This window comes from Vibrio sp. D3 (assembly GCF_043995865.1).
GTDB lineage: Bacteria > Pseudomonadota > Gammaproteobacteria > Enterobacterales > Vibrionaceae > Vibrio > Vibrio diabolicus.
Genome location: NZ_CP171886.1, coordinates 1,669,090 through 1,726,760, shown reverse-complemented (window position 1 = coordinate 1,726,760; position 57,671 = coordinate 1,669,090). Strand labels below are relative to the sequence as shown.

Here is a 57,671-nt window from a genome sequence, read left to right as displayed (position 1 = left end):
CATCAGAAAGGCGAGTATACGCGCCTAACATGATCACCACGAAAGTTAGGAGCAAACTGAATTTAACCAACTGAATTAACTTCATATACGCCCCTTTCTAACCAACTCGTGACAATTTTAAGAGCTTGCGTAAATCCGCCAACATACCTTTGTTGAACGAGACTAAATCTTCATTCGGTTTTGGCGAGTAAGACATCACCAATTGCCCCAGAGGATCAACGATTAACATTTGTCCGGGTTTCACTTTGGCGGTAACCGATTGATTCATTTGCATTGTCGTCATCGATACATCTACGGTACCGGACAACTCTGTCTGCCAAAGCACCGGCACCACACGCTCTTGATATTTTCCTAAAGCGACATGGCTTTGCTGAAGCAGGTAAAGCTGCTGCCTGCATTGTTCTGTGCACTCATTAGGTAAAACATAAGCGAGTTGCCACCTGTGCTCCTTGAGTGGGGACTCTTGACCAAGTAGCTCTAACGTTGTGTATGGTTCAACTAACACACCTCTATTGGTCACACCGCTTTGATACCACCCTTGGGTGAGAATGACCTTAGCGATGACGGCAGGAAGCGCAAACGTACACACCAACGCAATCAACATTAGCCGCCCTTTGGTTACTTTAGATGTCATGCTTCACCTCCATATGACGCAACTTTCTTTGCCAACGAACAAAAACAATTAAGGTCAATAATAAGAAAACGCCCGCCATCGAAAACCACTGAATCGAATAACCGAAATGCTTGGCGCTGTTGAGCGGCAATGGGTTCCAAGGAAAGTCGTAAGGCCAATTTTTTAGATTGTCTGGCTGCAAGACTGCGGGCATAAGTTCAATATTAAGTAGCTGATTCAGTTGCACGATATTCAGGTTCTGCACACGAATGACATCGCCAACTTCTGGCATTAATTCAGAGCTCAACGGGTTAGCAGATTTTCGGTACAGACGTCCCGAGATAAAGGTCGACACTTCGAGTGTTGTGACGGTTGGTAATACTGAACGATCTGCTATTCCCTCCACAAAACCAAGCTCTAATAATGCATAGGTTCCTGATTCATCACTCATAGAGACAATCTGAAATGCTAAATAGCCCACATTGCCCTGATGCGTTTGGTTATCCAGTAAAATCACGGGAAACGCCTGAGGAACAACATTAGCTTCCACTTTTTTCCCGAGGATGCTGCCTTCTCTCCAATCGTTTTCTTCAAGAACTTCGCCTAATGTTTGGTACGCACTATCCGCTCGCGCAAGAATGGCTTGTTCCAAAGCCTGTTTCTCTTGCCCTCTTTCAAGCTGCCAAAAACCCAGTTTGACCAAAAGAGAAAACACAACCACAGTTAAACCAACTGCAACCCAAAACCGTTTCGATAGCCATAATTGTCTTGATAACAACAACGATGAAACCGGAGGTTCTATGTCCACCGTATTTCTATTCAAACTGACGCTTGTCCTTTTGCTGCTTTTCATTATCTTCAACCTCGCAAAAGCGCTTATCGAAATGGTTCGTGAAGACCCAGATAATCCCGAAAAAAGAGACAAACCTATGAGTCATTACTTAGGCCGTCGAGTCATGTTCTCCGCTTTAGTTGTTATCCTTCTACTTATTGCGCTCAGTTCAGGCTGGCTAGCTCCGAATCCCCGTCCTTACTAATCGCCCAATGCACCTACAGCACGTACACAAACACAAACAGACATAACCAAACCACATCCACAAAGTGCCAATACCAACTACCTGCTTGGAAGGCAAAATGGTTCTTAGACGAAAAATGATCTTTAGCGATTCGGAGCAATAATACGATTAAGAAAATCGTCCCAAGACAAACGTGCAAACCGTGAAAACCCGTCAACATAAAAAAGGTGTTTCCGTAGATACCAGATTGCAACGTGAGCCCCATTTCTTGATAAGCATGAGCGTACTCGACCGCTTGGTAATATAGGAAAAAGCCCGCAAGCACGATGGTGATTTCCAACCAAACAATCAGTGCCGTTCTTTTGTCTTTTTCAAGGCTTATGTGCGCCATATGCAGTGTAATCGACGACAATAACAGCAAAATAGTATTAGTAAGGGGAATGCCCTGCCACGGCATAGCTTGCGTTGTTTCTCCACCCGGAGTCAGTGTTAGTGGCCACATTGCTTCGAAGGTTGGCCACAAAACCTCGTTGGTCATGAAGTTGTTATCTGCCCCACCTAACCAAGGCACAGAAATCATCCTGGCGTAGAATAACGCACCAAAAAAGGCACCAAAAAACATCACTTCAGAGAAGATGAACCAGCTCATCCCTTGGCGAAAAGAACGAGTAATTTGCGAGCTGTACTTTCCACTCAGTGACTCAGTAATCACATTACTAAACCAGCCCGCCAACATGTAAAGCAAGAACAGAAAACCTACCGCCAGCACAATGCTACCAATGGTTCCCACAGCTCCTTCACTTTGTGTCCCCTGAACGGTCATTCCTGCACCAACGGCAACTAAAAATAGAGCAAACGCACCGATGATCGGCCAGCTACTTTGAGCGGGAACATAATATGTTCCTGGCTTGTTACTCATAATTTCTCTCCTTACTGACCAGCCTTGGTCTGTATCTCTCTCCTTGAGTGGCTAAGAACCTGTAGGAGGGGGAAGTTTATAGAGTGTGTAAGACAGCGTTAACGTGTGTATCGACTCCGGTAAGTCCGGTTCGATATAAAAAATCAACGGCATTTGAGCTTGTTGTTTGCCATCCAAAGGCTGTTGGTTAAAACAAAAGCACTCAATCTTATTGAAATAAACGGCACCATTCCCGGGAGAAACAGAGGGAACGGCTTGCCCTACCAACTTCTGCCCGCTTTCATTAAATGCAAGGTATTCGGTTTGCACGACTTCGCCGGGATGAACGTCCATCGAAATCACTTTGGGTTTAAACTCCCAAGGCATATCGGGGCTTACATGCGCCATAAACTCCACGCGAATGGTTCGGCTCATATCTGGCTGCATACCAGTTGGTTGAATGGCGGCCACTTCACTTGTTTTTCCATTGATACCCAGTGCGTCGCACATTACGTCATACAATGGGACAAGTGCGTAGCCAAACCCGAACATCAAAAGGGTCGCTAAAAGCAACTTCACTGTGAGCTTTTTGTTTGATGGATTCGGTTTCATCTCACTCACCCTATTCGTTTCTAATCGACTTTAGGCGGCGTAGTAAACGTATGATGGGGCGCCGGGCTTGGCACTGTCCATTCTAAGCCCTCCGCACGTTCCCACGGTTTTGCAGCGGCCTTTTCACCGCCACGAATACACTTAATCACCACCCATAAAAAGATCAATTGTGACAACCCAAACGCAAATCCACCAATGGAGACGATTTGATTGACATCAGCAAACTGAATAGCGTAATCCGGGATACGTCTTGGCATACCCGCTAAACCTAGAAAGTGCATCGGGAAAAACAAAACATTAACTGAAATAATCGAGCACCAGAAATGCCACAAACTCAGCTTGTGGTCGTACATATTGCCTGTCCACTTAGGTAACCAATAGTACGCTGCCGCCATAATCGAGAATACGGCACCAGATACCAACACATAGTGGAAATGCGCAACCACGAAGTAAGTGTCATGATATTGGAAATCCGCCGGCACAATTGCCAGCATCAATCCCGAGAAACCGCCAATCGTAAAGAGCACAATAAAGGCAATGGCAAACAACATTGGCGTTTCAAATGTCAGAGCCCCACGCCACATGGTGGCGACCCAGTTAAAGACTTTCACCCCTGTTGGTACCGCAATCAGCATGGTGCAATACATAAAGAAAAGCTCTGCAAAAACTGGCATCCCCGTTGTAAACATGTGATGCGCCCACACAAGGAAAGACAACAACGCAATGCTGCACGTCGCGTAAACCATCGAATGATAACCAAACAGCTTCTTCCCACTGAAAGCAGGAAGGATGGCAGAAATGATGCCAAACGACGGTAAAATCATGATGTACACTTCTGGGTGACCAAAGAACCAAAAGATGTGTTGGAACATCACCGGGTCACCGCCACCAGCAGCATCAAAGAAGCTAGTCCCGAAATATTTGTCAGTAAGAACCATCGTCACCGCACCTGCTAATACCGGCATAACCGCGATCAACAAGAAAGCGGTGATTAACCAAGTCCAAACAAACATTGGTAACTTGAACCAAGTCATTCCCGGAGCTCGCATATTTACGATCGTCACGATAACGTTGATCGCGCCCATAATGGAGCTGATCCCCATGATGTGAACAGAGAATACAAACAGCGCGGTGCTATCTGGGCCATAAGTCGTGGACAGCGGAGCATAGAACGTCCAGCCAAAATCGGGGCCGCCGCCAGGTAAAAACAACGAGCTCAATAAAATAAGAAATGCAAAAGGTAGAATCCAAAAGCTCAAGTTGTTCATGCGAGGTAGCGCCATATCTGGAGCCCCGATCATCATTGGAATCATCCAGTTAGCAAGGCCCGTAAATGCTGGCATCACAGCACCAAACACCATCACCAAACCGTGTACCGTAGTCATTTGATTAAAAAACTGTGGATCAACCAGCTGAAGTCCAGGCTGGAATAATTCGGCACGAATGACCATCGCCATCGCACCACCAATCAGAAACATCGCAAAACTAAACCAAAGGTACAGGGTGCCAATATCTTTATGGTTTGTGGAATACAGCCAACGAGCAATACCTTGGGGAGCATGATGATCATGGCCATCATCAATCGCAATGGTACTGTTTGCACTGGCTTCCGCTGGAGCAGACTTCACTGCCTTATCTATTGGCTTACTCATATTTCCTCCTTAGCACTGCCTTGTGCCTTAAAGGCATTCACATCGGATGCTTGCACCGTATCGCCAGTGTCGTTGCCCCATGCATTTCGCTGATATGTAATGACAGCGGCAATTTCTTTGTCACTTAACTGGTTCGAAAAAGACTGCATTGCAGTGCCCGGACGGCCATTCACAATCACATCAATGTGCTCTGAAATTGGGCCTGTTGCGATAGGGCTGCCCTTAATTGCGGGAAATGCACCCGGAATCCCCTCACCATTAGCCTGATGGCACACAGCACAACGTGCCGTGTATATAGATTCGCCCTGCGACATCAACTCATCCATGGATAAGTCTTGAGAGAGCGCCTCTTGTGCCGCCGCTTTTTGAAGTGCGATTTCTTCCTTCTTACTCGCTAACCATTCATCAAACTTTTCTTCTTCCATCGCATGCACCACCACCGGCATGAACCCATGTGCACGACCACATAGCTCCGCACATTGACCGCGATATACGCCTGGCTCATCAATTCTTGTCCATGCTTCATTAATAAAACCAGGGATGGTGTCTTTCTTGACAGCAAAATCCGGCACCCACCATGAGTGAATGACATCATCAGAAGTCATCAAAAAACGCACTTTGCGATTCACAGGCAACACCAAAGGGTTGTCTACTTCCAATAGATAATGCGCGCCTTTTGTCTCGATACCATCAATTTGCTTTTGGCTGGTGGCAAGCAAACTGAAGAACTCAACATCTTCACCAAAATAGCTGTAATGCCATTTCCATTGCGAGCCTGTGATCTTGACCGTGATATCTGATTGGCTTGTGTCTTCCATTGCGACTAAAGTTTTCGTTGCGGGAATCGCCATGGCGACAAGAATGATGATAGGTATGACTGTCCAAATAATTTCCACTTTTGTACTTTCGTGGAAATGTGCGGCAACTGCTCCTTTTGACTTGCGATGACGAAAGATGGAATAGAACATGACACCAAACACAATCAAAGCAATTACGCAGCAGATATAGAAAATCAGCATATGTAATTCATACACTTGTCCACTTATCGCTGTGACCCCTTTGGTCATGTTGTAGTCACTTTCCTTTGACCAACTGAAAGAGGAGAATGTGATTAAAATCACATTCAGTGATAAGGCTAGAGTAGTCATTAATCTTTTCAAAAGATCTCTCCTCTGCTCAGCCGCTACGCTTGCGCGAGCTTCCTTGCGTCCCGATGCAAATATCGAACAACTTTACGAAAAATCACAAAAACTACGATTTCGACACGGTTTGTTATATTTATGTTAAAAGGCTAGTTATAGTTCCAAGGTTCTTCAAGAAATTAAATATGATTAAATTTTGTTCGGATAAGAAAAATTAATTCGGTTTATCGATTGCCCTCTTTGAAATGTAATTGAGAACCATTTACATTAATTTAAAAGAAAACATTGAGATACTTACAAAACGAAGTGTCCAAGAAAGTAGGCGCCCCCTACTAAGGAATGATTGATATGACAGCACTAATTACTCAATGGCTAGAACGAGACCCTGATCCTAAGACTCGCGAAGAGCTACAACACCTCGTCGATACAAATAATGAACAAGAGCTTACTGATCGCTTTGGATCGCGCCTTGCCTTTGGTACAGCAGGGTTACGCGGCAAAGTGGGCGCAGGTCCAAACCGAATGAACCGTTTGGTGATCCAAGAGACAGCCACTGGCCTAGGAAACTATTTGCTAGAGCAAGTCAAAGATGCCGCAAGTCGTGGTGTCGTTATTGGCTACGACGGTCGTCCTGATTCGAAACAATTCGCGCATGATACCGCTTCCGTACTGACTGCCCTTGGCATCAAGGTGTACTTGACGTACGACGTCGCAGCGACCCCAATTGTTGCGTTTGGTGTCCGTACATTGAATGCTGCTGCCGCAGTTGTCGTTACCGCCAGCCACAATCCACCGGAGTACAATGGCTTTAAAGTATATTGGGAGAATGGCGCACAAATCATTCCTCCACACGACTCTGGAATCGCAGCGAAAATTGATGCCGCAACAACAAAGCCATTACCTTTAATGTCTCTCGATGATGCAAAACAGCGCGGTTTGTTAGTTTGGTTGGAAGACGACTACTACCAAACTTACCGTAAAACGATGAACGAAAACGCGCTGCTTACTCCTGACAACAACACCGATATTTCTATCGCTTACACTGCGATGCATGGCGTTGGGGCGAATATGGCGGAAACGCTCCTCGCAGACGCTGGCTTCAAAAAAGTGGCAAGTGTTAAGGAACAGCGCGAACCTGATGGTAGCTTCCCAACCGTCAACTTCCCAAACCCTGAAGAAGCGGGAGCAATGGATATGGTGATGGCGTTAGGTAAGTCCGTAGATGCTGATATCGCTTGTGCCAACGATCCAGATGCCGACCGTTTTGCAGTGGCGGTCAAACGCCCAGATGGCGAATACCAAATGTTAACCGGCGACCAAGTGGGTTCACTGTTTGGCGATTACTTGCTAGAACAGCAACCTAACGCTCTGGTTGGCAACACCATCGTATCATCAAGAATGCTGAGTAGCATTGCCAAAGCGCATGGCGCCCAATACTACCAAACGTTAACAGGCTTCAAATGGCTCACTAACGTTGCCATGGAGCAAGAGACAGAAGCCAATCCATTCTTGTTTGCTTATGAAGAAGCGCTCGGTTATACCGTGGGTAACAAAGTGTGGGATAAAGATGGTTTATCTGCAATCGTCGCATTTGCTCAGCTAACAGGTAAACTTAAAGCTCAAGGCAAAACACTATGGGATAAACTGGAAGAACTGTACCGCGAGCACGGTTTCTACTTTAACGCGCAGCGCAGTATCGCTCTCGACCCGAACTCTCCACCAATCGGTGACAAGCTCCGTGCAAACCCACCAACAGAGATTGCTGGTAAAAAAGTAGCAGTAACTGAAGATCTAAAAACATCAGTTCGCATGTTTGATGACGGCTCAGAAGAATCCATTGACTTACCAGCAAGTGACGTATTGATTTATCACCTAGAAGATCAGTCTCGTGTGATTGTTCGCCCTTCGGGTACTGAGCCAAAACTAAAATGTTACTACGAAGTCATCAACCTTTTCCCTGCGGATATGAGCTATGCACAAGCACAGCAAGCGGCAGAGGCGAAGATGAACGAACTTATCGACGCGCATCAGACAAGTTTGTAAGTCAAAGAGAAGCCGAGACATCTGATACGATAAGAGGCGCAAATTCGCGCCTCTTTTTTTGATTTTGACTAGAACAAGTCAAGCTAACCCGTGCTTTTCCCTAGCCTACAATTTCCTTTTGTAGAAAGTACTTGTGGATGCCCTCTGCAGGATAGCCTGAGTACTGCCCTACTTTCTCAAAACCTAATTTGAGATAGAACTCAAGAGCTTGAAAGCTGTAGGTATCCAAATAAACATGGGTAACCCCGTGAGGCTTTACTTTGTCTTCTAGCATTGACATTAACTGGCTACCGAGACCAGATGTCCGACTTTCAGCATCTACCCACAAAAACTCAACAAACACCGTGTTTTTAAACATTTCGCCAGTCAGACCACCCATGGTCTTGCCATTCTCATCTTTAGCAAAACATCCCACAGCATGCACCTCCCCTTCAGGCAAGTGCATTCGGTTATAAGATCGAATACCTTCACGAACAGAATCAAGGTCTGTTTGATCTGGATTTAAACAAAATTCAAGCTTCATACATCCTCTCCTTAGGAAACACCAATATCCTAAAACAAAAAGCCAGCAATTACTGGCTTTCTGATGGAATATGATAACTTTATAAGGCGAAACTGCTCAGCATCCACAACGCGAGAATAACGAACACTAAACCCATTAGTTTATGTTGATACGTGCGGAATTTTTCGTTCTCGAGCAGCCCCTTACCCAATGTGCCTGCCAGCCCAACAAGTAATAAATTGAATGACAAGCCAAGGACGTTCAACAGTAACCCTAGTGCTAGCATCTGCTCACCAGAAGACGCTGTAATATTGCTTGAGACAAACTGCGGCAAAAACATCACAAAAAATACCAACGCTTTAGGGTTAAGCAAATTACTCATCAAAGCACGTTGATAATAAGTTGACGCCATTTTGTTTTGACCATCAAGCTCTGGAGCCGAAGATGCCTCAGCTCGTAAGCAGTCCCAACCCATTTTTAACAAGTAAGCGCCACCTAAGAGATGAAGGACTTTAAGGGCGATTGGGCTCATTGCAATCAGGGTAGATACTCCCATTGCAGCAAGCAAAGTAAGAATAACACCAGACGTCGCATTGCCTAAGCTAGCAAACAGACCGACCTTCTTACCGTAACTCATACTAGAGCTCGCGATAAGCAACATATCGGGCCCTGGTAACAGCAACAAAGCCACTACTGCGGTGAGATAAACAGGAAGTACAGATAAATCAATCATGATGGAACCGCTTTTTCTACAACAAAGCGTCGAATGTTATACCAACAAAATAACAACAGCCAGCCCAAAATCACCAAGATAATTCAGAAAATAAAAATCATAGTCTGCTAGGACGAAAAATAATAATCAATTCGCCTATTTATAAAAATCGAATAGCAATTTTGTACAAAAATAAGCACGATGGATCCGTTACACTTCTAAGATGATTTTCTTGAGCAGACCGGATAAAGATGAAAGAAAAGAATAAGGAAATCGCTACCTTCAAGATAGCTCAAGAGCTCGGCGGTTTAGAACTTCTCGATGCAAAGTATGAGAAGCAGAATTTTTCACGCCATAGCCACGAAGGTTACACTATTGGCGTCATCGAGAAGGGAGCACAGCAGTTCTTTCGAACAGGCGGAAATCATATCGCGCCACAGGACAGCATCATCCTTGTTAATGCCGATGAAGTACACAACGGGCATTCGGCCTCAGAAGGCGGTTGGGAATACAAAGCAATGTACCCCGTACCACAGCAGTTTCAGACCTTGGGGCAAGAGCTTGGTTCACCAAATGTAGCTCTGCCCTATTTTCCTCAACCTGTGGTTTACGATCCTGAGCTGGCTAGTCAGTTGCGATTGGTGTTTGAAACGCTAGAAAAATCAGACAACCGACTACTACGAGAAACTTTGATTTACGGCACGTTGATCAAACTAGCCAGCAAACACAGCACCCACCGGGCACCGCTCAAAGAATCAACCAGAGCTCAGCGACAAATACAGTTGGTCAAAGAGTTTTTGGAAGACTTCCCGCAAACGGACGTCTCGCTAGAAGAGCTAGCAAAACTGGCTGGGTTAAGCCCTTTTCATTTGCTAAGAGAGTTTCAAAAACAGTTTGGCTTCCCTCCCCATGCTTATCAAATTCAGCAACGTTTACGTATGGCGAAGAAGCTACTAAAAATGGGACAAAAAATTTCAGATGTGGCACAAGAATGTGGCTTCCATGATCAAAGCCATCTGCATCGACACTTTAAAAAAGCCATGGGCGTCACTCCCGGCCAATACGTCCGTCACAGCTAAAGCAGCAATATTGTACAAGGCGTTATGCGACTACCGAGCTATCTTGGTAGCCTGATTTAGGAATAACTAAGAAGAAACTATGGACCACACTTTGCCGTTACAAGAAGAATCAAAAGCCACGCTATTTTGGCAAGGCACACTTGCGATGATGCCACTGAGTATCGCGGTGTTACCTTGGGGTTTGCTCGCAGGCTCATTCGCGATTGATACTGGGCTTCACCCTTTGGAAGGACAAGCACTATCCGCCATTCTGTTCGCAGGTTCCGCGCAGCTCGTCGCGATGGGGATGATTAAATCGGGGGCAGGCCTAGTAACCATGTTACTAACAACGTTTTTTATCACCTCTCGACACTTCCTCTACAGTGTATCGATGCGCAGTAAAATTGCACCACTTCCTCTTAAATGGCGGTTATCACTCGGATTCTTACTCACTGATGAGCTGTTTGCGATTGTAGGTCATCATTCCGATAAACAATTTAATCGCTGGTATGCGCTTGGGGCTGGTTTGAGTTTTTACCTGTTTTGGAATATCGCGACATTGACGGGCATTATTGCGGGAAGCCTGACCCCTGAACTGAACGAAATGGGATTGGAATTTGCTGTGGCCGCGACTTTTATCGCAATTGTAGTTCCGACTATTAAAAATATGGCGGTGCTCGCGAGTGTTGTCGTGGCATTAGTGAGCTCGGTCGCCCTAACCTATTACCAAGTGGAAGGAAGTTTGATGATTTCGAGCATTTTAGCCATGCTTACAGGCTACTTTGTGGAACAAGTACAGGAGAAACACTAATGATCATGTTGTCTATTTTACTGATGACGGGACTTGTTTTCACCAGCCGCTACTTGTTTTTAGAACCCAAGCTACCACTGCGATTAGGGACACGTACACAAAAAGTGCTCAACTACGCCAGCCCTGCGGTACTCACTGCGATCTGGGCGCCTATCGTTTTCATTCCCGATGGAGCACTCAGCGTGAATGTGCACAACCCATTTTTATTGGCTGCCTTGCTGGCTGCGTTAATCGCGTACTTTACTAAAAATGTTCTTTTAACGACGGTGATCAGCATGGTGGTATTTCTCGTTCTGCGAATTTGGCTTTAATTCGCCACCCACTCAATCTCCAACAAGGTGACATCACCACACTTTAATCGTCCAAGGAAGATGTCACCTTGATGCACCTCACCAACTCCTTTTGGTGTGCCGGTCATTACCACATCGCCATCTTGAAGTGTTGTGTAACTCGTTAATTCATCCAAAATGGTTAGCGGCGGATAGAGCATCTGGTTAACGTGACCTTTTTGTACACGAACGCAGTTAATCAAGAGCTCTAGGTTAAGAGCATTAATCTCAATGTTATCCAAAGAGACAAATCGACTAAACACTGCGGAGCCATCAAACGCTTTAGCACGCTCCCAGGGCAACCCTTGTTGTTTAAGTGAAGACTGCAAACCGCGCTTGGTCAGATCCAATCCCAAACCGACCGCTGAATAGCGTCCATCTTTGATCAGAAAACAGATTTCAGCCTCGTAATGAAGAGGCTCTTGATGAAATGAACGCAGAGTCGTCGATACAGAAGTCGCGGGTTTATTAAATACCACCATTTGCTCAGGTATTGCATTATCAAGTTCATGAATATGTTCAACGTAATTTCGCCCAACACAAAGCACTTTACCCACTTCTACTTTCTTTTCTTCAACTTGAATAACGCTCATCGCTCTTCCCTGCAAAACAAAAACCTCATCATAATCTAACCTATTGACTTAACGACACTAAATCCCATCCTCTAGTGTGAAAAATAAGACATTCACCCCGTTTTGAGTTTTGTATCATCTAATTGAAACATCACGGTATTTACAAAACAAATAGACAAAAAAGCCAGCACGAGGCTGGCTTTAAATCAATAGGGGTGAATGATTGTTCTCGCTAAATCCTATTATAGGTAGTAACGAGCACCTATCGCCCATTTGTCATCAGTTTCACGACCATGGTCATCATTTAGGTCAAACTGGTAACCCGCGTAACCAACAAATTTAGGCGTGAAGTTGTACTCTGCCTGCAGTGCCATTTCCTCACGAGCGGTTTCTGTTTTAGAATTTTTGAACTCTTTACCTTCAACCATCTCGTAGTTAACGCTCAAGTTTAAGCTGTTCGCTAGAGCGTATGCGATGATCGCTTCGTACGCATCACTTTCCGCCAAACGGTCGCCATTTACACTGAAGTTCATATTTTCATTTGAACCATATACCGCGGCAAGGAACAGACCTTGGCCGTAAGCGCCGTAAGATGCAGACACAACATGTGATTCTGCGGTGTGTTTACCTGTGTAAGCAGGGTGTTGGAAGTCACCACCGTTGTATGAGTAGCCAATTTTCGCGCCCATGATTGCGTAAGAAAGCGCAACTTGCATGCGGTCATCGTATTTAAGACCACCAGTGATAGTACCTGCGTCGTTACGCGTGTATTCATCATTTGCGCCTTGCCATCCAAGACCAACGTTAATCGCACCTGCTTCGCCTAAATCAAAGCCATTTCGATAAGACAGCATTTTATCCGCACGACCTGTGCCTAGGTTTCCGTGATCGTCGTAAATGAAGTCATTCGCAAACGCAATTGGCATATCCGCGATGCCTGCTACATCATAGTAAGGTGACCATTGCGTACCACCTACTGCACGACCGTAAACCTCATGTGTTAAACCTAAGTAACCTAGACGAGTTTTAAACGACTCTTCACCGCCATCTAAGTAGTTTAGAGCCCATTCACCACGTGCGTCTGCGGTGAAGCCATTGCCTAAATCTTGTGTCGCAGAGATATTGATACGAGGAGAGTTAGTACCAACATCCGTGTCACCTTGCTCTGAACCATTTAAGTTAACAGAAACGTGGCCGCCCATCGAAAATGTTGTGCCATCGTTATTATAAAGTTCCACTGCCACTGCTTGAGTGCCGAAAGTTGCTGCTGCGATTGCCGCTGCTAATAATTTTTTATTCATTTCTAAATCCATTACTTATTAGTTGGTTAGTCAGTTTTAGACCCAGCTCTGATTCACTTTCGTAAAACGAAATGATGAACACAGAAAGGAATACAAAGGCCCTCTGGGGCATCTTTTCCGCCAGAATGGATTTACCTTTGTGTAACAACTGCCGACACTTTATTTGATTAGTTCCTGATAACCGAGTGAAAAATTCTCAGCAAAAAACTAAAAAGCAAACGTTTACTTATCCGAAAAAAATCCAGGCGTAAAAACCTTACAAAAAGAAATGTTTTAACGAGATAGTGCTCACAAATACTTGATGAACCCCAACTTTTGAAAATAACTTTCCCGTCAAAATGAAATATTTACTTACATTTTGGAACAAAAATAGGTTCAGGAACTTTTTGAAAAAAGCACGGTCTCCAATAGAAGGCAGAAAAACCTCAAAAAAGATAAAACCTTTCTTTTTATAAGAGATATAAGAAGGGGCACTTATTCTCGCCAGCAATAAAAGTGCAATCAAATCATAACTTAACAGAAATCTATCTTTCATTTTCAGCGTTTACCTTAGCGTCATCAACACATCGGGCAAGAAAGCCCATCGATTACAACTAGGGTAATAAGAAAATGAAAAAGGCAGCACTAACTACTGCAATTCTTACAGCATTGGTATCAGCACCATCATTCGCAGCAACAGTATACAAAAACGACGGTACTGAATTAAAAGTTGGCGGCCGCGTTGAGTTCCGTGGTGACTTCATCGGTTCAGGTGGTGCTGAAGTTGAGGGCTCAATGGAAGATAAAAGCCGCGCTCGTCTTAATCTAAAAGGTAAAACGGACATCGGCAATGGCCTTTCTGCATTCGGTGTTTACGAAGCCGAGCAAAAAACGGGCAAGAGTGAATTCAAAAACCGCTACATGTATGCAGGTGTCGACTCTGATATCGGTGCTTTCTCTGTAGGTCGTCAAGACATGGCTGCAGTCATCATCTCTGACATGACGGATATCACTGAGTTCTCTGGTGTTCAGCAAGTTATCGATTCGTCTTCTGATAAGCAAGACAGCGTTTTCGCATACCGTGGTGCGTTTGATGCGCTACAACTGCAAGCAACCTACCAAGCAAACTCTAGTGATAACGAAGATAAATACGGCATCTCTGGAATGTACTCACTGCCAATGGGCCTAGACCTCGGTCTTGCATATTCTGGTGGCGACGTAGATAAAGACAACTCTGAAGATCAAATTCTAGGTGGTATCGCTTACTCGATGGATAACCTTTACCTAGCAGGTACTTATTCTCAAGGGTCCCTGACTGACTCTGAAGACTTTACGGCTTACGAGCTAGTCGCAAGCTACAAAGTAGCGAGCAAAGTGACACTTGCTGCGCTATACACAGCTCAAGAGAATGATCCAGACAACGGTTCAAAGTACGACACCGTTGAAGGTATCGAGCTTGTTGGTTACTACAAACTAAACAGCAACTTCCGTACTTACCTGTCTTACTACATCAACCAACTTGATGAAGCAAAAGATCCAGCAACAGGTCTAGTAACAGAAGGCGAAGATACACTGCGCCTAGGCGTACGTTACGATTTCTAATTCACTCTTGTCCTAAGAGCGAGTCCACTTGGCCAGCACCTTTGCTGGCCATTTTTTGTGTAACCCAACACAACTCGATAAATTTTCACAATATCCAAGCATCGCTCTGCAATGAAAAACGAGCGTAACGACTCCTGCTTCTGCCCTCTTTTAATGCGATTTGTCACTAAGTTAGTGCATTTCTCCTAATAGCCAACCGAACTAAAACAAAAAAGCCAATTAAAATCAAACAGATAAAAATTGGCACGCGTTCTGCAATACTAATTATGCAAATGCATGGCAGCGTTTGTGCTTCTCGTTCTTTGTACCTGTTATAACAGGCACGTCCTTTGAATTGGTAATGTCGCCTCCCTCTGGGAGGCATTTTTTTATTGGCGCGAAAAACAATAGGACGTATGATCCCGCCACCTCTATCAAACTGGAATTTTTCAATTGAATCATCATCCTGTTCAAGGTGCGTCCTGGATGCTAACAGCTGGCTTGGCATTCGCCATAGTGAACAGCTTCGCCCAAATTGCTAGCATCAACTTTGGTGTCTCTTCCACCACATTCGCGTTATTCCAATACGCTATTGCCTTATTTGTCATTCTGCCCTATCTGCGTACACTTGGAATTAGACGCTCACTAAGAACCCAACACTTTGGTTGGCATGCCTTCCGTATTTTTCTCTCTGTTATCGGGATTCAGCTTTGGCTTTGGGCACTCGCTTATCCAGTTCCGATTTGGCAAGGCATTGCGCTGCTGATGACCTCTCCATTATTTGCAACGGTTGGATCTGGCTTGTTACTCAAAGAGAAAGTAGGTACTGCACGCTGGTTAGCGACATTAACAGGGTTCGTTGGTGCTATGATCATTCTTGAGCCGTGGGCAGATTCATTTACATGGGCGACCCTGCTTCCTGTTGGCGCCGCATTTTTCTGGGCAGCGTATTCTCTGATGGTAAAGAAAATGTCGGTCAACGATCCGCCCTCAACCATGGTTGTCTATTTATTACTGCTGATAACGCCGTTTAATATCTTATTGGCAATACCGACATTTACGATGCCAAATACCTGGACGATATGGGGCGTACTTTTAGCCGCAGGCGCGCTTACAGCACTCGCTCAATGGGCTATCGTTAAAGCATATGCAGTAGCAGACGCTTCATTTGTACAACCATTTGATCACGCAAAACTGCCTTTGAATGTCGTTGCTGGCTGGTTGGTGTTTGGCTGGGTACCACCTGGTCGTTTATGGCTAGGCGCCGCGATTATTATTGCCTCCATTGCGTTTATTACGCACTGGGAAGCGAAAAAGACAAAGCTAGTTGAAAGAAAAGTCTAATTTCAAGGTTCTATATTTTCAGGAAAGGAAATGAGGAACACCATATGAGTCAACCAATCAAAATTACACTGTACCGCTGGGCTGGTAGTTGGGGTCCATTCAAAGTCAATATTCCTTGTGGTGAATGTACGTTAACTAAAGATATTTTGACGGATACTTTTAAAAAAGAACTCGCTGATGTCCCCGTAGAACTGGAAGTAAAAGATTGGTTATCACATTGGTGGGAACCATTAAAAGCAGGGGCCTGGCATGCACCGATTCTTCTTGTCGAAGGAAAAGTGGTCAGCCAAGGAGAAGCGCTAAACCGGGGCGTGCTTGTGCAATCAGTTATCGCTGAATGGGTCAAACGCGATGAGCTAAAAGGCAACATTGTTTATGGTAAAGCCACCTGCCCTTACTGTGTCAAAGCTAAACAACTACTTGACGATGCTGGTGTTCAATACGAGTATCATGACGTGGTTAAAGACAGCGCCGCTTTGTATCGCATGATCCCCGAAGTAAAGGCCATCATTGGAGAGAAAACGCCGGTAACAGTGCCGCAGATCTGGTTGGATGGAAAGTATGTTGGAGGCGCTGACGATTTAGAAAAGTGGTTAGCAGCAAAGGGGCTAGATAAAGTGCCTAACAATGTCGTGGAAATACCAAGCCAATCCGCTTAGCGTTTGATTCAAATGCCATCCGTCTTTGAGTAATGGTTTACCAATGTTGTTCAATATGTAGGCTGCCACTAAAAACAAGACAGATAAAAGCAAAAAGCCCTGATTCTTCAATCAGGGCTTTTTAAATTATTTCGCCAGTTTTTTCATAACACGAGCAAAAACAGAAGCTTTTTTCTTCTTCGCTTTACCGTAAAGCGCTTTGTGCATCGCGTCTTTTGCAATCATCTGGCCAATATAAGCACCACCAAGTTCGTTACCCATGACCTTCTCCTGAATGTATTGACTTAACTATGTTGTAATTTTACACCACAATTGAATAAAAACAAGACTGATGTCACATTTATTTTGTAATTAACTTTCAGGCTGGTTCTGATTACTTTTTCGAAACGGGCGCCTATCGCTTAGGTTGCTGGTATGTTTTACCCGCTGCGACGTACGTATCTTTCTGTTTGATTTCAAAGAATGTTTCAAAGAACCACGCAGCAAATTTGATCAAGTGATCGCCTTCATTCATAACGTGCTCCACGTATTCTTGCTCTTCTCCGGACTCGTCTTCTTGAGTGGTAATATGGTAAATACGTTTCTCGCCATCAACTTCTGCAAGACCAAACTGACCCGTTAGGGATTGTGCCGCTTGTGCAACTTCTTCTTCCTCACACGCCTTCAAGACTTCGAGTGCCTTTGGCATGCTTTCTTGCTGAGTAATTTCTTTTACCAGTGTTTCAAATTCGTTTTGTTGCATTCTTTCACCTAACGATTAGAGATCGGATAGTCATTTGGGCAGAAATGTATCCCCAAGCTGAGAGGAGCATCAGGCATTGCCCTCTTCCTCTCAAACTGAGTCATTCAATATACACAATGATCCTGACTTAATTTAGCAGCGCATTTTAGAAAGCTGCCTCTTTCGTTGCAAGTATATTCAGGTGGAAGTTTCTGCTTGAATCGTCCCTTTGGGTGCTTTACGAAATTGACTCAATGCAAGCACACAGCAAGAAAGTAACGCAATAAACAAATAAAACACCCCAAGCTGGTTTTGATTCGTGACCCAAGAATCTACCAAGTATCCGCCAAACAACCCGGCTAAACACATTTGAATTGCTCCAGATAGCGCAGAAACCGCTCCGGCCTGTTGCTTATGTGGCGACAGCAACAAACTAATTGATACCGGAAACGACATGCCTTGGGCAAAACTTAAACACGTAAATGCCACTAGTAATGAAAATACACTGAAGGGTGTAACCAACAACATGAAGCCAGCAATAGCAACAATCGCGAAACTCATCAGCAAGATTTGCTGAGCTTTGTAACGAGCGTTGATCAAATTAAGCACCAAGCTACCCGTCAGCAAACCAACTGACGGTATGATCATCAAAGAACCGTAATCTGCCGCCGTTAAGCCTAACTCTTGTTGCATTAAAAATGGATACAAGGAAAGCGTTACCAGAGCCGACAAATAACTAAGCCAGTTGTAGCTCGCACTACCAATCACTTGAGTATTCGTTAACAGGCGCAAATAATTTGCACTCACCTGGCCTACTTTAAATTTTCGCTTCGGGTAAGGCAGCGTTTCTGGCAGCACCAATAAACCAAGCGTAAAAATTGCCATTAAGTAAATCAGCACAAACACAAAGACAGCATGCCAGCTCAGGTGAAAAGCAATCCAACCACCAAACAGCGGAGCAATAATTGGCATCACAGATGCCGTGACTGAAATATAAGATAGCGCTTTGGTTAATTGCATACCGTCATAACTGTCACGCAATACGGAGCGACCAAGCACCGAGGCACTGCCCGCTCCCAAACCTTGAAGTAACCGCCCCGCTTCAAGAGCAATAATGTTGTCCGAAAAGGCGATACAAATAACCGTACCAACTAGGTACACACTTTGGCCCAGAATAAATACTGGTCGACGACCAATCGCATCAGACAATGGGCCATAAAAAAGCTGAGAGATACCGAAACCAACGAGAAATAGTGTGACGAGATTCTGAATCGAATGTTGCGGCAAATTCAAGTCATGACCAATCAATGGTAAAGAAGGAAGATAAATACTAACGCCAACTTGGCCTGTGGCAATGATCATCATCGCTAATAACAATGGTGTTTTACGCAAACGTTCCTCCTACTTTGTGACAGATTGATGGCAAACAGTGTATATTTGATACTCAAAGATGATAATCAGCTAAGTTGGAAAGGAATTAATTCCCAAGGAGACACAATGGACTGGATTCAAAGCGTGAAGAGTTATATTCGTGTGGTCGAAGAAGGTAGCTTTAATGCTGCAGCGCGGAAACTCAATACCACCAGCTCAGCTATCAGTAAACGAGTTCAATGGCTAGAAGATAAAATTGGCGTTCAGCTACTTAAACGCACGACCCGTTCTATTAGCCAAACCGAAGCTGGTGCGCTGTTTTATCAACGAGCAAAAAATCAGTTGGATTCATGGCAATCAGTATTAGATGAAACTCGCTCAGTCAATCAATCACCAGCGGGGTTATTGAAAATTGGCGCGACACTGGCGGTTGGTTCTAAGTTTTTGGTGCATTACCTAGATGATTTTCTTGAGAAATATCCAGACATTACGCTTCAATTAACGACAACGCTACCGGGCCAATTGCCAGAGCTAAGCTTAGACCTGTTTATTAGCCGGGAATTAGAGCAACTTAATTCGCTAAGTTTCAAAGCCACCGCACTTTTCGAACATAAAGCCCAGTTTTACGCCGCGCCTAGTTACCTAAAAAAATATGGCACCCCACAATGCGTTGAGGATCTGACAGAGCATAATGTCCTGATTTGGGGTGAAAAGCCCTCACGAGAAATCAAAACCAATCGAGGCAAACGTATCAGCTTGTCCGGTAACTTTGCCACGACCAACCCAGAAGCGCTGTTTCATGGTGCCAAAAGAGGCATGGGTATTCTGATGACGAATAACGTCATGATCAAAGATGATCTCAAATCCGGAGCTTTAGTGCCTATCTTGCCCGATATCACAGCGGATAAAGCCACTGTATATGCCTACTATCCAAAGCTGGATTATCAGCATACCCGAACTAAGCTGTTCCTCGATTATCTCAAATCGCGATTAGAAGAGGAGAAGCGCGCCTAGCTTAGCGTTTTTATCGCTATACCTTTAAAAGGTTCAAGCATAAAAACATGAAAATAATGATTTGTTCGTTCACAAAATTTGAAAAATTCGCCTTAGCAACCGATAGTTTATTTGATGCATATCAAATAATAATTCTTCGTGTCTCACACGATATGGTAATCACAACGCTAGGTGAAATGCTCAATGGGTCAGGTACAAATCAGTTTCCACAAAATTGATGAAATATTGAAGCTAAACGGCACGGCTCAGCTAAACCGAGTCACGTTAGATATTCATCAACAATTGCAGAGCCATTGCACTTGCGTTGTAGAAGTTGCGCATCTTCAACATTCGGCTCATACCATCTCCTTCGCTAGCAATGGAAAAATTACAGACAATCTAAGCTACCACCTTTCAGGCACCCCCTGTGAAAAAGTGGCAAAAGACATTGGCGAACATATTTTCTATCAGGACCAAGTTTACAAACGCTTTCCTGAAGATCAGATGTTTCAAGAGGATGGTATTCAAGCTTACATTGGTCTGCCATTAAAGACACAAAATGGCGAGGTTCTGGGAATTTTATTGTCCACCTTTACCCGAAGCATCCACGCTAAGGAAGCGCAAGATATCCTCGACTTCCACCGCTTTTATGCCAATGTCATTATTCACAGCTTACGTGAAAAGTGGGTCAGTGAACGTTCAGATAAGCTTCTTAATCAGCTTAGCTATGAAGTATCGCATGATAACCTAACTGGACTGCTCAACCGTAGCTGCTTAGCTGACACCTTGGAGACATTGACGCAACAGGCCACTCGTCCATTCAGTTTGGCTTACCTAGACATCGATAACTTTAAATCGATCAATGATATCAACGGAAACTACATCAGCGACCAAATCATTAAGTTTACGGCGAACGCCATTCAACAAAGCTTATCATCGCCAAACAACGCTTTTCGTGTAGCAGGAGATGAATTCGCCTTCATTACTTACGACGAAGATCCTGTCGCCGTGTGTCAGGAAGTACTCGACAAAATTGAAAGCGGCTACAGCGACAAATCTAACCGAATTTCTTTCACTGTTAGTATTGGTATCGCGCGCGCACCAGTACATATGTTGAACAGCGATGAGCTAATTTTGAATGCCAGTCTCGCTCTCAAAGACTGTAAAAAACATCGCGATACACGAATTCAGCATTACGACACACACCTTAGCGCCCTTTATCACCGTAGAACGCAGCTTATTGAAGCTATGCGCATTCAACTTAGCGCTGACATACATGATAGCGAAGAGTTGTATGTCGTTGTTCAGCCAATCGTAGATATCACAAGCGATCGCTGGAATTACTTTGAAATCCTAGCCCGCTGGAACAGCAATGTTTACGGAAACATCTCCCCTGCGGAATTCATTGAAGCTGCCGAACAATCAGGCCTGATTATCGAGTTGGGTGAACGTATTATTGAGCTCGCATGTATCGCAAAACAAGAGCTAGAGGCCAACTTAGGATACAAAGTTAAACTCTCTATCAATTGCTCTGCGTATGAGCTGGTCGACTCTAACCGCTATATTAACCACCTAACTAACATGGTTGAAAAGTATCAGCATGAAGCAAAAGACTTTGTTATAGAGCTCACCGAGACCGTTTTACTCTCGCAAAGTGGTCGTGAACAGATGGTACTTAACTCATTGCGGTACTTAGGTTTTAAAGTCGCGTTGGATGATTTTGGTACGGGATACTCAAGCTTGAACTATATACACAATTATCCGATTGATAGCATTAAAATCGATGCAACCTTCGTCCAAAACATGCTCTCAAATACAACCTCTGAACAAGTGGTGTTTTTGATAGCGCAATTGGCAGAACTGCTTGATGTGGATTTGATTGCCGAAGGCGTAGAAGACGATAGAGCACTACAAAAGTTAATTGAAATGGGCTGCCACTACATTCAAGGCTATTTCTACTCTCGCCCACACAGTGTTGATGAAATCGTACACCTGATAAATGAACGTGAAGTGCGGAGCGCCTAAGAGCTCTAAACAAGCGACGGTCATGGAATGTAAATCTAGTTAATGCACAAAGTAAAAGAGACCAAGCTATGCTTAGTCTCTTTTTATTTTTTGAGCGAAGTACTTTGTTACAGCACTGCTTTCTCTTTATCGCGTAATAGCTTATCCATTTCATCTCTGTTCGCGACAAAGGTTGCCATCTCTTTCTTAGGAACAGAGCTCGCCATAGGGATGTTTGCTCGCATAGCGTTAACTGGACGGCCGTATTCAATCAATTCATAGTGAAGGTGTGGCCCTGTCACTCGACCTGTTTTACCGGAAAGACCGATACGCTGGCCTCGAGAAACCTTTTGCCCTTTCTTAACCAGGATCTTACTTAGGTGTAAGTAACGGGTTTTGTATTTGCTGCCGTGCTCAACAACCACGTAGTTACCCGCATAAGGGTGTTTACGAGTCATGATTACTGTACCGTCACCAGTAGAAACGACTGGTGTACCGGTTGGCACGGCAAAGTCAGTACCGTTGTGCGGTGCAACACGCCCCGTTACTGGATGTAAACGATTAGGATTGAAGCCAGAACTGATACGCCAACGGCTACTTACAGGATAACGCTGGAATGCGCGCTGTAAGCTTTCACCTTTAGCATTGTAGAATTGACCATCGGTATGAAGGTAAGCCGTGATTTCACGTCCGCGATTGTAGATCTTAATCGCCTCAATTTCGTTCTTACCTGTTGGTACACCATTGATGCTTTGCGAACGACGAACGACTTCAAATCGATCACCTGCACGAAGATCACGCCCAAAGTTGAGCTGCTCTTTGAGTAAGCTCACAACTTGACTCACTTCTGCCGACGTTAGACCTAGTCGACTTGCAGAAGAAGAGAAACTGCCTTGAATAACACCAACCAATGGTTCTTGGCTCCACACGCCAGGAATCGAGATATCGGTAAAGTCATAGCTACCATCACTATTTAGTTGGTAGACCACTTTATCTGCAATAGAAAATTGCAGTTCCATTTTCTCTAACTCGCCTGTCGCATCATCACGCCAAAAACGGAGCGTATTGCCCGGCTTTAGTGTATCAAGTGCAAGGTAGTTCAAATCCGTTTCCATTACTTTCATTAACGAGCTGTAACCGAAACCGAGCTGGCTAAAAATAGTGCTTAGGTTGTCACCAGCTTGGATTTGATATTCGAAGTTCGGGGGAGTGACAACTTCGGCAGTTGTCGCATCAAGAATTTTTTCAACGACCTGAGATTCAGGCAGGTTCAATGCGATGGTTTTGGTTAAAGATGACTCTTTGAGAGAGTGAGAAACACCAATCGCAACTAAAACTGGCAAGGAGTATAACAGCAGCGCTCTACGACTTGTCAGATTCGGCAACCGTCTTGTAATTTCATTTGTAGACACGGGAATTACTATCTCCTTTCAAACAAGGCTCATAGCTTATGCATTCCCGTATAAAAAATCACTATGAAATTTCGAGATCTAGCGCAGAAAACACTGAATTTTTACAGAACTCAAAAAAAATTCATCACTGTTGCATATGTAAGTTATTCCCTACACGCTTTAATGTGGATGAATTTAATTGATTTGGCGTATCTGCCATTGCTTGATCGTCACCATGCGCTAAATATGAAAGCGCGATAATGGCATCACTTTCCCATGTAATTTGGGTAAATTTAACGCGGTCACCGACAAAAATACTGTCTAAAAGGACAACTCGGCTCGGCACGGGGTCAAACTTAAACAAGCCAACATAGTTAAACGAACCGCTACCTTGTGTCGTTACAATCATCGGTGCAGCAATCCATGAAACACTCTCAATCTCACGCTGACTAATAAACGCAGTTGGAACGAGTACCTGACCTTTTGTCGCACCTGCATCATAATCGCCTATCAAATAGCCGTTTTCTTTATCCCACTCATCAAGAAAAGTGACCGCTCCCTGCTCTGGTACTTGAATCGTCCATGGGTTGCGTGAAGTAATTCCCAGCGTCTCTTGCACAATAACATTGGTTTCTGCTTCCGTTTGAGGGAACTTAGCCATGATCTCTTCATCAGACAAACTAAAGCGATAAACACCCGCGATCACAACCACGACCAATAATACGATCGGAATAAGAAGAATAAGTGGTATCGGCAGGATTCTTTTGTGAGCCATGAAGACTTCCTTGTTTAAAGGTATAAATGAAAAGCGAGTATAGCATTGTATACCCAAATGATTTCATCCCTTCAAGTGTTTCAAAATTAAACTAAACTGACTGTATCCAAATGATTTTCAAGCCCAGATTTCATAACTGGCCACTGACACTGCTCTCAGTGTTCCAAATTCATTGGTGTATTGGGAAGAATAGGTAATCACGATGACAACAACCATTCATACATGCGAATGCGCCTGCGGTTTAGTTGAGATCCGTTGTAAGGGAGAACCCATCCGTACATCTGTCTGCCATTGTTTTGAATGCCAAAAGCGGACAGGCAGTGTGTTTGGGGTACAGGCTCGCTTTGATAAAGAGCACGTAACCTTAAACGGTGAAGTCACCTGCTATACCCGAATGGGGGATGATGGCAGCGAGGTTCAGTATGAGTTTTGCCCTTCTTGCGGCACGACAATGCGCTTATTGGTCTCTACATTTCCTGAAATCATGATCATTCCCGTCGGTCTTTTTACTGATAAAGAGTTCCACCAACCAACGGTTTCAATCTATGAGCAGAGGAAACATGGATGGGTGAGTTTCGAATGTACAATGGAACACATCAGGTAGGGGAAATCCCCCTCTATGTCGTTATCACGGTCAACACAAAAGCTCTATAAATGAGATTTTTTTGAGAATGATCAACCGAGTTTTACTGTAAGGGGTTTCGTAACGCGGTGTGAGCGTTATAATCGGCTCCTAACATTTGGTGGGGTTTTATTGTGATTTCCAGACTTCCTCGTTGGGTGGAATATGGCGCGTTTCTACTTGCCCTTCTCGCGGGCTGCGTCAATGCCGTTGGTCTTCTCGGCTTTCAACATCAAGCGATAACACATCTTTCGGGAACCGTAACTCAGCTAGGGAACAGCTTGCTAACAGGTGTGGATAGCTCCATTCACCTGCTCTTCATCGTATTTAGCTTTTTGATCGGTGCTGCCTTTAGCGGCTTTTTTATTGAGAGCAGTGCGTTAAAACTAGGGCGAAGATATGGTGTTGCACTGTGCATAGAAGGGAGCTTGCTCCTACTCAGTTTGGGCTTTTTGGTGCAAGGGGATTTGTACGGCCAATATCTAGCGTCAGCAGCATGTGGATTACAAAACGCAATGATCACTACATTCAGCGGCGCAGTAGTCAGAACCACACATATGACTGGGATCATCACCGATCTGGGGATTATGATTGGAGAAAGCTTAAGAGGTCGTCAATTTGATCGACGTAAAGCAAAGCTATTCCTATTCATTTTCTTCGGATTCTTGCTGGGCGGTGTCGCAGGAGCCGCACTATTCGTGGTGTATGGATTATATACGCTCGTTTTCCCTGCAATATTGGCTTTCGCTACGGCTCTGATCTACTGGAGTTACCTTTACATGCTTAGTCGCCAACAAAAAGCATAAAATCTCGAACCGATTGAGGCCGAATGCTTCAATCGGTTGTAGATCAACTCTCTCACCACTGCACATCATAATAAACGTTTTATCGTGTTGTAACGCAGCTAAAAAACCTTATAACAGCTAGGGCTAACAGGGCTCCCGGCAAAAAGTTAGTTAGATCAAAGTCACATTTGTTTACCGTTTTATTATTCCAGTCACAATGCGCCCCATAATTCTCTGCGCTGCCCGCGCTCCGTGCTACAATTTTCTAACACAAGCAACATATTCGTATACACTTATACGTTATTTGACCAATTACCCGACAAATCGGCTGAATAACTAGATGTATTTAATGAATAGTATTGCAATGGATGCAGTTTGCGGGTACCCTCCGCAAAACTGTGATTAAATACGGATGTTTAGTGAATATTTATGTCATGGAAATGGCAAGTATTGACTAGTAGTAACACGAGACAACTATGCATAACACCACTAATGCTACTGAAGCTCCTAAGGGCAACTTTTGGATGTTTTTCATCCCTTCCCTAATCGGTCTTCTACTCTTTATGGCTCCGATCTCATACGATGGCGGCCTAACTATCCCTGTTGCGGTTATGGCAAAAGTCATCCCGGCAGTATTAGGCGATACCTTGATCGCTATCGTCACCAGTATCATCGCTTTCATGGCAGTCGCTTCTGTTCTTTGCAAAATTTTCAAGCCTGCAGCGATTTTACGTAATGGATTTTTAAACGGTCTTTTCAATCCATCGCCACTTTGGCTTGTTGTTCGCTTAATCGGCGGTGCAGCCGTATTAATGACATTCTTCCAAGTGGGCCCAAAAGCGATTTGGGAAGAAAACACAGGTGGCCTTGTTCTTACCGGTCTTCTACCAACTTTGTTTGCGGTGTTCATTTTTGCGGGCCTACTCCTTCCGCTTCTTCTGAACTTTGGTCTTCTTGAGCTGTTTGGCGCATTACTGAGTAAAATAATGCGCCCGGTATTCAACCTGCCTGGACGTAGCGCAATTGACTGTATGGCGTCTTGGTTAGGCGACGGCAGTGTTGGTATCTTGCTAACCAGCAAACAGTACGAAAATAAGTTCTATACTCAGCGTGAAGCCGCTGTTGTCGGGACAACGTTCTCAGCAGTATCGATCACGTTTAGCTTAGTGGTTATCGCTCAGGTACAGTTAGAGCATCTGTTCCTACCTTTCTACGGCGCAATCTGTTTAGCAGGTATTGTCGCTGCGGTTATCATTCCTCGCTTACCGCCGCTAAGCCTGAAGAAAGATCGTTACATTGATGGCAGCAACCCAGATAAAGATGCTGACGCCGTACCAGAAGGCCACACCACATTCTCATGGGGTATGGATCTAGCACTTAAGCGCGCGGGTCAGGTAACATCTGTCCAGTCTGTATTTAAAGAAGGCGTACATAACGCAATCGACATGGTGTTTGGTGTACTGCCTGTGGTTATGGGCCTGGGTACCGTGGCATTAGTGATTGCAGAGTACACTCCTGTATTTGAAATTCTAGGTCAGCCATTCATTCCATACCTAGAGCTACTGCAAATTCCAGAAGCTGTCGCCGCATCACAGACTATCGTTGTTGGCTTTGCGGATATGTTTATCCCGGCAATTTTAGCGGCATCAATTGATAATGAAATGACACGTTTTGTTATTGCAGCAATGTCAGTAACTCAGCTTATCTACATGTCAGAAGTTGGCGCCCTACTACTAGGCAGCAAAATTCCAGTAAACATTGTAGAACTGTTCGTTATTTTCATTCTGCGTACGCTAATCACATTACCTGTGATTGCTGGTGTTGCTCATCTGATTTTCTAAAATCAAAGCATCAATCAACAAAGGCTCCGCATTGTCGGGGCCTTTTTTATGTCTAAAACTCTATCTACAGCTCTATTCAGATCACTTAATTAGCAAACGCTCATAACTTACAACGAACAGCTCCAATCACGCCCCCTTTCACGACAGTTAAGTCGCTCTCATCTCACCAATAACGCCAACCTGAAACACTATGCTTTACGCAATTCTTTTCATTATGACGCTTTCATTAACAGAGCGCACAAATCTGATCAAACTCACGGTTTTTGTCGTAACTTACCGTTTTGTTTAAATTTGGTTAAAAAAGACAACAAATAGACTCATGTTTTTGACAAAGATGTCGATAAAAAAGATAACCAAACACAATAGGTTTCTCTTGATGCCGAATTCGCCCGTTTAAAAAGAGGTGAAAGCATAGTGAAGCCAACCGGGAGAATCAGAGGAAAGCTCATGAAATTTAGACATAAGGTTGTCACAGCCTCGTCATTTTTGCTGCTAATTACCGTGTCACTACTGTCGACGCAACAAGTTATGACGATCCGCTCCCAAACGCAGGAGCACATTGACTCGAGTGTGAACGAGATATTGACCAGTGTTGGCAATACCGTGCAATCAGAAATGAATGCTAAAAAGGATCTCGCTCTTTCTATTACTGAAGTTATCGAACTTAATCCAAGTTCACACAACTACGTTCAGAACATTCTTGAGCGACCAACACCAAAAGCCAGCTTTCTTGCGATTGGCTTTGGTTATGAAAGCAATGGCTTCGTGATTGAAAATGACGACGGCTGGGAAGCAGGACCAGACTACGATCCGCGTCAACGTCCTTGGTTCATCGCAGCTAAAAACAAAGGCGATTTGGTCGTAACAGACCCATACGTCGATGCGTCTTCAAAAAACGTCATCATCTCTGTTGGCACACCAGTAAAAGAAAACGGCCAGTTCTTAGCTGGTATGTTTTATGACCTCGAGCTCACTACCCTTTCAGACCTCGTCAACCAAGTGAATCTGTTTGGCGCTGGTTACTTATTTTTGGTCACCGCTGATGGAACAACCATTGCTCACCCTCAAAGCAAATACAACGGTGAAAAAGTTGGTAGCTACCTACCACAGGTCGATCTTACACAATCAACGCAACACATTGAGATCGATGGCGATCGTTATATGATTAACTTGACTCACATCCCGGGCGAGAACTGGTACGTGGGTTCAGTTATTGATGAAGCTATCGCCTACTCTGCCGTAGGAGAGCTTCGCAACAGCGCTATTATTTATTCAATCATTGCCGTGATTGCTTCTGTTATTGCACTGACTCTACTCATTCGCACGCTCATGCGTCCGCTGGACACTTTAAACAACGCGATTAAAGATGTTGCGTCAGGGAAAGGCGATCTTACACAGCGCCTTGAAACTGATACTGACCAAGAATTCTCAGAGCTTGCTACAAACTTCAATACGTTCATGGAAAACTTGCAACAGCAAATTATTGAGTCGAAGAGTATTTCTGATCAAATTTTGAATGGCACTCAAATCACCGCTGAGGGTGCAAAAGATTCGGCTGGTGCTATTCAAACTCAGCTACAAGAGCTAGAACAATTAGCCACCGCGATGCACGAAATGTCTGTTACCGCGACTGAAGTTGCCAATAATGCGCAAGGCGCAGCAAGTGCAGCCAAAGAAGCTGATCAAGCAACGGTTGAGGGCTCTTCTGTGGTCGGTGAATCGACACAAACGATCAACATGCTTTCCGATAGCATTGACCTTGCTGTCGAAGAAGTGCAAGTGCTTGAATCGGCAACCGCCAACATCGAAACGATTCTAAAAGTCATCAACGATATTGCGGACCAAACGAACTTACTCGCGTTGAATGCCGCGATTGAGGCTGCACGTGCGGGAGAATCTGGCCGAGGCTTCGCCGTCGTTGCTGATGAAGTTCGAACACTGGCGCAACGAACTCAAGAATCAACAACAGAAATTCGTACTATGATTGAGCAGCTGCAATCTGGCGCATCATCTGTGGCAAATGCTATGCATCAAAGCAAGGGTAGCGCTGTAGAAGCCGTAGAAAAAGCAGACTTGGCAAACAACGCGCTACAACGTATTCGTGATGCGATTCAGCGTATTTCTGATATGAACTTACAAATCGCCTCAGCGGCGGAAGAACAAAGCTTAGTTGCGGAAGAGATCAACAACAATACGGTGAATATTAAAGACCTATCGACTCAAGTCGCCGAATCTGCAAATCGAACTAACGATGCTATGCAGGCACAGCAAGAAGATGTACATAAACAAGATCAAATATTAAACCGATTTACAGTCTAGTCTTCACCTAAACAAAAACAGCGAGCCAATGCTCGCTGTTTTTGTTTTTAGACCTCTATCGCAGTGGTATCTAGACTTAGAACGCCTAGTTTTTAGTGTTGTTGCCACTCGGCTCAAAACTGTTATCACGCTTGCTATGCTGCCTTTCCCACTCTAGTTGAATTCAACATGGATATAGCGGTCATTGGAGCGACGATAATAACGATCATCCACTTTTAAATAGGTGAAATCTCCAATCTTTATGTAGGTACTATTACGAGGAATTCGGTCGTGGTAGTAGTAACTGCGTCTTGGTCGTCGAGACTCCACATAAATAACGTCACGATGTTTATACTTATGTTTATGCTTGTGCTTGTGCTTGTGCTTGCGTTTATGATGATGGTGATGCTCATGATGGTGATCATATCGATGACCATGCCTATGTTTCGGGTCAGCCATCACTTCTGTACTGAACACACCTAAAGACAATATAACGCCAACCATGGCAAAAGATAATTGCTTTGACACAACAGAGCCTCTTATTCATATCAACATCGATATAATAGAAGGGTGAATCACTGTACATGTCAGCCTTTCGCTAAGGAGTTTTACTACAAGGTCAAAGCTTATCGTGATTATCAGAGAAACGTCAAACATCACAAATGCTGATGACTTTGAGTGGCCTGGATTCGGCTATGAATACAAAAAAGCCGCCCGTTATACAACGAGCGGCTCAGTTTTTAAATCAGCTAGCGTGATTTTATACTGCTTGGGCAAACAGCAAGAAACAGCCGAACAGGAAGATCATGCTCATTCCCATTACGCCGCCACCAGCTTCATAAATATTGTCATCTTCTACTGGTACTCGACGCACTTTCATTGTCATTGATAATGGGACAAAGACCGCGAGAAACACAAGAATAATCCCCGCGTAGCTAAGAATAGCCAAGAAGTGTTCTGGCGCAAATACAGCACCTAGTAGTGGTAGCACAAACGTGGTAACAAAAATCACCGGCTTGCTTGCTTTCAGTAGGTCTGCATTTTGATCGTATAGCGCCATTGCCACACCTAAGAACGACGTTAGCAGTGCTAACCCAGTGAACATGGATAGGATAAACTCCAAACCTTCGTATTGCTGACCTAATACCGAGATTAACTCTGTTACATTGGAGTATTGAACAAGCTCATGAGGTGGTAGGTTACCGACAACTGCTAACAACCATAATAGGTAACAAACAAGCGGAATAGTTGAACCCACGATAATCATATTACGCAGTTGTGTTTTGCTCGCCTCTTTGTTGTAAGTTACAAGCGATGGGATCACGACCATAAAACCGAAACTGGTGAAAAGCACCGAGCTTGTCTTAATTAGCGCCATCTTATCGTCACTCACGACTTCATCAAGTCCCTCAAACGAGACGCTTGGTGCAAGCGCAAAAAGTGTCAGGATCAACGCCACGATCATGCCTAGGAACAAACCGCGATTAAGCTTATCTACAACCCCTGTGCCTGCCGAAACAATGATACCGACTAAAAGAGTAAAACCGACTTGGCTTGCGATCGTAGATGTTGGCAGCCCAATTGAGGCTGTTACTTTTTGTACGAGATCACCCGCACCAATGATATAAGCCATCAATAGACAAACTAACAGGGCGTAAAGCAAGCTGTTGGTTACCAACTGGCCACCTTTACCTAGCGTTTCGCGAGCAATTGCATTCATGCTCACGCCACCGCCTACTTTGCAACTGGCCTCAAGAAGGAGCAGCGCAGCGTAAGTCGTCCCAGCCCAGATGAATAACATAAGAAGAGTGCCCCAAAGGAGGCCAAATTGAGCAAGCACCATTGGTATAGCAAGCATACCAGCGCCAAGAGCAGTACCTGCAACGATCAGGGAGCTGCCGACAAGTTTTAGGTTCACGGTTAATACCTCTAAATTCAATCCGTTTATTTATCGCCAGTTGTGCTACATTCAAAGCACACTCAACAAAACGTTCTACTCAGCCAAAATTTGGTTACAAGAACTCTATGTTACAAGAGCCCTGTATGGCTAAGAAAGCATGCAGCAAAAGGTGGTTAATTCAATTGCACATGAACACTTGAGAGTCGTTTTGGGCGATGTCATCGTTGATGAAATGCGCACAACTTTGGGTTCGAAGCAAAATTGTTCATCTTAATTCATCAACGCCATTCGTTATGAATGGATTTGGTTCGAAAAGATTGTAAGGCATAAGCAGGACGATTGAAAAGCAAAAGGTCAATCTTATAGCGATATATTTTAACAACTCTCCTCATTCACCTAAGATGTGTTGTTATTTTCATCACTAATCAGTCTTTTATCGCCTAATGAGAGTAAGAACGTGCTCAACCGCTCAATTTTGGATGGGTGTACAAATTAATTTACAGTTCAAGTAAAGGTGTTAGATTCCAGGGGCGTAGCCTAGATCGGACAATATCGCTATTATTCGCTGCGTACCGACACTGTTCGGTTCACATACCTCTAAACACTGATTTACGGTTCGAAACTATAGGTAAATGAGTGTCCGAATGCTGGGTGTGGTTCCCCAGCATTTGCATCCTTTCGTTTTGGTGTTATCCAAACTGCCTAAGTCTAAGCTAGCTTGCCCATTCTATTAATACGCTTTATCTAACGCTCCGATGATATAAGTTAATGCTGAAACGCCCATATCCGCGACCTGCTTCTCAGTCACACTCATATTTTCATACGCAATCTGCAACTCTACCTCACCTATCGATTCTTTATGAAGATAAAGCTCTTTGTAGTTCATCAACCTCTGTTGAGACTGTCGAGTCAGAGCGACAACATTTTCTTTAGTGACACGATGCTGCTCATTAAGCTCGCTAAATAATTGATCTAAAATGCGTTGCATTTTGCGAATTGAAGATTTTGTCTCGATTGATTTGTATGATTGATACTTTTCCATTGAGTTTATAACTGACTAAAATATGTACATTTTTATTAGATAGCTATTCTTATACTGATTGCAAAACAGGTAAATATGAGATGGTTAAACTGGTCCACTTCTTGCTTTATTTAGGTCAAAACTGTCCTTTCAGGAGAGCACATGCAGGTCGACCCTATTATTGAAGCACTGATTGCGAGAAGAAAAGCGAGTGGCCTCTCCCGTGAACAAATGGCAAACATCGCAGGGATGAGTGTGAAAACGTATCAACGGATAGAGCGTGGAGAATCCGACCTGAAACTTTCCCAATATCGCTCCATACTGCGCTCTCTGCATTTGACCGATCTCGACATCGCATTGGATATAAGAGACGTTCAACATGTAACAGCGGATGATCTAATGGCCGTTGCACGCTTACTATCTCCTGAAGCTCAGTCCCTACTTGTTCGCCTGTTATCGCTCGTTATTGAACAGCGGAACACAAAAAGCGGCTCATAACCTTATGACTGATTAAGAGCAATAAAATTCCCGCTCGGCCTATAATATTCTCGAATTATGGCCTTCATTCCCTTTTTCATTGATTCTTCTTTTCACGCTTTATATGACAGTCGCGTTGTGTGTTCTACGCCTCCCCAAAACGAATAAAACCCGCAGCTTAGCGGGTTTTAGGGCTGTATAAGAAAATACTTCGTTTAATGTGTTTGGGATTTTACTTAGTAAAAATCCTTAAACTCTGAAATCCTCGCCTTACCTCTCAGCAATAAGAAGTTCAAGAATCGGCTCGTCGACGTAGTGAGTATCTTCTCTTCTTCCACACCGTGTTTTTCCAGCAAAGCAATCGCCAAATCTAACTTAGAGATCTCTTCACAGAAGTGCGCATCAGATCCGGTACTGAAGTAAACGCCAATCTCTTTGCCCAGCTCAACAATGCGATCACAACGGGAATCACTGCCCTTACGGCTTTTGCCTGTCAAAGATGTATTGTTAACTTCAACCGCAACATTGTGCTCTTTCGCGCAGCGCAGCACCTGTTCCATATCGAATGGGTAATTTGGGTTACCTAAGTGACCAAGAACATCCACTCTGCCGCTTTTAATCGCATTTATTAGAGCGGCAGTATGCTCAGCTTCGGTTGCGGGCTTGAATACGGGTTCATGGAAACTCGCAATCACCCAGTCAAGATGTTGGTCAGAAGACGATGGTAAGTCTATCTCCCCTTTCACATTCAGCGTGTTGGCTTCGACACCACGGAGAATACCTACATCGTGTAAAAAGCGGGGCAAAATTCTTTGATTATTGAAATGCCAGTAGTGAGGGGCTCCTGGCATTTCGGGAGCATGATCGGTGGTACAAAGAAGTTTTAGCCCCTTATTCTTCGCTGCCAATGCGTTCTCTAAAATGGTGCTGTAAGCATGTCCACTGGCAATAGTATGGGTGTGGCTATCAACGACGATATCCATGGTGACCTCCTAAGTTGTGGACGAATTATCGAATTTCGAACGAACCGTTTTGATTCAGAAACAGCGTGAGATCCGCTGGAATCGAGTGATTTAAAACCTTATCTACATTTACGGCATCTGAGTTCAAATAAAACTCCAATGCAGCTTCTGGCTCTGTACCACCACGAATCTTACGATTGACTAAACGCTCTTGTAGAAACTCAGGCTGTGTATCTACAAAGACGGTAAAATCGGCCAAGCGATGCAATTCTTTCCATACTGGTTCATCTAACAGCAGCCAGTTGCCCTCGACGACGACAATATTGCGTTTAACCTGAATGGCATCATCCACAGGATCATGTAAGTTGCGATCGTAGTAAGGCCATTTGCTGTCTTTCACTTTAAGCTGTTTCAGCTTGTCGATAAGCTCCGTCAGATTAAATGTTTGATAGGATCCCTTAATACTGCGCAGAGGCACGAGCTCGCCATCTCGTTCAATCGTATTGTTGTCGAGGATCTCATTTGGATAGTGGAAACCATCAAACGGCAGAACTTGTAAAGGCTCTTGGCTTTCATCTTGTTCAGAGAGGTATTCCCAGAACGCAGCGAGTGTCGACTTGCCGCTACCCGGAGGGGCACACAAGAACACCACAATGCGTTCCTGCTTCTCATGATAAAGACGGGTAAATTTTTCGATAAGAGGTTGATGGATTCGCTTTACGTCGGCATCAGGAAAGGTAGCTTCGGTTTCAAAACCACTGACGTTTAAATTCACTTTCATGGTGAACCCTTATTGATTGATCTCCCCTTCGATTCTTTCTATCAACATTTCACATGACAGCTTCAACACTGTTTTGATGAGAGATTCGTATCTCATTTGCGAAAAGGACTCAAACGAAGAGAACTTAAGCTGATTGATCGACTCAAGATAAAAGCTGTCTTGCTGAGAAGAGAGTACCGCTTGGTTTTTGATGAAGTCGTAAATCACGTCATCCGCAAATTCTACTTTCTCCGGTTGGCTAATCGCGTACTCCAAGACCTGATCGTACAATCCGATATCGGCGTAAGTTTCCAAAGAGATTTTGCCCATCGCAAACATCAGCTTCGATACCACATCGGTCGTCACCAACGGACCATCTTCTTTCAATAGAGGATCCACAGCATACTCCTTCACTAGATCGTCTTGGACGAACACGCTCGGAAGTAATGCTTTTAACTTGAGGTTAATTATTTTGTTAGAAACCTGAAGATACGCAGTGGCATTTTCGCACTCGTCCAGTTTCTCCAGTAATTCATCTTCACGTGACAACGTATTATGACCTCTCCATTATGTGGCAGCGCAAAGGCTACCACACAAATTCGTTGCAACTAAACCGTTAAGCTCACGTCATAAAACTCAAGTAACGCTTTTTCTGCATGCGCGTTCCACACATAGTTGTTCGCGCACAAAATCGCATCGAGTTCCGCAAAGAACGGGTCTTGATCTGCCAGCGATAAAAAGTCATCAATCGCGGTCAATGGCAGGTCAATATGTGGGTAAATCAACTTCTTACCGCCCGGAATATCCAACTGATTCAGAATCGTATGGGGTGCAGCTTGTAAGCCACCAACATGGGTTATCATGAAAGATGGGTTGATCTTGCCTTGTGAGGAAAGCTCAATAGATTCCACCATGTCACCCTTTGAACCACCGGACGTACCTACAATATGGGTTGATTCGTAATGCACGTTGTAGAAGTTAAACGGCACTTTGAAATTCTTATCCGTTGGGCCAGCAAAGAAGTTGAGGCAGCCATCATTGCCAAGTAGCTCATCGGCTTGTTCTAGCACTTGAGCAACAGCCGCGTAGACCATTACATCGTCATAACCATTGCCACCGTTGAGTGCTTTGAGATACGCGACCGGATCGTCGATTTTAGCGGTATTCACGTAGTGCAGTTCTACGCCCTGCTCTTTGGCTTTTGCAACGGGAATGAGGCTTTCAGCTCGGTCTAAACGCGCGGCGTCGATGTCCGTCACCACGATCAGTTTTGGCTTTACAGGGCCGTTGATCGCATAGTCAATCGCACCAATGCCCATTGGGCCAGCACACGCCAAAAGCGCTAACGCACCACCTTCTTTAATGCCCATATCGTGCTCGTACACGTATTGCGTGGTGTGGTAGCTCGCATGGTACGCACCGATAATGCAAGACATTGGCTCAGCTAGCGACGCATCAGCAAAGTAATCGCCGTGGTAAGGCAGCACGCAGCCTAGGTCGATAGCGATTTTAGGAATAATGGAATACGTCGCGTTGCCGCCAAATGTCTCATAGCTGTAGCCCGCCGAGTAGCCTGTTGGCAAGCCCATGGCAGGTTGCAGAACAAAGTAATCGCCAGCTTTGAATCGGTCTTTTAGATTCTCACCGACTTCAACAATCACACCTGCGTATTCATGACCTGTCATCACTGGCACTTCGTCAATGTTTTCAGGAACGCGTTTGTGTTTGCTACCTAACAATGCTGCTTTGTAAGTGGATAGACAAATGCTGTTTGAAATGTTTTTAACCAGAAGTTCATCGGCTGAAATGCTTGGCAAATCAAAAGTTCTTAGTTGAACGTTTTTCTCACCACAGATAACCGCTGCCGTTGTTTGTACCATGATTTATCTCCTAAATGGGGCGATACCTGCCGCCCCAAACTGCATTGTTAGGCTGGTTGCTCAGTCGCGACCGCTTGTTGCTTAATCTTGTCCATCAGCTCGTCAAGCGCTGGGTCGTTGAGGAAGTTCTTGATCGTTACGACTGGTAAACCTGTCGCGTTGACTGCGCGGCTTTCTAAGCTCTCGTGCGTCACGACGATGTCGGCTTCACTCGGGACTTTCTCGATGGCAAAGTTCTTCACTTCAATCTCTATCCCAGCTTGTACTAGCTTGCGTTTGAAGGTCGAAGCGCCCATTGCACTAGAGCCCATACCTGCATCACAAGCGAATGCGACGAATGAAATTGGTTTGCTTAGTTCTTGCGTCGTCGCAGCTGCAACTGGCTTAACTGCGCCTTCCGCTTTCATCTCTTTCATGTCAGAAACTGACTTCTCAAACTCGCTTTCTTTTTCTTCTGATTTGCTCACCTTCAGAATCGCACTTGCTACCAAGAAAGAGACAATCGTTGCACTTGTCACACCTGCGATGGTCGCGATGAAGCTACCTTTCGGAGTAAGAGCAAGGTAAGAGAAGATAGAGCCTGGACTTGGACCCGCGACCAAACCGGCATCAAATAGGTTGAAGGTTGCGATGCCTGTCGCCGCACCAGCAATCATTGCCACAATCATGATTGGTTTCATGAGTACGTATGGGAAGTACAGCTCATGAATGCCACCAAAGAAGTGAATGATGATGGCACTTGGCGCAGAGCGTTTAGATAAACCCTGACCAAACTTTGCGTAAGCCAGCAGCATACCAAGACCTGGGCCTGGGTTAGACGCCACCATAAAGAAAATGGACTTGCCCGTTTCTGCGGCCGCTTGCAGGCCTAGTGGGTAATAAATACCTTGGTCAATGGCGTTGTTCAGGAACAACACTTTTGCTGGTTCGTTAATGATCGCTAACAGAGGCAGGAAACCCGTCGCAACCAACGCTTCGATGCCTGATTTCACAAACAAGTTTGCTGCGGTGACTGAAGGGCCAACAATCTCGTAGGCGAACAAACACAACAACATACCGACGATACCCAACGAGAAGTTGTTGACCACCATCTCAAAACCAGAAGGGATGCGGTGTTGAATACGTTTATCCACTTGCACCACAACCCAAGCACTCAGTGGGCCCATGATCATTGCGCCAACAAACATCGGTATGTCAGCCCCGACAATCACGCCCATCGTACCGATAGCCCCCGCTACCGCGCCGCGTTTTTCACCAACAATCTGACCACCAGTGTAACCAATTAAAAGTGGCAGCAAGTAAGTGATCATTGGCCCCACGAGTTCGCCAAAGGCTTCGTTTGGCATCCAGCCCGTAGGAATAAAGAGTGCAGTAATAAAGCCCCAAGCGATAAAGGCTCCGATATTTGGCAGCACCATGGCGGTCAAATGACCTCCGAAGGCTTGCACATTGGCTCGCATGTTTGCTTTCACGTTATGTTCCTTTTAGTATGCTTTTATTATGTCTAGCACTTGTTCTTTGGAAGAGGCTTGTGCCAGTTTTGCAATGTTCTCTTCATCCACAAACATCTCGCTCAACGCTTGAATCACCTCAATGTGGGTATCAGAGTCTTTCGCAGCTAAGGTAATAAGAATATTGGCCGGACCGAGATCCGATCCAAAATCAACAGGTGATGGGAAAATATGAATGCCTAAGCCTGTTTTTAAAACACCAGTTTCAGGTCGGGCATGAGGCATTGCCAATCCAGGGCATAACACATAGTAAGGACCGTTTTCTTCCGTTGAACGGATGATTGCATCAGCATAATGCTGGGAGACGTAACCTTTATTTTCTAGGTATTGAGTGGTCTTTTTAACCGCATCTTGCCATTGGTAAGCGCGATCATTAATTACATCTACTAGTTCGTGGTCGATTAACTCGTACAACATATTTAACCCTATCAACAGTTCGTCATCTGATGGGTTAATTATCAATAACAGAGTCCCAACCGCGCAACCGAGCTACTTTTGCGCTTCGAGTCACACTTTAAAGCCTGTCAATTTGTTTAAATGGACAGAGCTCAAAAATCCCACACGTAAAAAATCTACAAATTTTATTTGAGCAACAAGTCAATAGACGAATTTTGAATACAATCACCTTCTCGAAAATATTCTTAAAGTTACATTATTTAAATCAGATCACATTAGACCTATTGACTCGATATAATTCGTGATTAATTTCAAAGTTCATTTCGGGCCGTTTCTTGATCACTCGCGCTCAAACGTAGATAAGCATCACACTTGTTGGCTAGAAAAAATAAAAACGTCACTGGCTTTCACCAAATTGCAGACACAAAAAAACCGCCATTCAGGCGGTTTTGATCAGTCCGCAGACCAAACGGATCGTATGTCTGGCCATCCCCAGTTTGTGAGTGCGACATCTTCCAAGACCCCTTGAAAACGTAGCGTCTGAGTATGGTGAAACATCGGTGCAATCCAATATTCGCTAATCAATGTGGACGCAATCGGCTCTAACGCGCTCAGGTAATCTTCAAGCGGTGAGAATGCGCGGACATTTTCCATTTGAGCATCCAACCACGCCACATTTTGCGCCCCTAAGGTGTGGTAAAGCACGGCATTGCTAAAGAAGTTGCTAAACGCAGACGCATGACGGTTATCGTCCAAGTTAATATTGGTGACAACCAGAGTCTCATCAAGCGTACCGTTTTTGGCTTTCTCGCTCAGTTCACGGTAGGAGTACATAACGATCTCGACTCGGCTGCCCGCATGTTTTAGACGCGAAGAAATCGCTCGTGCACATCGGCGTAGTGCCGTGTAATTGTACCCTGCGATGGTGATCAGCTTTGGCAACTTGACCGCTTCTCCAAATGGACGCAACACCGGTTTCCAGTTAGGCAATAAGTTATAAGCAGGTATGCTCCCAAATATAATGTTTTCATTACGCATCACTTCAACTAGCTGTTCAGGTTGAATCAATTCACTGATGTATCGGCGCTGAGCCTGAGATAAAGCGTGCTTTGCATGATGGTTAAACAGTGCGAACAAACAACCGTCTTCCGTTCGACTGCGTTTACCCGCTGGTGATACTTCACTGTTTGGCGTCGACATATAGTGGCTGCACATGTCATCAGCAGAATCAGGTTCTGGTTGCAATGTATTTGCGGCAAGCGATGGGTTCTCCATCTTTTCATCGTTGACTATCCAGATCGTCACCAAATCCGTTAATACTCGACACGCGTAATAGCCATCAAACGCTTGCAGTTTCAAACGGTTTTCACTGTGCTCAACGACGGAAAATGGCCCACTCCCCACCACCAACTTGTTGTTCGCAACGTTCACCTGACTCACGGGCTGAATGCCATATTTCACGCCAGAAATAAGTCCAGCAAAACCCAAGTCAGGTCGGTTAAGCTTAAAAACAACCTTCAATGGATTAAGTGCCGTAATGTTGGCAACATGCGCCAGCTCTTTTTCGTAGTATTCCAAAGAGCTTAATTTGGCGAACAAACTCACCACCGTGTCGGCATCGATTGGGTTGCCATTATGGAAGGTAAGCCCGGGGCGAAGGTAAAACGTCCATTCGAATTTTTGCTCATCGTATCGCCAATGGTGCGCCAGCTCTGGTTTTACGCGCCCGTAATAATCACTTGATACCAAACAGCAATAAATTTGGCGTAGCAAAAAGCGCTCACTGCTTCGCTGCAATTGATGAGGAACAACACGCTCGAACATGCGTTTGTAGGTTAGCTGAATATTGAGCCGCCCCTCTTTTACCGATGCGCCCGACGTTGTTTTGAGGAGTCGCCCAAATGCAGCTTCATCTTCATCCAGAATCGACAGCGCTTTCTCGTACTTACCAAGCTTGATTCGCTCTAGTGCAAGGCTTTCTTTTAGCGCGCTGAGTTCAACGTTTAACAACAATGTTGAACGCTGGTTCCGTCCCGGTTTTGGTCGCCAACTTAACCACGCTATCTCTTGCATCTGCGCCAGCAAACTGCGCGCATGACGAGGCGAAGTAAACAACAAATCGGCGATTTCTTGCAGCGTGGTTTTTGCTTCATTACCAACACCAAAAGAGAGCAAGCGTTGGTAATAACGAAATAAGTTGAGATCAGACACCGCACGCACCTTAACTCTAGGAGGCCATTCAATAGGCGTATTTTACTGAACTTGGCGGCAATAAAATAAGAAAACTTCCAAACACTTTGTTCCCCTTTTACTAACATTTCGTGCCTATATTGTAGGAAAACCCCACCAATTCGGTTTTATCAGGAATAAAGCGAAGAAATCTACTCTCTTTTTCGCCTCCCCTTTTTTCACCATACTAATTTAGCGAGCAGGAAATATAGAGAATTGCTCATGACCTAACCCCCAAGCAGAACTTAGCTCCTGATACCACACCCCCAATTCGTCGTATCTTTAAGTTCTGCTTTTTTACTGCCAACAGTTGCGCCTTAGAAAAAGCACACGTACACTTAATCGCAATTCGACGATTAACTATAAAGGTTTGCTCATGAGCAACAAATGCAGCGAAACGTGCCAAATTGCTTTTGAAGCCACACAAAAACAACTGGATAAAGAGCAAGCACTCGCCGCTCAAGCGAAAGCGCTGTCTCATCCTGCTCGCTTACGCATTCTGCATATTCTTCACACTTTAGACACTATGGGCGGCTGCTTAAATAGCGATTTAGTCTCTGAGTTAGGTTTAGCGCAATCGACCGTATCAGAACACTTACGTATTCTAAAACAGGCCGGGTTTATCAGTGCAGAACCTAACCCGCCAAAGGTTTGTTACCGCATTCAACGTGAAAAACTGAACGCGTTTAACGCTCAATTTTCCGGTTTATTTAGCTAAGACACATTGCGCGCTTTCCATGCGCGCAAAGATAAACTATAACCTTATATATCGCCTTTCGACGATAAACGAATAGAGATCACTATGACGACTGAAGTTTTAAATAGTGCCAGCGAAAAAATGAGCTTTCTTGACCGCTACTTAACGGTTTGGATCTTTGTCGCAATGGCCATCGGCGTGGGGATAGGCGCAGCCTACCCGCAAGTAGCAGAATGGAACGAAGCAATGTCCGTTGGTAGTACGAACGTACCACTCGCCATTGGTTTGATTTTGATGATGTACCCACCACTCGCCAAGGTGAACTACGGTCTATTGGGAACGGTAACGAGAGATAAAAAAGCCATCACGCTGTCTCTCGTTATGAACTGGATCATCGGCCCAATCCTCATGTTCGTTCTTGCTTTAACCTTTCTTGGTGATCATCCAGGTTACATGGTCGGTATTATTTTGATTGGCCTTGCACGCTGCATCGCTATGGTTTTAGTGTGGAATGATATTGGCGGCGGCAACAAAGAATATGGCGCGGCCTTGGTGGCATTAAATAGCGCATTTCAAATTCTGACTTACAGCGTTATGGCTTGGCTATTCATCACCGTACTTCCACCGTTCTTTGGCTATGAAGGTTTTGTGGTTGATATTTCCATGGGAGACATTGCGGAAAGCGTATTGATTTACTTAGGTATTCCGTTCCTCGCTGGTTTTCTCAGTCGTAAATGGTTAGTCGCTGCAAAGGGTGAGAAGTGGTACAACGATGTGTTTATTCCTCGAATTTCACCCATTACTTTGATCGCTTTGCTCGCCACCATCGTGCTGATGTTCAGCCTCAAAGGAGAGATGATTTTACAGCTACCAATGGATGTGTTCCGCGTGGCAGTCCCACTAGCGATTTACTTCGTATTGATGTTTTTTACCAGCTTCTTTATCGGGAAGAGAATGGGCATCCCCTACGATAAAAATGCTTCCATCGCTTTTACGGCGACGGGCAACAACTTCGAGCTGGCAATCGCGGTTTCCATTGCTGTATTTGGCCTGAATTCCGATCAAGCATTCGCTGGCGTGATTGGTCCGCTAATCGAGGTTCCTGTTCTGATTGCTTTGGTTAACATCGCGCTGCGGATGAAAACCAAATACCAGAGCTAAAATTGGAAACATAAAGATCGAGCCAAACCGCAATATTAAGTACTAACTGACGACAGTTTTTATGTACTCGCTGGGCGTTAAACCAAACTTGCCTTTAAATCGTTGGCTAAAACGCCCTTCCGATTGATAGCCACACAACTGCGCGAGTAACGCAACGTTGTATGAACCATTTTGCATCAGGTAGAGTGCGTGATTTAAGCGCACTTCTGCCAGCACTTCGCGATACTGAGTGCCCTCTTGCTTGAGTTTGCGTATCAACGTTGCTCGGCTCATAGCAAAGCGCTCAGCAACAAATTCCAAAGGGTGGTCATCGCCCGGAGAGCGTGACAGATAGCGGCTGAGTTTCTGACTGAACGAGGTATTGGAACTCGAGAAAAGCCGATGCAATAGTCCTCGCTCTGCTAGCTGCTGATACAACCCCATCATCCAATAACGTTGCGTCGCTTCACTTAAACTTTCCCGTTCAAAAGAAAACAAGGCATTTAATGTCGCTTGCAGTGCTTTGTCTGTCTCCACCGCTGGGACATAATTTCCCAATGCATTACTCATACTCAGCTCTAACATTTCAACGCTAGGTACACACTGAAAACTGAACATTCGTGAGAGAAAACGCCCTTGTTGAGGAAGGTTTTCAAAATTCAGCGAAGCGTTTGCTTCACAAAGCATGATGTTAGGATGAAGAATATCAAACGCTTCGTCTTTCCAAAACAGACGCTTACTCCCTTTAATGATCTGGATAATACTCGGGGAGTGAATCCTGACGTTACGCAGCTTTTGCTGCTGCTCCGCACGAAACAGCGTCACTTGATATTGATGCCCCATCTTCTCCCCTTAAGTATTTGTTTATCGCGTGTAAGTCGCGGTTAGCTGCGCGTTGTCCAATGCGACACTATTCAACGTAAATCCCACAACCGCCGCTGGCGTGTTCTCATCCAAGTTCAACTTATCACTCGGCAGCGCCCAAACGGTAAACTGGTAGCGGTGCATACCATCTTTTTCTGGCGGACATGCGCCGCCAAAACCAGTAGTACCGTAATCGATACGAGACTCCTTACCGCCGAGCTTACTGATATCAACGCCACGAGGCAGCTCGTTAACTGAGGCTGGAATATCAAACGCTATCCAATGCCAAAAACCACTGCCTGTTGGTGCATCAGGATCGTACGCGGTAATCGCAAAACTTTTTGTACCCTTTGGAACGTCTTTCCACATCAGTTGTGGAGACTGGTTCGCACCATCACATCCCCAACCTGAATATTCAAATGTCTTCGCCATTGGATGACCTTCTTGAATATCTTTGCTCGTTAGTTCAAAAGCATGGGCAGAGCCGATAACCAAAACGCTAAGGGCCAAAACAGACTTATGAATCGCTTTCATGTGTTTATTCCTTTCAATGAGTTCAATTCAAGTCTATTCATCAACCCAAGCCAAGATACATCAATAAGTATCACAGAATATAAAACCATCGTCTATTTTGATACTTTAAGATTCAAACATAAATTTCTTATTCTCTGAGTTGCATCTGGTTTATGCTAACCAACCGCTCAGAGAACAAGGAAGACAAAATGGAACTGGATATCTACGTCGTTGACGCATTTACAGACACGCAATTTAAAGGCAACTCAGCCGCAGTCGTACCCTTGCAAGAATGGTTAGAACCAGAGCGAATGCAAAACATTGCAGCGGAAAACAACCTCTCTGAAACCGCGTTTGTTAAAGCGATTGGTACGAATCAATATGAAGTACGCTGGTTTTCGCCACTCACAGAAATCGACTTTTGTGGACACGCAACGCTCGCCGCTTCCATGGTGTTGTTCGACCAACTCGGCGTTACAGGAAGTATTGAGTTTCACACATTAAAAGTGGGCACCTTAACCGTAATTAAGAACGCACTTGGCAAGATTGAAATGACATTTCCGACAAGAGCACCACACCCCGTCAACGCCGTTCCTACGCAATTAATTGAGGGATTAAACTGCGAAGTAACACACGTACTGCTTAGCCCGCAAGCTTACTTCGTCATCGTGGAAGATGAGCAAACCGTTTTCGATGTTCAATATCGATCCGACCAACTGAAACAACTCGCCCCTTACGATGTCGTCGTCACATCAAAAGGCAGTCAATACGACTTTGTATCTCGCTACTTTTGGCCAGCAAACGGCGGAGATGAAGACCCTGTCACAGGATCAGTCCACGCAGGCTTAGCACCATATTGGGCGCAAGAGCTCGGCAAAGCATCTTTAGTGGCGTATCAAGCATCAGCGCGTGGTGGCGTTCTGTACTGCGAAGTCAAGGAGGATTGCGTCAATGTATCTGGTGATGGTGTGTTGTATATGAAAGGCAAAATTTACGTCTAACTGTACGTTGAAGATTGGCGTTAACTGTTTTTATCCTGAAAGCCTAGCCGCCCGTTAGGCTTTTCTATTTCCTGTTGTTTCAGCGTTAATCGTTACAAAGGTTGTTCGACAATACACACTGGAGAGCCTATCTCACAGTAATAACCCGTTGGGGTAATTTCACCGGTTTGAGGGTTGCGACAAAAGCTCACCACATTGTTGGAATGTTGATTGGCAACCAGCAACCACTTTTGATCATGAGACAACACAAAATCTCGTGGAAAAACCCCTTCACAGTGAATGGCTGCTCGCCTTTTTGGCGTATCGCCAGACACATCAAACATACTGATTTTGTTCTGAGCTCGGCAAGAGACATACAAAAACGTTTCATCTTGCGAAAGACGAATCGCCGCCGCCGCTTGCTGATTCTCTTCCCCTTCTAATAATTCTGTTTGATTCGAGATAAGCCATTTATCTTGGTGCTTAACCAGAACAATCAAGGTTTCTGACAGTTCGCAAACCACATACGCTGTCGACTCTTGTTGGTTAAACACCAGATGACGCGGTCCCGAACCTGCGGGTAAATGAATCACTTGCGACAGTGAAAAATCCGGCTGGGCATCGTAATCATAAATAAGGACGCTATCGCTGCCTAAGTCTACGACAACCAATTGATGACTGTGCTTTAAAAACGTGACTTGATGAGCGTGAGGAGAAGTTTGGCGCTCTAAATTCGGCCCGCATCCATCAACGTATAAATCCGCCAATAAACCAAGCGGTTTACCATCGCGATCCAATTGAAATACGCTAACATTTCCAGAGCCATAATTAGCAACCGCCAACAAAGGTTCTTTGATATCCAAATGACACGGATAATCGCCATTAATCGGCAAAGAGACGGATTCACTACCGCGAAAAAACGCGAGCTCTGCACCTTCATTTCTATCCATTTCGCTAAACGTATACAGCCCGTGTTCGGTGGTCGTGAGATAGGACGGATTACGTTGAACTACAACATCGTCAAGCCGAGTCAGTTCACCCGTTTCAGTGTTCAGCGATAGACGCACAATGCCCGTGCTCGTACTCGGTGGGTTGGTGTAAGTGCCAATATAAAAATGCACGTGACCAGTTGTTGTCATGGATGGCCTTATATGAGTGATTCGTATTATTCAACACCTTGCCTATTGTCATGGCAGACCGCAATCCATTTTACGAATCAGCCACTTAAAATGTGAAGCAATTGCTCATTTAAAACCGCAACGACATCGCCGTTTGCAGTTAAAGTGGTTTGGCGTTTTAAACAGTATGTCAGCCTTGAGTACGAAAGCCTCGACTTACGGTTACTTTCAAGTGTTATATTAAAGACGAAGAATGTATTTTATGTTCAAGATCTAAGTTTTATTAGCAAACGCTATAATAAAAAACAAAAATCGGGGTAAAATAAATAATAATCATGTAACAGTTAATTTCCCTATAAACACCAAATTGAAACACATTATTAATTTCCATTTATTTATAAATTAAAATTAATTTTATAAATAACAAGGATTTATTTTAATTATGAACATTTAGATTACGACTTAATTTTATTCACGATAAATTTATTTGAGACATTAATCACACTATATTTCAAATCTCAGTAATAGACTCCGAGCCTTTCAAACCCCCATTATCAGTGAGTCTATGAAACTTTCTAATTTAAGTATCAAGTATAAAATCAGTGCGCTGATTTTGATCATTTCGTTATCTGTTATCGCTCTCTCCGTTTTCTTTACATCTGAAATCAAGATGATAGAAGGAAAGCTTACCGTATTTTCTGAAACCACCGTACCTAGCGTATTGCTTGTAAAAAATACCGAAATTGAACTCGGAATTTTAAGAAAGGATGAATTCTCTTTATTAACAAATGTCAATCACCCTCAATTCATGGAATGGGTAGCCGGATTAGAAAAATCTGAACAGAAAATTGATAAATATCTAGACCAATATGAGAAAGGACTGTGGGATCAACGCGACCGAGACGCTTTCAATAAAGTAAAAAGTGCCTGGGTTAAATACAGTGCGTTTAACAATGAATACGCGAAGTTGCTATTGAATAATAAAATCGACGAAGCAAATGAAACATTGTTAAACGGATTTTCTACATTCACACAATTATCCGATGCGATTCGTGATTTAGTGGAACTAAACCAAACCTACGTACAAGAAGATATTGCTAGCGCTCATGAAGCAGTGCGCAGCGCAATCACCTACAGCATTATTGCTATCGTCGCGCTATTGGCATTGAGTTTTACGCTAGGCCTATTCCTAACCAAACAGATCTGCACACCACTAAATTACGTGGTAAACATGGCGTCGAAAATCGCGTCAGGCGACCTAACTTACCAGCTTCCACGTAACAAAATTGGCCATGATGAGCTTGGCACCTTGGCAGATGCCTGCGTTGATATGCAAGCGAAGTTGCTTACTTTGGTCGACAGTATCTCGTCAACCACAGCTCAAGTAGGCACCGCCATTGAAGAAGTGAGCGCGATTTCCGAACAGACTTCAACCGGCATGGATGAACAACAAGTTCAGCTAAACCTTATCGCAACAGCAATGAACGAGATGCAAGCGACAGTAAATGAAGTCGCCAGCAACACCGAAGCAGCGTCAGAAACGGCAAACAGTGCTTCTCACGATGCGAAAGAAGGCCGCGGTGTCGTTCAAGAATGTATTAACCAAATCCACGAAGCGTCATTGGCGATTCAATCTGTTGGCAACATGGTGACAGAACTGGAACAAGATGCGTCTAACATTAGCGTTGTGGTTGACGTTATCCAAGACATTGCGGAACAAACCAACTTGCTTGCGCTTAACGCTGCCATTGAAGCTGCGCGCGCAGGTGAACAAGGCCGTGGTTTTGCCGTCGTAGCGGATGAAGTGAGAACGCTAGCAAGCCGCACTCAAGCTTCAACCGAAGAGATCATCACGATCATCTCTAAACTGCAAAATTGTTCGAAGAGTGCCGTTTCAGCAACAAATAACAGCAGCGATTTGATTCAAGAGTGCGTTGAGCAAGCACAAAAAGCCGGTGCAACCATCGAACAAATCGAAAAAGGCGCAGATAACATTGCTGAAATGAGCATTCAAATTGCGAGTGCTTGCAGCGAGCAAAGCTCGGTAACAGAAGAGCTGCATCGTAACGTGGAACACATCAACCAGTTCTCTAGTGAAGTGGCGACAGGTTCACGCCAAACAGCAATTGCATGTCGCGATTTAAGTGAGCTGGCGGTAGGTCTACAAGAGATCGTCGGTCAGTTCAAAACTGCATAGTCACTCACGTCATTCTTATCTATTCAAGCCCAGCGCTCATCGCTGGGCTTTTTTAATGTCATTTGCCGATAAAAACCGGAGCTTGGTCAAGGTTCTTTAAATTGAGGCCTTCATAGCCCTCTTCCAACGCTAAGCCTCTCTATTTAAAAAGAATCGCTTGTAGATAAAATGCTAAGCTCTAAAAAGAAATCGTTATGGATGGCAGTTAGCGACGGGTTGGCAGGCTCAATCAACACGCTCCCGTTCACAAGTTATCTATTCATGCATTACTTCTTCAAAGGAAGCACCGCACTATGAAGCGAATCATTTTTGGCACATTGGTTATTGCCCTTTTATGCGCCTGTTCAAAAGATAACACGCACCAAGCGCTTGGCACTTTAGAACGTGACCGCGTAACATTTACTGCCACATCTAATGAGATAATTAGAGCCCTTCCTGTCAAAGAAGGCAGCTTGGTCAGTGAAGGGGAAGTGTTGGTTCAGCTCGATACCAAGAATCAACAAGCCGTTCTTGCACACGCCGTTGCCGAGCAAGCCAAAGCGGGAGCGTATTTGCTTAAATTGACCAATGGTGAACGTCCAGAAGACATTGCTGCCGCATCGGCACGCGTAGCCCGAGCGGAAGCGCAGCTCACCGAAGCGCAGAAAAACTATCAACGCAAAGCAGAACTGGTGCGTAAAAAGCTCATCAGCCAATCCGAAAAAGATTCCGCTCTTGCGGCAAGGGACTCTGCGAGAGCGGAATTAGACTCAGCAAAAGAAGAGTTCAGTAAGCTCACCGCAGGTTCTCGCCTAGAAGACATCGAACAAGCTAAAGCCGCTTTAATGGCGGCAAAAGCCGAAGTGGCGTTGCAAGAGCAAAAACTGGCAGAACTCACCATCACGGCCACGCGTGACGGTACGCTCGATAATTTGCCTTACAACCTTGGCGAACGCGTACCAGTGAACGGTGTGGTTGCCGTGATTCAAGCCAACCGCGTGCCGTATGCGCGAGTGTATGTTCCTGCCGATTATCGAATCGGGTTTATTCCTGGGAAAACCGTGACGGTAAATGTCGATGGCCTGGAGAGTCCATTACAAGGCACCGTTCGTTGGGTGGCTAGTGAGCCGTCATTCACGCCCTACTTCGCACTAACCGAAGAAGAACGTTCACGATTGATGTATCTAGCAGAAGTTGATTTACCTGAGTCTGCAAAAACGTTGCCGTCCGGTGTGCCTGCCCAAGTAGATTTGGTGGAGTAAGCCAATGACCGAGTATGCAATTCAAGCTCAAAATGTAGTCAAAAAGTTCGGCGACTTTACTGCTATCAATAACATCACACTCAACGTGCCCAAAGGCAGCATTTACGGATTTTTGGGGCCAAATGGTTGCGGTAAGTCGACCACCATTCGTGTGCTCACCGGCCTTCTCAGTCCAAGCGAAGGCAGTGTGGATGTGCTTGGATTAGAAATCCCAAAACAATCCGAACAACTGCGGCTCAAAATTGGTTACATGACACAAAAGTTCTCGTTGTACGATGACCTATCCGTTCAAGAGAACCTCGAATTTATTGGGCAAATTTTTGGTTTAAGCAGCAAGTCGCTGAAAGAGCGGATAGAAGAGCAGCTCACCACTTACGGGTTGGATCAATTGCGCAAACAGCGCGTAAGCGGCATGAGTGGCGGACAAAAGCAGCGTCTTTCACTCGCCGCCGCGACCATGCATAAACCCGAACTGCTATTTTTGGATGAGCCGACATCCGCCGTTGACCCCGAAAATCGACGCGATTTTTGGGAGCAGTTGTTCGACTTGTGCGATCAAGGTACGACGATTTTGGTCACCACGCATTACATGGACGAAGCGGAACGCTGCCACCGTCTGGCGATCATGGAATCGGGCGAAATTCGTGCCGATGGCGAGCCCGAACAGTTAATGGAACAGATGGGCGTTAATATCATTGAGGTGAAAGCCGACAAACTTCGTGAACTCAAAGAAAAGCTGATTCAACGTGACGAAGTTCGCTCTGCGGCGCAGTTGGGGATTCGTTTACGCATCCTTATCCACCAGCATGTCGAGCTGCCGATTGAATGGTTAAAGCAGACGTTTCCTGAACTTCAAAACGCTGAAATGAACCACGCTCGCCCAAGCTTAGAAGATGTTTTTGTCAGCGTGACAGGGAAAGGCCGCCAATGATGAAACCTATCGCTCGCATGAAAGCCGTCATGATCAAAGAGATTCGCCAACTTTCCCGTGACCGAATCACGTTTGGCATGGTGGTGATGATCCCGCTTATCCAGCTTTTGCTGTTCGGCTTCGCAATCAATACGGACATTCGCAACATTCCGGTAGGTGTTGTCGACCAAAGTGGCAGCACCGCCGGGAGGATCATTACCCAGTCCGTCAAAGTCACTCAAGTGGTGGATATCAAAGAAACCTATGCCACCGCGCAAGAGGCTGAACAAGCGATTCAAGATGGTATTGTGCGCGCCGTGCTGATTTTGCCAAGCGATCTCACACAACGCATGATGCAAGGTCGAGAGCTTGGGCAATGGATTGTGGATGGGTCAGATACCATGATCAGCTCGGCAATATTGTCGTTGCAAACCATGCCATTGACCGATTTTGATTTCGAGATTCGCCCTGCGCCCAGCAAAACATTCGAAGTCGCACTCTACTACAACCCAAGTCGGCGTTCTGCGGTCAACATCGTACCCGGCTTACTCGGTGTGATTCTCACCATGACGATGATTTTGTTCACCAGTGCCGCGATTGTACGAGAACGTGAACGGGGAAATTTGGAGCTATTAATCACCACGCCCATCCACTCGATAGAGCTAATGGTGGCGAAAATCGTGCCGTATATCTTTGTCGGCTTAATTCAGGTTTTCATCATTCTAGGGTTGGGACATTGGATTTTCGGCGTACCAATTAACGGTGCAGTCAGCCAAATTCTGTTTGGAACCTTGTTGTTTATCGCCGCCAGCTTAACTTTAGGATTGGTCATATCCACCATCGCCACAACACAGCTTCAAGCGATGCAAATGACGGTGTTCATTCTTCTGCCTTCGATTCTGCTGTCTGGATTTATGTTCCCTTACGAGGGCATGCCAGTCGCAGCACAGTGGATTTCAGAAGCCCTGCCCGCCACTCACTTTATGCGCATGATTAGAGGCATAGTGTTACGAGGAGCGGATCTGATGGACTTGTGGCGAGATACCCTTTGGTTGCTCGGGTTTACCGTATTTGGATTGGTCGTCGCGTCACTAAGGTTTAAGAAATCGCTCGATTAAAGTTGCCCATTTTTCTCTTTCGCAGAAACAAAAATAGCCTCGACAATGAGGCTATTTTTGTTTGGATATTCAAATTTAGTTTTACCGGACTTAACTAAGCAACTCACCTTAATAATATTCGCCGTACGAGCAGTCTCGTAAGTCTGAAATACTGTAGTTTTTCAAAGAGTTGATTTTAAAGTTAAACACCACCTGTTTACAGACGACACCTTCACGATCGGTATAGGTAATAAAGCCTTCACTGTAAGCACGTTTGCCATCAGAAGACGTAACATCGGCCACGAGTTCTAAATGCCCTTTGTGCGCCTCTACGCGATTCATCATCTCAAACACATCCATCCACTCTTCGCGATTTGCCATTTGTATCAACATGGATTTGGCCTGTGTTTCCAACTGCTGCGGATACACGTAATAACGGTTGTAACCAAAGTATGCGCACATCAGTAATAAAACGAGTGCAAATGAGGTTGTTCTTGTCATGCAAGCTGCCTCTTGTTGTTATAAAAATCCTGCTTCGTTAGTTCAGTATAGGAAGCAAGCAAAGTTTAGGTCATGGAACTTGCTCAAATAACAGAGAACAGTCAGAGAGAGTCAATTCTATGACAAGCTCAGCACAGGTTTAACTTATGCAACACAACAAATTCTAAGGGCTTTAACTATGGAATATGCACACCGATCTGGGTTGTCACCATGCGGTGATCTGAGCCTTGTGGTAAAGCAGAGGATTCACGAGAGCAGATGATTCGCTGTCCTTGCTCAGATTTCAGCCACAAATGATCAATGCCTATCATTATCGGCTCTGGCACGTTGATGCCTTTGATGTTCGTTGGCCAGCTCGTCACTGGCGCGGTTTGAAAACTCGGGAACAGCGCAGAAAAACGAGGGCTAACCGAAGAGAGATTGAAATCCCCCACAACCAACACCTCTGGCTCAGGATAAAGCGTAGTCAGCGTTTCTATGGTTCGCACCAGCGCATTTCTTTGATGCCAAAGCTCGCTGGTTCTTGGTGACGGTGGATGAGCCGCAAACAAAGTGATCGGTGCTTGACCTTTAGGCAACCAAACCGCTCTGATGACTTCTTGTCCATTTGGCGCACGATAAACCGAAACCTCCGTGATGGGGTGTCGGCTAAGAATCATCAAATTTGATGGATACCCCACGTCACGTTGGCCACCATAATAATGCGGATAGACATCATCCAACATGTGCAAAAGGCTGCCAACACGCGGCGTCAGCTCTTGCATCACCACCAAATCAGCAGGATGCCTCAATAGATAGTTGATGAACTGATTGATGTCTGAGTTTTCGTAAAAAAGATTGAATTGAATGACGCTCAAAGACTGCAAGCAAGACGCCACATGGCTGCGCTGCGGCGGAACAAGTAACGAGACAAACAAAATAGCGACAAAGGCAGAAAATGCACTTTGCAACCATCGACGAGTGATGAAAAACGCCGAGGCTAAAGCAACGTAAGTGAACACAATGAGGGCGGGAATCGAGGTAAGATTCTCCGCCCACCAAATATGTTCAATTTGCCTGACCGCCAGCCAAATAAGAGCGGGTAGAAGCAATATGATCCACTTAAAAACGCTCGGCACACGCACTGCTCGTTTCGCTATTACATATCATAAGCTTAAATGCAATTTCTCAACTCGCCAGTGCGTGAAGCGTTGATGTTAGACGTGGTGTACCGCTTCCTCGACAGGCTCTGGTTGAGCAGCCGTTTCACTGATTTCAATCTTCACCGCTGCGACTTTGAATTCAGGAATTTTCGCATGCGGGTCCGTTGCCGTAGTCGTCAAGCGGTTGACCGGCGATTCAACGAAATGAAACGGGATAAACACGACGCCTTTTTGCACTCGCTTGGTCACAAACGCATCAATTTCGATGCTGCCACGACGAGTCGACACTTTTAGGCGCTGACCATTATGGATACCAATTGCTTCGGCATCTTCAACACTGATCATCGCTCTTGGCCCAGCAAGGTTATCCAACCCTTTCGTTTTGCGTGTCATCGTACCGGTGTGGAACTGTTCTAGCACACGCCCTGTTGTAAGCACCAAAGGATACTCTTCATCAGGCAACTCAGCTGCATAGCGGAACGGCACGCCCACCATTTGCCCTTTCCCTCGGGTAAATTGGGTTTGGTGCATAATACGAGTACCGTTTGGATTGTTCTTGTTACTTGGCCATTGAACACCGTTCGGCGTGATCGCGTCCCAGCGCAACCCTGCATATTGCGGCGTTACACGCGCGATTTCGCTAGTGATTTCAGAAACGCACTGGTAATGCCAATCGCTGCCCATCGCGTTTGCGATCGCTTGAATGATCCACCAATCTTCTTTCGCCTCACCCGACGCTTTCACTGCCGCATTGACGCGCTGCACGCGTCGCTCAGTATTGGTGAAGTGACCGGATTTTTCCGCAAATGAACAAGAAGGCAATACCACATCGGCGTACTGCGCCGTCTCGGTGAGGAAGATGTCTTGCACGACCAAGAAGTCGAGTGCTTCCAACCCTTCAATCACGTGTGCTTGGTTTGGATCACTCAGTACTGGGTTTTCGCCCATGATGTACATCCCGCGAACTTCTCGTTTGCACGCCGCATCGATGATTTCCGTTAGGGTAAGCCCTTGCTCAGAAGGTAAGTTCGGCGCATCCCACTCAATCGCGAATTTCTGACGAACAATCGGGTTATACACTTTTTGGTATCCCGGATAACAGTTCGGCAATGCGCCCATATCACACGCACCTTGTACGTTTGATTGACCGCGCAGTGGGTTAATACCACCACCCTCAATACCGATGTTGCCACACAACAATTGCAGGTTTGCAATCGAACGAACGTTGTCGTGCCCTGTTGTATGCTGGGTAATACCCATTGAGTAATACACCGCCGTGCGTTTTGCCGTACCAATCATTCGCGCCATCGCGAAAATATCGTCCGCTTTTACGCCCGTCACTAACTCAACTTTGTCGAGGTTGTACGCTGGCGACATCACCTCTTGAAGCAAGGTATCAAAGCCGTCGACGCGCTCTTCGATGTATTCTTGATCGTACCAACCATTTTTGATGATTTGCTGCATCACGCCGTTGAGCAACATAACATCCGTGCCCGGACGATGCGCTAAGTACAGTTCTGCATGTTCGGCCATGTCTACTCGTTTCGGGTCTGCAACAATCAAGCGTGCCCCGTAATGACGAATCGCCTGTTTGATATGCGAAGCGATGATCGGGTGCGCAGATGTGGTGTCAGAACCGATAATAAAGATCACATCGGAATGCTTAATGCTCGGAATGTCGTTGGTCATCGCACCACTCCCCAGCGATGCTTCAAGCCCTGTCACACTTGATGCGTGACACAAACGTGCGCAGTGATCAACGTTGTTCGTACCAAGTTCACGACGGATGAATTTTTGAAACGCGTAGTTATCTTCGTTAGTGGTTTTCGCTGAAGAGAATCCGGCCAGTGCGTTGCTACCAAAATCTTGCTTGATGGTCGAAAGCTTCGAAGCCACTAGCTGAATCGCTTCGTCCCAACTTGCTGGCTGCAACCAACCATCTTTACGAATCAGTGGTGTCGTTAAACGCTCTTCGCTGCTAATGAAATCAAAACCAAAACGGCCTTTCACGCACAGCATACCTTGGTTAACTGGCGAATCCGCCCCTTTTACATACCGGATTTTGTTTTGTCGCTCATCGACAAACATGGTCAACTTACAACCCACACCGCAGTAGGTACAAATGGTATCGACGGCTTTTAGGTGTTCGGTTCTGCCTTGAGAGCGGTCACGGCTATCCACCATTGCGCCCGTTGGACACGACTGAACACACGCCCCACATTGCACGCATTTTGAATCGCCCATGAGCGTCAAACCGCTGCAACTTGCGCCTTTTTCATCGGAGCGGAATCGTGGACGATCATCTGGTCGTAAAGCTGGTCGGCCATTTTTATCCGACACAAAACTCAACACACCATGTACCGCTTGCTCGCGGCATGCTTGAATACACTGACCACAACTGATGCAGCGGTTAGCATCAAATTCAATGAACTCAGAGCTGCGGTCTACTTCGTATTTATGACGAAGATCTTTCGCTCGCAAATCGAGCCAATCTTGATGACCAATCACGCTAGCAGAGGAAACGTCCACGGAAACATCGAAATGTTGCTCGGCATGATATTCCGTTGAGTAATCTCGCAAGGCACAGTCGGTATTCGCTTGGCAACCACACTCTAAGCAGCGCGCCGCTTCTTTCATGGCCTCTTCGTTATCAAAGCCCAGTTCCACTTCAGCAAAACTCTGCTCACGCTGCGCTGGAGTCAACTCCGGCATGATTGAACGAGCAACTTTTTGGATATTTTCGAAATGAAGTGGGTCAACCTGCGCCAGTTTTTTCTCTTTACGAGAGTTGAACGCAGGTTTCGGCATGTCCGCCATATCGCCATTGAGGAACAGATCAATCGCTTTTGCCGCAACTCGCCCATCGCCCACCGCTTCAACCGCTGTTGCAGGACCACGACGAAAATCACCGATACTGAAGATATTGCCCGTACCCGTGTGCATGGTTTGAGCATCGGATTCAGATGTGTTCCAACGTGTTAGTGGAATAGACAAATCATCGTTTTCTAAGAAGCTGAGATCCGGCTTTTGCGATACCGCTGCAATCACGGTATCAAATGCTTCAGTAAAGAACTCACCTGTTGGTTTCGGACTACGACGACCAGACGCATCTGGCTCACCTAACGCCATTCGTTCTAATCGAATTTCCTTCACGCGGCCGTTTTCATCCGCGATGTTTTCCGCCGGATTCGTTAAGAAATGGAACTTCACGCCCTCATGTTCAGCTTCGACGATTTCGTAGTCTTCGGCTGGCATTTCGTCACGAGTTCGACGATAGATCAAAGTGGTATCGGCACCCGCACGACGCGCCGTACGCGCACAGTCGATCGCAGTGTTACCACCACCAATCACGGCAACTTTTTTGCCCGTAACGTAGTTTTGTCCTGTAACGTAATCTTTCAGGTAATCAACACCGAGATAACAGCCGTCCAAGTCGCTACCAGGATAATTCATTTCTACCGCTTGAGACGCCCCCACAGCCAAACAGACGGCATCGTAGTCTTCACTCAATTGATACAGCGTGAAATCAACACCAAGCTTTTTGTTGGTTTCAACTTGCATGCCGTTGCGGCACATCAGTTCGATTTCTTTGTCTAGAATGTCTTTGGGTAGGCGATATTCAGGAATGCCGTAGCGTAGCCAACCGCCTGCTTTGGGCATGGACTCAAATACGGTGACGTCATAACCTTCATTCGACAAGTAATAACCTGCCGTTAAGCCACCGGGGCCACTACCAACAACGGCGATCTTGCGATGCTTCGCTGGTTTTTTCTCTGGGACATACGCTTCATGCGCCGCTAAATCTGCGTCTGCGGCATGGCGTTTGAGTTGGCGAATGGCAATCGGCTCATCCACCAAAGAACGGCGACACTCACTTTCGCAGAATGCCGGACACACACGCCCAATCGATAACGGCATTGGTAGTGTGCGTTTAATAACTTCAATCGCTTTTTGATGATCGTTTTGCGAGATATGGTAGAGATAAGATTGGATGTCTACCCCAGCAGGACACGCCGTTTTGCATGGAGCTTCACAGTCTGCGTAGTGGTCCGTCATGATTCGGTTGAGCGCTTTTCTGCGGTGCTCACTCAGTTGTTCTGATTGTGTGACGACATTGAGACCGCGGTACACTTTGAGATCACAGGCGCGCTTAGTTCCGCCACTTTCCACTTCGACCACACACAAATCACACGGAATTTTCTCGTTACTTTTGTTCATTCCGCACAGTGAAGGGATTTCGACCCCGCACACTTTGGCTGCTTCCAGAAGGGTTAGCCCCTCTTCTACAATTCTATATTTTCCATCGATGACAATTTCTATCATACAACCCCCGAAGCAGGCACACTAAACCTTACATTCTACAAGGATAAACCCTACCATGGAAAGTTCGTGTGACAAAAAACTCACTAGCGAGATATTTCTTAGCGATTAATATGTCCAATTGACTTTAAGATGTAGAACTCATTATCTCGAAGTGGGTTCGGTATAATCCTTGACTTTACCCCTAGGG

The 57,671-nt window shown here is 45.2% G+C and carries 54 protein-coding genes (1 of these 54 running past the window's edge); 22 read left to right on the top strand and 32 right to left on the bottom strand.

What is annotated here, in order from left to right; translation table 11 throughout:
- The 3 genes in view from ACHFJ9_RS07560 to ACHFJ9_RS07550 are tightly spaced (at most 12 nt apart) and all read right to left on the bottom strand, a layout consistent with a single transcriptional unit that may run on beyond the window.
- Positions 1-85, bottom strand: the start of a protein-coding gene (locus ACHFJ9_RS07560) for a heme A synthase (RefSeq protein WP_256953105.1). Its footprint begins 935 nt before the window's first position; 85 of the gene's 1,020 nt are visible here — the first part of the coding sequence; its start codon is at positions 83-85; its stop codon lies off the left edge, out of view.
- A 12-nt stretch (positions 86-97) separates the two neighbouring features.
- The gene (locus ACHFJ9_RS07555) at positions 98-634 is read right to left on the bottom strand and encodes a hypothetical protein (protein ID WP_047008370.1); all 537 of its coding nucleotides are present in this window, start codon (positions 632-634) and stop codon (positions 98-100) included.
- Positions 624-1,421: an SURF1 family protein gene (locus ACHFJ9_RS07550; RefSeq protein ID WP_373925342.1), complete on the bottom strand. Its 798-nt coding sequence runs from the start codon at positions 1,419-1,421 to the stop codon at positions 624-626. The genes ACHFJ9_RS07555 and ACHFJ9_RS07550 overlap by 11 nt, the downstream gene beginning before the upstream one ends.
- Here ACHFJ9_RS07550 and ACHFJ9_RS07545 point away from each other — a divergent pair.
- The gene (locus tag ACHFJ9_RS07545; RefSeq protein ID WP_005391169.1) at positions 1,414-1,650 is read left to right on the top strand and encodes a DUF2909 family protein; all 237 of its coding nucleotides are present in this window, start codon (positions 1,414-1,416) and stop codon (positions 1,648-1,650) included. The genes ACHFJ9_RS07550 and ACHFJ9_RS07545 overlap by 8 nt on opposite strands.
- Positions 1,651-1,663: 13 nt before the next feature.
- On the opposite strand, the gene ACHFJ9_RS07540 is transcribed toward ACHFJ9_RS07545, so the two are convergent.
- The 4 genes from ACHFJ9_RS07540 to coxB are packed head-to-tail and all read right to left on the bottom strand — an operon-like array spanning position 1,664 to position 5,951.
- On the bottom strand, positions 1,664-2,548 hold the full coding sequence (locus ACHFJ9_RS07540; protein ID WP_005391171.1) for a cytochrome c oxidase subunit 3: 885 nt from the start codon (positions 2,546-2,548) through the stop codon (positions 1,664-1,666).
- Positions 2,549-2,599: 51 nt separating this feature from the next.
- Entirely contained in the window at positions 2,600-3,139 is a 540-nt protein-coding gene (locus ACHFJ9_RS07535; RefSeq protein WP_258684449.1) for a cytochrome c oxidase assembly protein, read from the bottom strand.
- 20 nt (positions 3,140-3,159) lie between these two features.
- On the bottom strand, positions 3,160-4,791 hold the full coding sequence (ctaD, locus tag ACHFJ9_RS07530) for a cytochrome c oxidase subunit I (protein ID WP_395354535.1): 1,632 nt from the start codon (positions 4,789-4,791) through the stop codon (positions 3,160-3,162).
- Positions 4,788-5,951, bottom strand: a complete 1,164-nt coding sequence (gene coxB, locus ACHFJ9_RS07525; protein WP_395354533.1) for a cytochrome c oxidase subunit II — start codon at positions 5,949-5,951, stop codon at positions 4,788-4,790. The genes ctaD and coxB overlap by 4 nt, the downstream gene beginning before the upstream one ends.
- Before the next feature lie 330 nt (positions 5,952-6,281).
- Between coxB and ACHFJ9_RS07520 the strand changes: the two genes are divergently transcribed.
- Positions 6,282-7,976, top strand: coding sequence for a phospho-sugar mutase (locus ACHFJ9_RS07520; RefSeq protein ID WP_395354531.1), 1,695 nt, complete (start codon positions 6,282-6,284; stop codon positions 7,974-7,976).
- Between the two features lie 100 nt (positions 7,977-8,076).
- Here ACHFJ9_RS07520 and ACHFJ9_RS07515 read toward each other — a convergent pair whose 3' ends face one another.
- Both ACHFJ9_RS07515 and ACHFJ9_RS07510 read right to left on the bottom strand, forming a co-directional pair.
- Complete coding sequence (locus ACHFJ9_RS07515; protein ID WP_109169113.1) at positions 8,077-8,499, bottom strand: GNAT family N-acetyltransferase; 423 nt, start codon at positions 8,497-8,499, stop codon at positions 8,077-8,079.
- Positions 8,500-8,578: 79 nt separating this feature from the next.
- Positions 8,579-9,211 (bottom strand): LysE family translocator, encoded by a 633-nt coding sequence (locus tag ACHFJ9_RS07510; RefSeq protein ID WP_005375522.1) that lies wholly within the window; start codon positions 9,209-9,211, stop codon positions 8,579-8,581.
- A gap of 230 nt (positions 9,212-9,441) precedes the next feature.
- Between ACHFJ9_RS07510 and ACHFJ9_RS07505 the strand changes: the two genes are divergently transcribed.
- The 3 genes from ACHFJ9_RS07505 (at position 9,442) to ACHFJ9_RS07495 (ending at position 11,370) form a co-directional block, all read left to right on the top strand.
- Positions 9,442-10,269: an AraC family transcriptional regulator gene (locus tag ACHFJ9_RS07505; protein ID WP_006742070.1), complete on the top strand. Its 828-nt coding sequence runs from the start codon at positions 9,442-9,444 to the stop codon at positions 10,267-10,269.
- 79 nt (positions 10,270-10,348) lie between these two features.
- Complete coding sequence (locus ACHFJ9_RS07500; RefSeq protein WP_395354528.1) at positions 10,349-11,059, top strand: AzlC family ABC transporter permease; 711 nt, start codon at positions 10,349-10,351, stop codon at positions 11,057-11,059.
- Positions 11,059-11,370 (top strand): AzlD domain-containing protein, encoded by a 312-nt coding sequence (locus tag ACHFJ9_RS07495; protein WP_006742072.1) that lies wholly within the window; start codon positions 11,059-11,061, stop codon positions 11,368-11,370. Before ACHFJ9_RS07500 ends, ACHFJ9_RS07495 begins: the two co-directional genes overlap by 1 nt.
- On the opposite strand, the gene ACHFJ9_RS07490 is transcribed toward ACHFJ9_RS07495, so the two are convergent.
- Positions 11,367-11,981, bottom strand: a complete 615-nt coding sequence (locus ACHFJ9_RS07490) for a fumarylacetoacetate hydrolase family protein (protein ID WP_258666108.1) — start codon at positions 11,979-11,981, stop codon at positions 11,367-11,369. The two genes, ACHFJ9_RS07495 and ACHFJ9_RS07490, sit on opposite strands and share 4 nt — an antisense overlap.
- A gap of 221 nt (positions 11,982-12,202) precedes the next feature.
- Positions 12,203-13,261, bottom strand: coding sequence for a porin (locus tag ACHFJ9_RS07485; protein ID WP_046873713.1), 1,059 nt, complete (start codon positions 13,259-13,261; stop codon positions 12,203-12,205).
- 609 nt (positions 13,262-13,870) lie between these two features.
- Here ACHFJ9_RS07485 and ACHFJ9_RS07480 point away from each other — a divergent pair.
- From ACHFJ9_RS07480 to ACHFJ9_RS07470, 3 genes are all read left to right on the top strand, one after another.
- Positions 13,871-14,842 carry a porin gene (locus tag ACHFJ9_RS07480; protein WP_047008380.1) on the top strand — a complete coding sequence of 324 codons (972 nt, stop codon included), beginning with the start codon at positions 13,871-13,873 and terminating at the stop codon, positions 14,840-14,842.
- Between the two features lie 465 nt (positions 14,843-15,307).
- A complete protein-coding gene (locus ACHFJ9_RS07475) occupies positions 15,308-16,165 on the top strand; it encodes a DMT family transporter (RefSeq protein ID WP_005391192.1) in 858 nt (285 codons plus the stop codon).
- Between the two features lie 44 nt (positions 16,166-16,209).
- Positions 16,210-16,824 (top strand): glutaredoxin domain-containing protein, encoded by a 615-nt coding sequence (locus ACHFJ9_RS07470; RefSeq protein ID WP_395354524.1) that lies wholly within the window; start codon positions 16,210-16,212, stop codon positions 16,822-16,824.
- A 126-nt stretch (positions 16,825-16,950) separates the two neighbouring features.
- On the opposite strand, the gene ACHFJ9_RS07465 is transcribed toward ACHFJ9_RS07470, so the two are convergent.
- The 3 genes from ACHFJ9_RS07465 to ACHFJ9_RS07455 all read right to left on the bottom strand — a co-directional run bounded on the left by ACHFJ9_RS07465 (position 16,951) and on the right by ACHFJ9_RS07455 (position 18,937).
- Positions 16,951-17,085 carry a hypothetical protein gene (locus ACHFJ9_RS07465; RefSeq protein WP_005391196.1) on the bottom strand — a complete coding sequence of 45 codons (135 nt, stop codon included), beginning with the start codon at positions 17,083-17,085 and terminating at the stop codon, positions 16,951-16,953.
- A gap of 133 nt (positions 17,086-17,218) precedes the next feature.
- Complete coding sequence (locus ACHFJ9_RS07460; RefSeq protein ID WP_005391198.1) at positions 17,219-17,566, bottom strand: hypothetical protein; 348 nt, start codon at positions 17,564-17,566, stop codon at positions 17,219-17,221.
- 177 nt (positions 17,567-17,743) lie between these two features.
- Positions 17,744-18,937 carry a multidrug effflux MFS transporter gene (locus ACHFJ9_RS07455; RefSeq protein ID WP_395354522.1) on the bottom strand — a complete coding sequence of 398 codons (1,194 nt, stop codon included), beginning with the start codon at positions 18,935-18,937 and terminating at the stop codon, positions 17,744-17,746.
- 105 nt (positions 18,938-19,042) lie between these two features.
- Between ACHFJ9_RS07455 and ACHFJ9_RS07450 the strand changes: the two genes are divergently transcribed.
- The gene (locus ACHFJ9_RS07450) at positions 19,043-19,930 is read left to right on the top strand and encodes a LysR family transcriptional regulator (protein ID WP_005391202.1); all 888 of its coding nucleotides are present in this window, start codon (positions 19,043-19,045) and stop codon (positions 19,928-19,930) included.
- A gap of 183 nt (positions 19,931-20,113) precedes the next feature.
- The gene (locus ACHFJ9_RS07445) at positions 20,114-21,934 is read left to right on the top strand and encodes a putative bifunctional diguanylate cyclase/phosphodiesterase (RefSeq protein WP_395354519.1); all 1,821 of its coding nucleotides are present in this window, start codon (positions 20,114-20,116) and stop codon (positions 21,932-21,934) included.
- A gap of 107 nt (positions 21,935-22,041) precedes the next feature.
- Here ACHFJ9_RS07445 and ACHFJ9_RS07440 read toward each other — a convergent pair whose 3' ends face one another.
- Positions 22,042-23,325, bottom strand: a complete 1,284-nt coding sequence (locus ACHFJ9_RS07440; RefSeq protein WP_031780190.1) for a peptidoglycan DD-metalloendopeptidase family protein — start codon at positions 23,323-23,325, stop codon at positions 22,042-22,044.
- 124 nt (positions 23,326-23,449) lie between these two features.
- Entirely contained in the window at positions 23,450-24,079 is a 630-nt protein-coding gene (locus tag ACHFJ9_RS07435) for a hypothetical protein (protein WP_150917873.1), read from the bottom strand.
- Between the two features lie 202 nt (positions 24,080-24,281).
- Here ACHFJ9_RS07435 and ACHFJ9_RS07430 point away from each other — a divergent pair, with 202 nt between their 5' ends.
- The 4 genes from ACHFJ9_RS07430 (at position 24,282) to ACHFJ9_RS07415 (ending at position 29,646) form a co-directional block, all read left to right on the top strand.
- On the top strand, positions 24,282-24,683 hold the full coding sequence (locus ACHFJ9_RS07430; RefSeq protein WP_080955925.1) for a GFA family protein: 402 nt from the start codon (positions 24,282-24,284) through the stop codon (positions 24,681-24,683).
- A 152-nt stretch (positions 24,684-24,835) separates the two neighbouring features.
- Positions 24,836-25,507: a YoaK family protein gene (locus ACHFJ9_RS07425; protein WP_006742080.1), complete on the top strand. Its 672-nt coding sequence runs from the start codon at positions 24,836-24,838 to the stop codon at positions 25,505-25,507.
- Positions 25,508-25,962: 455 nt separating this feature from the next.
- Positions 25,963-27,327, top strand: coding sequence for a YjiH family protein (locus ACHFJ9_RS07420; protein WP_041853121.1), 1,365 nt, complete (start codon positions 25,963-25,965; stop codon positions 27,325-27,327).
- Positions 27,328-27,774: 447 nt separating this feature from the next.
- Positions 27,775-29,646: a methyl-accepting chemotaxis protein gene (locus ACHFJ9_RS07415; RefSeq protein ID WP_395354513.1), complete on the top strand. Its 1,872-nt coding sequence runs from the start codon at positions 27,775-27,777 to the stop codon at positions 29,644-29,646.
- A gap of 153 nt (positions 29,647-29,799) precedes the next feature.
- Here ACHFJ9_RS07415 and ACHFJ9_RS07410 read toward each other — a convergent pair whose 3' ends face one another.
- The 3 genes from ACHFJ9_RS07410 to ACHFJ9_RS07400 all read right to left on the bottom strand — a co-directional run bounded on the left by ACHFJ9_RS07410 (position 29,800) and on the right by ACHFJ9_RS07400 (position 32,567).
- Positions 29,800-30,153, bottom strand: a complete 354-nt coding sequence (locus ACHFJ9_RS07410) for a hypothetical protein (protein ID WP_237309001.1) — start codon at positions 30,151-30,153, stop codon at positions 29,800-29,802.
- A gap of 232 nt (positions 30,154-30,385) precedes the next feature.
- Entirely contained in the window at positions 30,386-31,543 is a 1,158-nt protein-coding gene (locus tag ACHFJ9_RS07405) for an amino acid permease (RefSeq protein WP_005391218.1), read from the bottom strand.
- A gap of 712 nt (positions 31,544-32,255) precedes the next feature.
- Positions 32,256-32,567, bottom strand: a complete 312-nt coding sequence (locus tag ACHFJ9_RS07400) for a hypothetical protein (protein WP_006742087.1) — start codon at positions 32,565-32,567, stop codon at positions 32,256-32,258.
- Between the two features lie 141 nt (positions 32,568-32,708).
- On the opposite strand from ACHFJ9_RS07400, the gene ACHFJ9_RS07395 reads away from it, so the two are divergent.
- Positions 32,709-33,044, top strand: a complete 336-nt coding sequence (locus tag ACHFJ9_RS07395) for a helix-turn-helix domain-containing protein (protein ID WP_005391220.1) — start codon at positions 32,709-32,711, stop codon at positions 33,042-33,044.
- Positions 33,045-33,259: 215 nt separating this feature from the next.
- Here ACHFJ9_RS07395 and ACHFJ9_RS07390 read toward each other — a convergent pair whose 3' ends face one another.
- The 7 genes from ACHFJ9_RS07390 to ACHFJ9_RS07360 form a co-directional block, all read right to left on the bottom strand.
- Entirely contained in the window at positions 33,260-34,006 is a 747-nt protein-coding gene (locus tag ACHFJ9_RS07390) for a phosphatase (RefSeq protein ID WP_065645765.1), read from the bottom strand.
- A gap of 25 nt (positions 34,007-34,031) precedes the next feature.
- The gene (locus ACHFJ9_RS07385) at positions 34,032-34,766 is read right to left on the bottom strand and encodes a nucleoside/nucleotide kinase family protein (protein WP_065645764.1); all 735 of its coding nucleotides are present in this window, start codon (positions 34,764-34,766) and stop codon (positions 34,032-34,034) included.
- Between the two features lie 9 nt (positions 34,767-34,775).
- Positions 34,776-35,294, bottom strand: coding sequence for an MltR family transcriptional regulator (locus ACHFJ9_RS07380; protein WP_065645763.1), 519 nt, complete (start codon positions 35,292-35,294; stop codon positions 34,776-34,778).
- A gap of 59 nt (positions 35,295-35,353) precedes the next feature.
- Positions 35,354-36,625 carry a zinc-binding dehydrogenase gene (locus ACHFJ9_RS07375; RefSeq protein ID WP_065645762.1) on the bottom strand — a complete coding sequence of 424 codons (1,272 nt, stop codon included), beginning with the start codon at positions 36,623-36,625 and terminating at the stop codon, positions 35,354-35,356.
- Positions 36,626-36,672: 47 nt separating this feature from the next.
- Positions 36,673-38,097, bottom strand: a complete 1,425-nt coding sequence (locus ACHFJ9_RS07370) for a PTS mannitol transporter subunit IICB (protein WP_081442488.1) — start codon at positions 38,095-38,097, stop codon at positions 36,673-36,675.
- A gap of 12 nt (positions 38,098-38,109) precedes the next feature.
- The gene (locus ACHFJ9_RS07365; RefSeq protein WP_005391226.1) at positions 38,110-38,553 is read right to left on the bottom strand and encodes a PTS sugar transporter subunit IIA; all 444 of its coding nucleotides are present in this window, start codon (positions 38,551-38,553) and stop codon (positions 38,110-38,112) included.
- Positions 38,554-38,985: 432 nt separating this feature from the next.
- Positions 38,986-40,743 carry an SgrR family transcriptional regulator gene (locus tag ACHFJ9_RS07360; RefSeq protein WP_395354507.1) on the bottom strand — a complete coding sequence of 586 codons (1,758 nt, stop codon included), beginning with the start codon at positions 40,741-40,743 and terminating at the stop codon, positions 38,986-38,988.
- A gap of 394 nt (positions 40,744-41,137) precedes the next feature.
- Between ACHFJ9_RS07360 and ACHFJ9_RS07355 the strand changes: the two genes are divergently transcribed.
- A complete protein-coding gene (locus tag ACHFJ9_RS07355; protein WP_006742094.1) occupies positions 41,138-41,479 on the top strand; it encodes an ArsR/SmtB family transcription factor in 342 nt (113 codons plus the stop codon).
- A gap of 84 nt (positions 41,480-41,563) precedes the next feature.
- Positions 41,564-42,619, top strand: coding sequence for an ACR3 family arsenite efflux transporter (gene arsB / locus ACHFJ9_RS07350; protein WP_114322869.1), 1,056 nt, complete (start codon positions 41,564-41,566; stop codon positions 42,617-42,619).
- Between the two features lie 42 nt (positions 42,620-42,661).
- Here the strand turns inward: arsB and ACHFJ9_RS07345 are convergent, their stop codons facing one another.
- The gene (locus ACHFJ9_RS07345) at positions 42,662-43,441 is read right to left on the bottom strand and encodes a helix-turn-helix transcriptional regulator (RefSeq protein WP_395354504.1); all 780 of its coding nucleotides are present in this window, start codon (positions 43,439-43,441) and stop codon (positions 42,662-42,664) included.
- A gap of 21 nt (positions 43,442-43,462) precedes the next feature.
- On the bottom strand, positions 43,463-43,996 hold the full coding sequence (locus ACHFJ9_RS07340) for a YbhB/YbcL family Raf kinase inhibitor-like protein (protein WP_025557905.1): 534 nt from the start codon (positions 43,994-43,996) through the stop codon (positions 43,463-43,465).
- Positions 43,997-44,184: 188 nt separating this feature from the next.
- Between ACHFJ9_RS07340 and ACHFJ9_RS07335 the strand changes: the two genes are divergently transcribed.
- The gene (locus tag ACHFJ9_RS07335; RefSeq protein ID WP_074189896.1) at positions 44,185-44,976 is read left to right on the top strand and encodes a PhzF family phenazine biosynthesis protein; all 792 of its coding nucleotides are present in this window, start codon (positions 44,185-44,187) and stop codon (positions 44,974-44,976) included.
- Positions 44,977-45,068: 92 nt separating this feature from the next.
- Here the strand turns inward: ACHFJ9_RS07335 and ACHFJ9_RS07330 are convergent, their stop codons facing one another.
- The gene (locus ACHFJ9_RS07330) at positions 45,069-46,094 is read right to left on the bottom strand and encodes a lactonase family protein (RefSeq protein WP_395354501.1); all 1,026 of its coding nucleotides are present in this window, start codon (positions 46,092-46,094) and stop codon (positions 45,069-45,071) included.
- Between the two features lie 544 nt (positions 46,095-46,638).
- Between ACHFJ9_RS07330 and ACHFJ9_RS07325 the strand changes: the two genes are divergently transcribed.
- The 4 genes from ACHFJ9_RS07325 (at position 46,639) to ACHFJ9_RS07310 (ending at position 51,539) form a co-directional block, all read left to right on the top strand.
- Entirely contained in the window at positions 46,639-48,270 is a 1,632-nt protein-coding gene (locus ACHFJ9_RS07325; RefSeq protein WP_024703328.1) for a methyl-accepting chemotaxis protein, read from the top strand.
- Between the two features lie 293 nt (positions 48,271-48,563).
- The gene (locus tag ACHFJ9_RS07320) at positions 48,564-49,511 is read left to right on the top strand and encodes an HlyD family secretion protein (protein ID WP_395354499.1); all 948 of its coding nucleotides are present in this window, start codon (positions 48,564-48,566) and stop codon (positions 49,509-49,511) included.
- Positions 49,512-49,515: 4 nt separating this feature from the next.
- A complete protein-coding gene (locus tag ACHFJ9_RS07315; protein WP_395354497.1) occupies positions 49,516-50,442 on the top strand; it encodes an ABC transporter ATP-binding protein in 927 nt (308 codons plus the stop codon).
- Positions 50,442-51,539: an ABC transporter permease gene (locus tag ACHFJ9_RS07310; protein WP_005462034.1), complete on the top strand. Its 1,098-nt coding sequence runs from the start codon at positions 50,442-50,444 to the stop codon at positions 51,537-51,539. Before ACHFJ9_RS07315 ends, ACHFJ9_RS07310 begins: the two co-directional genes overlap by 1 nt.
- A 108-nt stretch (positions 51,540-51,647) precedes the next feature.
- On the opposite strand, the gene ACHFJ9_RS07305 is transcribed toward ACHFJ9_RS07310, so the two are convergent.
- The 3 genes from ACHFJ9_RS07305 to fdhF all read right to left on the bottom strand — a co-directional run bounded on the left by ACHFJ9_RS07305 (position 51,648) and on the right by fdhF (position 57,484).
- Entirely contained in the window at positions 51,648-52,019 is a 372-nt protein-coding gene (locus ACHFJ9_RS07305; RefSeq protein WP_005391248.1) for a hypothetical protein, read from the bottom strand.
- Positions 52,020-52,195: 176 nt separating this feature from the next.
- On the bottom strand, positions 52,196-53,143 hold the full coding sequence (locus tag ACHFJ9_RS07300) for an endonuclease/exonuclease/phosphatase family protein (protein ID WP_053809589.1): 948 nt from the start codon (positions 53,141-53,143) through the stop codon (positions 52,196-52,198).
- Between the two features lie 72 nt (positions 53,144-53,215).
- On the bottom strand, positions 53,216-57,484 hold the full coding sequence (gene fdhF, locus ACHFJ9_RS07295; protein ID WP_395354494.1) for a formate dehydrogenase subunit alpha: 4,269 nt from the start codon (positions 57,482-57,484) through the stop codon (positions 53,216-53,218).
- Positions 57,485-57,671 lie beyond the last annotated feature (187 nt).

Excerpts from the sequence above, each read along its gene's own strand:
- ACHFJ9_RS07500 (WP_395354528.1), top strand. The coding sequence starts at position 10,349 with ATGGACCACACTTTGCCGTTACAAGAAGAATCAAAAGCCACGCTATTT.
- ACHFJ9_RS07520 (WP_395354531.1), top strand. The coding sequence starts at position 6,282 with ATGACAGCACTAATTACTCAATGGCTAGAACGAGACCCTGATCCTAAG.
- ACHFJ9_RS07415 (WP_395354513.1), top strand. The coding sequence starts at position 27,775 with ATGAAATTTAGACATAAGGTTGTCACAGCCTCGTCATTTTTGCTGCTA.
- ACHFJ9_RS07540 (WP_005391171.1), bottom strand. The coding sequence starts at position 2,548 with ATGAGTAACAAGCCAGGAACATATTATGTTCCCGCTCAAAGTAGCTGG.
- ACHFJ9_RS07375 (WP_065645762.1), bottom strand. The coding sequence starts at position 36,625 with ATGGTACAAACAACGGCAGCGGTTATCTGTGGTGAGAAAAACGTTCAA.
- ACHFJ9_RS07345 (WP_395354504.1), bottom strand. The coding sequence starts at position 43,441 with ATGGGGCATCAATATCAAGTGACGCTGTTTCGTGCGGAGCAGCAGCAA.
- ACHFJ9_RS07485 (WP_046873713.1), bottom strand. The coding sequence starts at position 13,261 with ATGAATAAAAAATTATTAGCAGCGGCAATCGCAGCAGCAACTTTCGGC.
- ACHFJ9_RS07430 (WP_080955925.1), top strand. The coding sequence starts at position 24,282 with ATGACAACAACCATTCATACATGCGAATGCGCCTGCGGTTTAGTTGAG.
- ACHFJ9_RS07330 (WP_395354501.1), bottom strand. The coding sequence starts at position 46,094 with ATGACAACAACTGGTCACGTGCATTTTTATATTGGCACTTACACCAAC.
- ACHFJ9_RS07365 (WP_005391226.1), bottom strand. The coding sequence starts at position 38,553 with ATGTTGTACGAGTTAATCGACCACGAACTAGTAGATGTAATTAATGAT.
- ACHFJ9_RS07420 (WP_041853121.1), top strand. The coding sequence starts at position 25,963 with ATGCATAACACCACTAATGCTACTGAAGCTCCTAAGGGCAACTTTTGG.
- ACHFJ9_RS07315 (WP_395354497.1), top strand. The coding sequence starts at position 49,516 with ATGACCGAGTATGCAATTCAAGCTCAAAATGTAGTCAAAAAGTTCGGC.
- ACHFJ9_RS07305 (WP_005391248.1), bottom strand. The coding sequence starts at position 52,019 with ATGACAAGAACAACCTCATTTGCACTCGTTTTATTACTGATGTGCGCA.
- ACHFJ9_RS07390 (WP_065645765.1), bottom strand. The coding sequence starts at position 34,006 with ATGGATATCGTCGTTGATAGCCACACCCATACTATTGCCAGTGGACAT.
- arsB (WP_114322869.1), top strand. The coding sequence starts at position 41,564 with ATGACGACTGAAGTTTTAAATAGTGCCAGCGAAAAAATGAGCTTTCTT.
- ACHFJ9_RS07460 (WP_005391198.1), bottom strand. The coding sequence starts at position 17,566 with ATGCAACAAAACGAATTTGAAACACTGGTAAAAGAAATTACTCAGCAA.
- ACHFJ9_RS07480 (WP_047008380.1), top strand. The coding sequence starts at position 13,871 with ATGAAAAAGGCAGCACTAACTACTGCAATTCTTACAGCATTGGTATCA.
- ACHFJ9_RS07535 (WP_258684449.1), bottom strand. The coding sequence starts at position 3,139 with ATGAAACCGAATCCATCAAACAAAAAGCTCACAGTGAAGTTGCTTTTA.
- ACHFJ9_RS07545 (WP_005391169.1), top strand. The coding sequence starts at position 1,414 with ATGTCCACCGTATTTCTATTCAAACTGACGCTTGTCCTTTTGCTGCTT.
- ACHFJ9_RS07470 (WP_395354524.1), top strand. The coding sequence starts at position 16,210 with ATGAGTCAACCAATCAAAATTACACTGTACCGCTGGGCTGGTAGTTGG.
- fdhF (WP_395354494.1), bottom strand. The coding sequence starts at position 57,484 with ATGATAGAAATTGTCATCGATGGAAAATATAGAATTGTAGAAGAGGGG.
- ACHFJ9_RS07495 (WP_006742072.1), top strand. The coding sequence starts at position 11,059 with ATGATCATGTTGTCTATTTTACTGATGACGGGACTTGTTTTCACCAGC.
- ACHFJ9_RS07450 (WP_005391202.1), top strand. The coding sequence starts at position 19,043 with ATGGACTGGATTCAAAGCGTGAAGAGTTATATTCGTGTGGTCGAAGAA.
- ACHFJ9_RS07385 (WP_065645764.1), bottom strand. The coding sequence starts at position 34,766 with ATGAAAGTGAATTTAAACGTCAGTGGTTTTGAAACCGAAGCTACCTTT.
- ACHFJ9_RS07335 (WP_074189896.1), top strand. The coding sequence starts at position 44,185 with ATGGAACTGGATATCTACGTCGTTGACGCATTTACAGACACGCAATTT.
- ACHFJ9_RS07400 (WP_006742087.1), bottom strand. The coding sequence starts at position 32,567 with ATGGAAAAGTATCAATCATACAAATCAATCGAGACAAAATCTTCAATT.
- ACHFJ9_RS07355 (WP_006742094.1), top strand. The coding sequence starts at position 41,138 with ATGAGCAACAAATGCAGCGAAACGTGCCAAATTGCTTTTGAAGCCACA.
- ACHFJ9_RS07395 (WP_005391220.1), top strand. The coding sequence starts at position 32,709 with ATGCAGGTCGACCCTATTATTGAAGCACTGATTGCGAGAAGAAAAGCG.
- ACHFJ9_RS07445 (WP_395354519.1), top strand. The coding sequence starts at position 20,114 with ATGGGTCAGGTACAAATCAGTTTCCACAAAATTGATGAAATATTGAAG.
- ACHFJ9_RS07465 (WP_005391196.1), bottom strand. The coding sequence starts at position 17,085 with ATGGGTAACGAACTTGGTGGTGCTTATATTGGCCAGATGATTGCAAAA.
- ACHFJ9_RS07340 (WP_025557905.1), bottom strand. The coding sequence starts at position 43,996 with ATGAAAGCGATTCATAAGTCTGTTTTGGCCCTTAGCGTTTTGGTTATC.
- ACHFJ9_RS07435 (WP_150917873.1), bottom strand. The coding sequence starts at position 24,079 with ATGGCTCACAAAAGAATCCTGCCGATACCACTTATTCTTCTTATTCCG.
- ACHFJ9_RS07505 (WP_006742070.1), top strand. The coding sequence starts at position 9,442 with ATGAAAGAAAAGAATAAGGAAATCGCTACCTTCAAGATAGCTCAAGAG.
- ACHFJ9_RS07325 (WP_024703328.1), top strand. The coding sequence starts at position 46,639 with ATGAAACTTTCTAATTTAAGTATCAAGTATAAAATCAGTGCGCTGATT.
- ACHFJ9_RS07475 (WP_005391192.1), top strand. The coding sequence starts at position 15,308 with ATGCTAACAGCTGGCTTGGCATTCGCCATAGTGAACAGCTTCGCCCAA.
- ACHFJ9_RS07310 (WP_005462034.1), top strand. The coding sequence starts at position 50,442 with ATGAAACCTATCGCTCGCATGAAAGCCGTCATGATCAAAGAGATTCGC.
- ACHFJ9_RS07515 (WP_109169113.1), bottom strand. The coding sequence starts at position 8,499 with ATGAAGCTTGAATTTTGTTTAAATCCAGATCAAACAGACCTTGATTCT.
- ACHFJ9_RS07555 (WP_047008370.1), bottom strand. The coding sequence starts at position 634 with ATGACATCTAAAGTAACCAAAGGGCGGCTAATGTTGATTGCGTTGGTG.
- ACHFJ9_RS07490 (WP_258666108.1), bottom strand. The coding sequence starts at position 11,981 with ATGAGCGTTATTCAAGTTGAAGAAAAGAAAGTAGAAGTGGGTAAAGTG.
- ACHFJ9_RS07510 (WP_005375522.1), bottom strand. The coding sequence starts at position 9,211 with ATGATTGATTTATCTGTACTTCCTGTTTATCTCACCGCAGTAGTGGCT.
- ctaD (WP_395354535.1), bottom strand. The coding sequence starts at position 4,791 with ATGAGTAAGCCAATAGATAAGGCAGTGAAGTCTGCTCCAGCGGAAGCC.
- ACHFJ9_RS07320 (WP_395354499.1), top strand. The coding sequence starts at position 48,564 with ATGAAGCGAATCATTTTTGGCACATTGGTTATTGCCCTTTTATGCGCC.